Source organism: Mucilaginibacter phenanthrenivorans, assembly GCF_024721155.1.
GTDB lineage: Bacteria > Bacteroidota > Bacteroidia > Sphingobacteriales > Sphingobacteriaceae > Mucilaginibacter > Mucilaginibacter phenanthrenivorans.
Genome location: NZ_JAHVAP010000003.1, coordinates 459,537 through 517,207, shown reverse-complemented (window position 1 = coordinate 517,207; position 57,671 = coordinate 459,537). Strand labels below are relative to the sequence as shown.

Below are 57,671 nucleotides of genomic sequence, written 5' to 3'. Positions count from 1 at the left end.
GCGCGCAGATTTACCCACCCGGTCGACGCTTCGCTGGACCTCCCTCCCTTCGCTGCGCGGAAGGAGGGAAGAAGAAACGTGTGTTTTGTTTAGTGACAACTTCGCCTAAGAACCGGGGCTAACATAAACATTTTTCTTTTCTTCGCAATAAGGCAAAAAAAAATCCCGTCGGGTTCGACAGGATTAATCTCTTAGGTTTATAATGATTAGTTTTGATCTGGGTCGTTATTTGCGCTGGCTGTTGAGCTGCTTGCTTGTTTTGTTAATTCAGCTTTAAATGATTCCAGCATGCGGCCACCGCGATAAAAATACCTGCTGTAATAGGCATCATCCAGGCTGCTGATAGCCACACCCCTTGACGAAGCATGTGCAAACTTGTTGTTGCCCAAATAAATACCAACGTGTGAGATCCTGCGGCTGTGGATCTTAAAGAAAACCAAATCGCCTTCCTTCAGGTCATCTTTTCTAACAGGGCTAACCATGCTGAAAATATCGCGTGAGCTGCGCTCGATATCCATATTGAATACCTGGCTGTAAAGTTCCTTTGTAAATGCTGAGCAATCAATTCCTCTTCTTGAGCTTCCGCCAAAACGGTACGGGGTACCGATCCAGTCGTAAACAAAGTGGAAAAGTTTCATATTTGAGGTTGCTGACATTGCAACACCCATAATTTGCGATAAATAGTCTTTTGCTAATGACTCCTGATCGTCAGAAGTTTTTTCGTCCGAAACACCTGGACTGGTTTTTGTTTGAGCTTGCGCAGCTAAAACACTGAGAAATAACGCAATAACGATAGTAACTTTCTTCATTTAATGTATTATTTTGTTGATTAGGCCAACAAATTGTTTATTAAATTGGACACCCTGTCTATTGTTCGCTACAAAACTATTTAAATTTTTTAAAATTGCAACTAAATGATTGTTTTTTTTCAACATTTGTATGCAAATGTTAATTACTGCGGGATTTTTTTTGATAAATGTAATAACGGATGCATTTTTTATATTCTGCTAGTTCTTAACATTTTAACAAAAACAGGGTAATTACACATAAATTGAGGGTTTTAGCTACCTGAAGAATTGTTTGCTCCGGGTAATATTAAGCACCATATTCAAATTATTACAAATCTTTTTAACAAAATAGTCGTTTAACAACCGCATTGCTTTTCTATATTTCATAGATATAATTAGATTTGCGCTTTATATAAAAATTGATCGTTTAATAATACATGAGTTCAATCGAAATAAATAAAGACACTTACCTGATGTGGTACGAGTCGATGCTTTTGATGCGGAAGTTCGAAGAGAAAGCCGGACAATTATACGGGCAACAAAAAATAAGGGGCTTTTGCCACTTATATATAGGCCAGGAAGCTGTATTAGCCGGCGCGATGTCGGTTCTTAAACAGGAAGACAGTATGATAACTGCTTACCGCGATCACGCACATGCAATTGCTAAGGGCGTAACTTCAAACAGCATTATGGCCGAGCTTTATGGCAAGGCAACCGGCTGCTCAAAAGGCAAGGGCGGTTCAATGCACATGTTTGATAAGGAGAAACATTTTTACGGCGGCCACGGTATAGTTGGCGGACAGGTTCCCCTGGGTGCAGGTATTGCATTTGCCGAAAAATATAAAGGTACCGAGTTTGTAAATGTAGCCTACATGGGCGACGGCGCCGTACGCCAGGGCGCACTTACCGAAACCTTTAACATGGCTGCTCTTTGGAAATTACCTGTAATATTTGTTTGCGAAAACAACGGTTACGCCATGGGTACTTCTTTGGAGCGCACCACTGCACAAACTGATATCTACAAATTGGGCTTGCCTTACGGCATTCCATCATCACCGGTTGACGGCATGGACCCTGCTGCTGTTCACAAAGCAATGGACGAAGCCGTTCAGCGCGCACGTGCTGGCGAAGGCCCAACATTCCTTGAAATGCGTACTTACCGTTACAAAGGTCACTCCATGTCCGATCCTCAGAAATACCGCACAAAAGAGGAACTGGAATCATACAAGGCAAAAGACCCGATAGAACTTACCAAACACATCATTCTTTCAGAAAATTACGCTGATGAAAAATGGTTTGAAGAGATCGAAGCTAAAATTAAGGCTGAGGTTGATGAGTCGGTAAAGTTTGCTGAAGAGTCGCCATGGCCGGAAGCATCAGAATTATACACTGATGTTTACGTGCAGAAGGACTACCCTTATATAATGAGCTAATCGTTATATTTAAATTGAATTTATAAGAACTATTGAATCAAATAATATATGGCCGAAGTAGTTAAAATGCCAAAAATGAGCGATACCATGACCGAAGGGGTATTGGCTAAATGGCATAAAAAAGTTGGTGATAAAGTAAAATCGGGCGATGTATTGGCCGAGATCGAGACTGATAAAGCCACGATGGATTTTGAATCGTACCAGGACGGCACCTTGCTTTATATAGGTGTTGAAGAAGGTAAGGCTGTTCCGGTTGATGCACTGATTGCTGTAATAGGCAAAGAGGGTGAAGACTACCAGTCGGCTATTAATGCTGATGCCCCGGCTGCTGCTCCCGCCGCTGAAGCTGAACCTGCTGCCGAGCCCGCGAAAACAAAGGCACCAAAAGCAACTGAAGATAAAAAACCTGCTGAAGCTGTTGAAGCCAAGCCAAAGGTTGACAAAAGCAGTATCCCTGCAACCGTTATTCGCATGCCTGCCCTGAGTGACACCATGACGGAAGGCGTTATAAACAAATGGAACTTTAAAGTAGGCGATACTGTAAAAAGCGATGATTCGCTTGCTGATGTTGAAACCGACAAGGCTACGATGGAAGTTGTTGGTTACGAAGCCGGCACCTTATTATACATTGGCCCTAAAGAGGGTGAAGCCGCACCAGTTAATGGCATTATTGCTATTGTTGGTAAAGCCGGCACCGACATTACCCCGCTGTTAAGCGACGACGAAGCTGCGCCCGCCCCAACAGCTGAAGCTGCGCCTGCTGCCGAAGCAGCAGCTGAAACACCATCAGACAGTCCTGCGGATGCTACATCTACAGACGACAGCCGAGTTAAGGCGTCACCACTTGCACGCAAAATTGCAAAGGAAAAAGGCATTAACCTTAATGATGTAAAAGGTAGCGCCGAAGGCGGCCGCATCATTAAAAAGGATGTGGAAGAATATGTACCGGCTGCTAAAACTGCTGCGCCTGCACCTGTTGCTGAAACAGCTGCCCCTGCAAGCGCCGCACCATCAGCTGCTCCTGCTGCAAAACCTGCACCGGCCCCGCTTGCACCGTACACAGGTGAAGAGAAATATACCGAGAAACCGGTTAGCCAGATGCGTAAAGTGATCAGCAAGCGTTTATCAGAAAGTTTGTTTACCGCACCTCATTTCTACGTAACTATGAGCATCGATATGGACCAGGCTGTTGCAGCCCGCACCCGTATTAATGACGTATCGCCGGTTAAGATCTCGTTTAACGATTTCGTACTAAAGGCTTGTGCCGTTGCCTTAAAACAACACCCTGCTATCAACTCGTCATACCTTGGCGATAAGATCCGCACCAATGAGCATGTACATATTGGTGTTGCTGTAGCTGTTGACGAAGGCTTGTTAGTTCCGGTTGTTCGTTTTGCCGATGGTAAATCATTAAGCCGCATCAGCGCTGAAGTGAAGGACTTTGCACAAAAAGCAAAAGCTAAAAAACTACAGCCGTCTGATTGGGAAGGCTCGACATTCACTATATCAAACCTCGGTATGTTTGGTGTTGATGAGTTTACCGCAATTATAAACACACCTGATGCCTGTATCCTTGCTGTTAGCGGCATTCAACAGGTTCCGGTTGTAAAGAATGGTGCTGTGGTACCTGGCAACGTAATGAAGGTAACCCTAAGCTGCGACCACCGCGTGGTTGATGGCGCAACAGGTGCCGCATTCCTGCAAACATTGAAATCGTTACTGGAAGAGCCGGTAAGGCTTTTGATTTAAGATTTACGAGTTTAGATTTTTATAATCGAATAATTTAACAGCGATAGACTTTACGGTTTATCGCTGTTTTTGTTTTGAGACGGATGTTTTCTAAAAAGGTAATATATAATTTACTTTTTACTTGTTAATGGGTAATATATTTATTACTTTTATCAGGAAGTTTAAACGGGACTTAAACTGCTTTTATTGTGACGTTACAAAGTAAGTCAATCAAAAGGAAAACTAATCAGCATGAAAAGTTCCGAACTTTTAAGGATCCTAAAAAAGGATGGATGGTATAAGAAGAGGCAAAATGGCAGTCATATCGTAATGGTACACGCTACAAAAACCAACACATTAATTGTTCCAGACCATGGAAGCGCTGAAGTTGGTAAAGGCCTTGAAAATGCCATTTTAAAACAAGCAGGCTTAAAATAGCTTATATAAACTTTTTGTTTTCTATTCGTACTTTTATTTTGAACCCGGGAAAACATGAAATTAAAAAACACAAGAGTCGTGAAAGATGTGGCTGGCAAAAAAATAAATTTAATTGTCGAAAAAACATCGACAGGTTTTTCAGCTTACGCTGAAAAATTTCCGGTTTATACAACAGGAAGATCAATTACTAACTTGAAGGAAAATATTCTTGAGGCCTTGAATCTTTATAATGATGAAATGAATTTGCCTGAAGTAAATGAAAGTCAGATTCAGATTACGTTGGATCTGCCTCAATTTTTTGAGTATTATAAAGTTATTAATGCCAAAGCTTTGTCATCACGGGTTGGCATGAACCAAAGTTTGCTGGCTCAATATGTTGGCGGACAAAAAAAACCATCACAAAAGCAAACTGAAAAAATAATATCCGGAATCCGCGAATTAGGCCAGGAGCTTATTGATTTGCAATTTTCTTAAAACAAGAGGTAGGATTATTATTCCTCATTTTATAGATACATTTGGTCTGTTGCACCATTAAGTTACAAACCAATTTATGCTTTACATCCTCGTAGCTATTGCCCTCGTTATCGGTTTTACTCTTTACCAGCGTGGCCGCAAAAGGCAACTTACCCAAGTGATCCTTACCGATACGCAAAGGAAGCTGCTGGCAACTCATATCGGTTATTATAGCAATCTCTCCGATATTGATAAAGCATACTTTGAAGATAAAATCGAGCAGTTTTTAGATGGCGTTCGCGTTGAAGGTGTTGGCCTTACGGTAACTGATCTTGATCGCCTGATGGTGGCATCAAGCGCGGTGATCCCTATCTTCAGGTTTAAGGACTGGAGTTATCGCAACGTTACCAATGTGCTGCTGTACCCCGATACATTCGATGAGCAATACCAATACGAAGCTACAGACGGCCGGAACATTGCCGGCATGGTAGGAACAGGTTATATGAACGGGCAAATGATCCTGTCGCGGAATGCGCTGGTAAAAGGGTTTTCATCAGGCGCAGGGAAAGAGAACACCGGCATCCACGAGTTTGTGCACCTGGTGGATAAGTCTGACGGCGCCACAGATGGTATCCCTGAAGGCTTTTTGCCCTTTGAATATGTAAAGCCATGGGTGCGCATGATGCACCAGGAGATCCATAAAATTGAAGCTGGCCACTCGGATATCAATCCCTACGCCACCACCAATGAAGCCGAGTTCTTCGCTGTGGTGTCAGAATACTTCTTCGAAAAACCTGACCAGTTTCAAACCAAACACCCTGAGCTTTATGATATGCTCAGTAAGATCTTCGGACAGGATTTGGCAAAGGGGTGACATAGCGTATTTTTCCGGGACACATGGTTTCATCGTGTCGTGAAATTATCTCTGTCATTCCCTGCAAATTTCCTCTACATTCCTTAGCTTTAACGCATTAACCCTCACACTTATGCGTTATCAACCTTTACGATTATTAGCAATTGCTTTTTGTTTATTGTTTACGGGTGTTTGCCAACAGGCAGCGGCACAAAACACGCCCTCACTAGCCACCGTTAAGCAGGGTGAAGTGGTGAACGGCTTCAAGGCCGTTGCTGTTTACCTGAGCGATGCCGACAAGCCTATGGGAGGTCGTTTTGTGCATGTGGCAACGGGTTTTACACTCGACCTGCTCCAGGTGGAGTCGGTGCCGCAAACGTTTATTTATGTTAATACATTCCCTGTGAGTGATAAGGGCGAGCCCCATACCCAGGAGCACCTACTCATAACAAAGGGCAACAAGGGCCATCAGCTGAATACGCGTGAGGGTATGTCGCTGGCGGAATCAAACGCCTTTACGTCGCAGTTGCACACGGTTTATAATTTTAATACCGGCGGTGGTGCGGAGGTATTCTACAACCTTTTTGAAAAATACATGGATGCCTTGCTATATCCCGATTATACCAACGAGGAAGTAAACCGCGAGGTACGCAACTGGGGAATCACCCAAAATCCTGATAAAACATTACGGCTTGAAGAAAAAGGCTCGGTTTATAACGAGATGACCTCAGGCATGAACAATCCCTACTCCCTGCTTGGCGACGAGCTGGGCAGGTTGCAATATGGCAACGCGCATCCGCATTCTTACAATGCGGGCGGCTTGCCCGCAGGTATTCGTGTGCTGAATGCTGAAGATATAGCCGCTTATCATGCCAAAAATTACTACCTGGGCAATATGGGCGCTATTACTTCGGTACCGAAAAGCATGAGTTTGGGTAGTGTGCTGAGCCGCACAAATGATATTTTGAATACCCTGAACAAAGGCGCTGCTGTCGGCAACCACGTGCCTGATAAGCTGCCCGAGCCAAAACCTGCGGAGAACGGCAAAATGGAAGCAATAGAATACCCATCGGAAAATGCGCAGCAACCTGGTACCATCATGATGTCGTTTCCGCCGACGCTTAAGCTGAGCACCATTGAATACATTGAGTTCAATAATTTCCTGACGGTATTCGCAGGCGATGCCACGACTAACTTGTACAAGGTATTCGTGGACAGTAAAACCAAGATCCCGGATTTTGATGCACAATCGGTTTATGCTTATGTAGATTTTAAGCAGGGCGACCCGGTGAATATCGGCATCGACGGCATTAGCGCCGAAAACCTGACCAAAGAAAAAGTAACCATGGCCCGCGATAGGGTGATAGCCGAGCTTAAAAAAGTAGCCGCCTATCCTGACCATTCGCCGGAACTACTGGAGTTTAACAAACGATTTGCCAGCAGCCTGCTCAGCAGCAACCGCAGCGACGCCAAGTTTGTAAACAGCCCGCCAAAGTTTGGTTTCCGCAACACATACGACAGCTGGTATGTTGAGTTGCAGATAATGGAAGGTGTACCGGGCTTTACCAAGTCGATCATGCTGAAGCCGCAAATGGCGGAAGTGCGCAAACAGTTGGCAACCGGCGTAAATATGTGGAAACCGCTGCTTGCAAAACTCGACCTTGACCACACCTTGCCTTTTGTGGTTTACAGCAAAGCCAGCCCGGTAATAGTGGCGCAACTGGAAACCGAGCGCAAGGCCCGTGCCGATGCAGAAGTAGCAAGGTTGAGAACATTGTATAACATCAATAACGACCAGGACGCCATTAAACGCTACAAAGCGGTTTATGACTCGAACACCATGGTGCTGGAAAAGCTGGAACAAAGTAACAGCGTGAAGTTCATCGAGAATCCGCCATTAACGCTTGACGACGAATTGGTTTACAAAAATCAAACGCTGGCCAATAACGTGCCGGCAGTAGTATCGGTATTTGATAACATGACGAGTGCTACAACCAACGTGTTATTTAGCCTGAAGGGCATTCCGCAGGATAAGCTGGTTTATTTGGCTATTCTGCCTGACCTGCTTACCGGTACGGGTATTATTAAGAACGGTAAAGCCATCAGCTACGAGGAAATGATCCAATTGGTACAGCAACAGATATTGAGCCTAAACAGCTATTACAGCGTTAATGGAAAAAGCGGACGGGCGGAGCTGGTGGTGAGCGGTTCGGGTAATAACGAGGCGGAATCATTAAAGTCGATAGAGTGGATGGCCGATGTGCTGAAAAATCCAAACTGGACAATTGCCAACCTGCCCCGCATCCGCGACCTAGTTGACCAGGAATTAACCGGCATCCGCAAAACTATGCAGGGTGCTGAGGAGAGCTGGGTGAACAACCCACAGCGCGCCTACCTATACCAGGACGAGCCATTGCTGCTGGCTACCTCGTCATTTTTAACAAGGGAGTATAACATCTTCCGCCTGAAATGGATGCTGAAGGATGCTGGCTCACCGACAGACGCAGCGGCGATCAGCAATTGGCTAACCAGCCTTGCATCCGCAGCAACAAAAAGAGATGAATTGAAAAAACTGCTGCATGTACTAGATAGCGACAAACCAATGAGCGCTGACTCGGCTGGCAGCAATAAAAAATATGCAGAGGCTTTTGGCCAATTGTCACCGGCAGCAAAGACCATAGCCAAAAGTGCTGCTCAGGACCTGGAGCAAATGCTGGGCGAGATCCCCGATAACAGCCTCGCCGCTGACTGGAAAGCCCTATGTCTTACCATTAAGCACGACCTTGCCCAAGCACCCGCTCAAACATTGGACAACCTGAACAGTGTGCGTAAAATGTTGCTGAATACAGCGCAGGTAAGGGTATCGGTAATTGGTTCTGCAGCTACCGAAGATAAATTGAGCCAAAGCCTTAATAAGCTGTTTGACACATTTGAGCATAATGCTTCACCTATGCAAAGCTATACTGCTACCAAACTTATCAACCAAAGAGTAATGAGCAGGATGAACATCACTGAGCCGATCGTGTATTCGGGCCTGATTGCACCAGATATGCATACGGGGGTATTTATCAATACAGCTCCGCTAACAGCTTATAAAGATACCGGCAGGGTGAGCCTGTTACGGTTTCTAGCTGCAGAGTTGTATGGCGGCGGCGGCAAGCAAAGTGTATACACAAAAACTACGGGTGCAGGCCTTTCATATAGCACAGGTGTAGGCGCTAACGCGGCAAGTGGCAGGTTTTCATATTATGCCGAGCGTACGCCTGAACTACCGCAAACCCTGAAGTTCGTTATCGACGAGATCAAACGTTCGCCAGTGGATACGGCCATGATGGATTACGTGGTTTCATTAGCGGTGGGTGCATTCCGGTCTGCGGATGATTATGAGGCCCGCGGATTAGCGATGTCAAACGACCTTGCCGACGGCAATACGCCTGATTTGGTGAAGAACTTCCGCCTGGCAGTTTTAAAACTGAGAAAAGAACACGGGCTGATCAATACTATTTATACCTATAAGGACCAGGTTTACGAAACCATATTGCCGGGCTACGGCAAACCTGCAAAGGATGTTCCGGGTGGCAATTACTTTGTTATCGGCCCTGAAAAACAGATGCAGGCTTACGAAAACTATTTAAAGTCGGTTGATGGGGCTGGTACTGTTTTGTACAGGTTGTATCCCAGGGATTTTTGGATGGTTGATGGGGAATAGTATGGTAAGATAAAATCTCCAACGCATCATCGCCGAACGAAGCAACCTCTACATGGGATAATCAAAGCTCTTTATGTTGATGTGTGGACCTAACGGTATCTGTAAGGTTCACACATGGCTTAATGCTCCCTGATCTGCATAGCTCAGAGATTGCTTCGTTCCTCGCAAGGACGCGATAGAGAGCTCAAAACAAAAAAGGTGACCCGCTTTCGCAGATCACCTTTATAAATATATTTTATCAGGGTCTTAGTTCTGATCTTGTTGCTGATCTTCTGATGGTAAACCTACTACTTTGTAAGTTTTGCCGCCGTTTGGATCAACTAGTTCCTGGTAGTAAACACCATCCGGAGAAACGTATAGTTTTTCGCCGTTAACCTTTATCTTGCGGCAATCTGGCGGCAACTGGGGAACAATATCACCCATTTGCGGGCCCTGCGGCTGATCGTCCTGTACATTAGTGCCTGTATTCAACTCGCCATCCTTACCAGCAACCTGGTAAACAACTGTGCCGTCGTCTTTAGTAACTGCCTGGTAGTACACACCGTTAAGCTCATAATATTGCTGACCGTTGATCACGATAGACTGCGCTTTTTCAGGAAGCTCCTTTACTTCAGCGCCTACCGGTGGTTCAACCACAGTGTATTGGCTGTTATCATATTGATAGAACAAACCATCGCTGTAATAGTATTGGAAGTCGCCATAGTAAAATGGATAGTATCCATAAGGCAATACACCAATTGAAAAGCCTAAACGCGGCGCATAATAAGAACCATAGTAGCCGTGGTTATAATGATAATAACCATGGTTACCCCAGTAACCACCGCCATGGCCGTAACCAACTCTTGGAGCAGAACGGTAGCTGCTTACATAGCCGCCCGTAGCGCCCCTGTTTGCAGAAACACCTACAGAAGTACGCGGAGCATAACCATAATTGCCTCTTACGCCTGTTGCAGGACGCGGAGCATAACCATAGTTACCCCTTTGGGCAACGCCAACGCGTGGTGCCGTGCCTGTATTGGTGCGGACACCGCTACCCTGGCGAACAACGCCCACCTGCCCACCGCCTGACGGCCTTGAAACGCTGCCGCTGCTTGATGGACGGAATGATGGAGCTGAGCTACCACCACCTGATGCTCTTACCGGGGCCGGGCTGCTACTGCCGCCTCCACCCCCTCCGCCGCCACTTGTGGATGGCCTGTGCTGCGCACTGGCGGGAATTGCTAAAGCCACACATACAAGAGTAGCTAAAGCAGTGTTTAATAAATTTTTATATGCAGTTTTCATGATGAAATATTGTTATTTGCGAATTGGTATAATTGGTTTTAAGCCAGTTATAACGTATAGACTAAAAGTTAGATAAACGGTTTAACACCTAATAAATTATTTTTGTAATTATAATAAAAAAACAAGCCGGATTTTATTTGAAGCGGGATTATTACAATAGCCCCTAACCAGGTAAGTTTATATTGGTCTCTCATGTAAATATACGTAATTTGACCGTAAAACGATACAGGTAAATAACAGGCAGGCGTCAAAAAAGTGTTAAATACTATAACTCTTCTGCAATAAATAGAAATGGCGCGTTAAAATGGATGCTAAAGATGCCATCGTGGGTGGTTTTATAGAGCTTATCGCTAACTTTTTCGAGGCCGGTAAAGTGCAGGTCCTTCGCGTCGGTTAGCAATTCAATAGTGTCGCCTGCTGGCTTCCATTTACTAAAGCCGGGTACCACCGGGAAGATCTTTTTGCCCGCGTGAAAAATAACAAGGTTTATTTCGTCGGCAAAGGGTTCGTAATCCAGCAGGTTCAAATCATCGGTAACGATATTTACTGATGGGTACTCATAAGCGGTCAGGTATTTCAAGGCTGATTCAGCCAGGTTATCGCTGTTTGCCGACATCAGCTTAACGTCTGATTGATCCACCTCATTCACACTGTCGGTAATTATCCAGTCAATTTTTATCCCGTAGCTGTTCATCTTCTCGGCAGTATTGGCTGTGGTTATAACAGTTGGACTCCATTCCAGCAGCTGACCCAGTAATTCGTCGTCAAAATTATCAAGCCCCAGCACCAGCAAGGCAGGCTCCTGTTTTTCGCGAACTACGTGGTGTGAAGACATGATCAGAATTTACAGAATTAATGAATTTTCAAGATGTTAGTTTACTTATCTAAGTTAATAAGATATGTTTGCTGTTTAATAAGAATTCTGTTTATTCTATAATTCTGAAAATTCTGATTCAGACACCCTCAATGGATCTTCTTATAAAATTCCTTAAACGCCCTTGCGGGGTCAACTGCCAAATTTACTGCTGCTGAAACCGCAATGCCATAAACGCCGGTTTTTATCAGCGGGTCGACATCCTCAATGTGGATGCCGCCTACAGCTATTACAGGCATAGTGATCTCCGGGTGTTTGTCGACCAGTTGCCGGTAACCCTCAAGGCCAAGCAGGGTATAATTATTAGGCTTGGTGCTGGTAAGTGCAAACGGACCGTATCCGCAATAATCAACAACACCTGTTGCCTGTGCGGCTAACAAGCGGTGTGTATTTGTCGCCGATGCACCCAGGGTTTTATCGTTGCCGATGGCCTTGCGGATGGCTTTAAAATCAGCATCAAAATCTTCTATATGTACGCCCTGTGCATCAACCTTATCCAGCAAGTGGTAATGATTGGTTAGGATAAGGGTTGTGCCCCAATCGTCGCACAAAGAAGCTATCTCGTCTATTTCCTCAATTAATTCATCATCCGGCTTCGTTAAGCAACGGTACTGGATCCAGTTGGCCCCGGCCTCGCAAGCTATTGTTGCCTGCTTTAGGTGGCTGCGGGTGCGCAGATCCTGCGTGATGTAATGGAAGCGGGAGATGTATTTTTTCATGTTATGAAGTCCGAAAGTCGGAAAAGACCGAAAGTCCGGAAGATTATTGTTGGTGATAACTAATTAAAACGCTCTTTTTCATCTTTCGGACTTTACTGACTTCCGGACTTTCCCAACCTACTTCAACACTTCGCTGATCGGGTGCCCGATGCTGCCGTTGGGTGCCTGGATATGCAGCAATGCCGCTATGGTGGCTGCGATATCCGTCATGTGTGTTTCGCGGGTAAGGCTGCCGTGATTGATGCCCCAGCCCATAAATACCAGCGGGATGTGGTTGTCATAAGGGTTCCAGGTGCCGTGTGTGGTTCCTGTAGGACCGCTATCGCCCGAGCCATGACCGGTAAAATAACCCGGTTTTAAAATGATCTGCACCTCGCCACTGTGTTCAATGCTGTAGCCGTTTATAATGCGGGTACGGAGGGCTTCGGGGATGTCGGCAGTTTGCACCTTTTTCATGTCAACAGCAAATGCTATTGCAGGGTCCTTTTCCAGGAAGGTAATGCAATCCTGTTTTAAGATGTTTTCATCAAGATGCAGGTAGCGTATATCTTTGTAGTTCAAATTAACCTGGTAATTGGTAAGGCTCAATACTAAATGGTCGGCTTTGTATTTGTCCTGCAGATAGGTATTTAAGTTCTTTAAAACCTGGGCATCATCCCATACATCGGCAGGAATATTATGATCCTTTAAAAACGCGGTATTGTGCGCCGCACCATGGTCGGCAGTTAAGAAAATGGTATAATTACCCTTGCCGACCTTTGCATCCAAATAGGTGAAGAATGAGGCGAAATCACGATCTAAGCGCAAATAAGTATCTTCAATTTCAACCGCGTTTACACCAAACTGGTGGCCAATATAATCTGTAGACGAAAAGCTTACAGCTAAAAAATCAGTAACGTCACGCTGGCCCAATTGTTCGCCGTTTATGGCGGCAACCGCCAGGTCCAGCGTTAAGGTATTGCCGTAAGGAACGGAGCGAATAAGGCCTAAATTGTTTTTATATATGGCCGATGTTTTAACCGGCATGGTAGGAGCATCCATTCCCTTAAATTTACCCTCGTACTTGCTGTTATCTTCGGTGCTTTGTACATAGGTATCAATAGGATACAGTGTATTCCAATCCTGCTTTAAATAGGTTTCGGGCAGCTTTTGATCGTTGAAATCCTTAACCCATTGAGGCAGGTCGTTCATATAATAGGTGCTGGTGATCCAGTTGCCGCTTTTGTCGTCGAACCAATAGGCGGCATTGGCGGTATGGCCTGCGGGTAAAATGCCTCCACGGTCTTTAAGCGCAATCCCGATAACTTTTGACCGAAAATTGGTAGCTAACCTCAACTCGTCAGTAACGGTAGTGGTCAACAGGTTGCGCGGCGACATTTTTCCGGCTGTTGAGGTGCTGCCTACTGTTTGTACGGTAGTATCCTCAGCGCAATACATTGATTTACCTGTAGCCTGGATGATATAGTCGTTACCCGCAATGCCATGGATAGATGGAACTGAACCTGTATAAACACAGCTATGACCGGGACCGGTGAATGTAGGAATATAATCTATCTGGGTGTTTTCGCAGGTAAAGCCCTCGTTCAATAAACGCTTAAAGCCGTTGTTTGAGTAGCGGTCGTAATAACGGTACAGGTAGTCCCAACGCATCTGGTCGACAACAATACCGACTACCAGTTTGGGGCGGGGCAATGAATTAGTAACAGGAGCAGCTACAGAAGCAGTGGCAATTGCCGGCTTTTTCTTTTTTGTTTGTGCCGATAATGAAATAGTTACAAAGGCAAGTAGTATAAGGGGTAGATGTTTTATCCTCATCTTAAAAAAATGTTAAGTTTTGCAAATATCAACAATGCAATTAAAATACAATGTGATATTTCTGTTATCAATTGTTTATGCTTGTCTGCGTCGGATAATAATAAATCCCTTTAGATTATCTGTTTGCGAACCACATGAAGGACGATTACAAGGAGATATTTTTAATCATAATTATGCCTGGATGATTTGTTTCTGTGAGAGTATTTCGCAGATATTGTAAGTTTATAGTTTTGGAGTTATCGAAAAATTCAGCATCCCATAATCTGCGTATTGTGCCTGCTCAATGCGAATGGAGTGCCTCCCATTTAACGGAATGATCGTATCTTTATGGTTATCTTCATCATTTTTCAATTTAGCAGGATCCCAGTTTTCAATAATTAATTTATCGTCGATATAAACCCTTACAATTTCTGATGCACTGATGCCTATCCTGTACACTCCGCCAGGAACATCAATTGCTGTTGTTGAAACTGTAGCTATCTTTTCCCGGGCAATGTTTTTACCAAAGGCCTTACCAAACACATTGCCGATTTCCTTGCCCTCTGTTGTTTTAACAGGCGCGCCACTGAGCAATTTGTTAAACGCAGTCCCGTTTTTTACCGGATCACTGGTTGCATCAAAAACGAACCACTTCATCTGCCAATGAAAAGGGACATCAAACTCTCGGTAATGGAATATGTAAGGGGCACCGGTTTTAGTTCTTACACCAAATGGCGATGTAATTGCACTTCCGGTATATTCCATTTCTATATCAATATCTGTTAGCGCAGCAAGGTCTTTTTGCACCGTAAGTTTTGAAGGAACTGTTCCACCCTGAACCGACGGATTTCCTGCACCTTTTATTTTGACGATCTTCCATTTCCCCGCAGGACCCATCACATCAAAATACATTTTACCGGTACTATCGGTTTTTTGCCACCAGGCTATGGGGTAATCAAAATTATATGGTCCCCATTGGTCCATTATAATATACTTGCGCCCTTTTGCATGTCCATTAGGCAACATTGCATTTTGTGGGTGAGGAACACCCTCAATTTTCGGGAAAAAGCTGCTGTCGATCAATGGTTTTACCTGGTCGCCGATTTTATCAAAGGAGATATTATTTACTGTCGAATCCAGTTTTTGCAGCATCGTACTGCCGGTTATTTTACTATTAATTATATCGATATCATTGGTGTTATTTATGTTAAACACATTTTTCACATTGCTAAAAGTGTTGTTGCTGATGGTGTATTTCATGCTCCGGGTATCCCGTTTCTGTACGTACCCATAGCTTTTTGCCATTTTGGGGTTCGACCATAATTCAATCCCAACCTTATCGCCCTTAAATGTGTTTTGTGCTATCACGTTATTCATTCCGTGCTCAATAGCAATTGTCGACATGTTGCCGGCAAAATCGTTGTTGGCAATAATGGTATTGTAGCTAAATCCGCCCCAGATGCCATGCCAGCAATCATGCACAATATTATCGATGATCTTGTTTCGGCTAAAGGTCAATTCAATCCCATTGGTAGGCGCATATGAAAAATCGTTGGCGTAAAGCAGGTTGTCGTTACAGCCACCCTGCCCGGTGTCCATTGTGGTTTGCCCGGCCCATAGAAAGAAGCCATCGCCCGAGTGTGTTACAGAGTTGTATGCAAATGTGTTATCGTTACATTGCTCAAATACCAAAATTCCCGCCGAGTCCTGTCCGCGGTAATAAACGCCGTCGCTGTAACCCCTTACGTTCCAATCCAGTTTGTTATACAGCACGCGGTTGCGGCTGCTTCGGTACATCCCGATGCCAAGACCCGAATTGAAAGAGAAATTATTATTGTAGATCAGCCCGTCATTACAATTGGTCATCATCAACCCGCATTGCCCTTCTATTATGGTGTCGTCATGAATCTCAGCTTTGTCGCAATCGCGCAGGTAAATTCCGGCACCGTAGCGCATCCATTCGTCGTTTTCGTTATGATGGTAGCTTTGCCAGTCGGCAAGGTCTTCGCGGTCGCGGGTGCTGTTTAAATGTTGCTTGTAGTTATAGCTAAAATCGCTGCCGGTAATTTTTAATTCCTTAATTCCTTTTGCCATCAAGCCTATTTTAAAGCCTTTTATTGTAAGGTTTTTTAGGGTGATGTTTTTCCCGCTTTTTATAATGATGCCGGTTCCTATAAACTTATTGGGGTTTTCAAGATCCGTACTGCCCTGTATGATGGCTCCCCTGAAATCAACAACAATGTTATCGCCCTCAATAATTATCGGTGCCGCAGACATTGAATCCGTCGGTTGAAAATGATAAATCCTGCTGTTGACTACGCCGGAATGTGTAATAACTATACCCTTAAAAAGCGATATACTTTTACTTTGACTAAAGCCAGGATGGCTTACAGTAATAGTAATGAATAAAAAAAGAAGCTGGCAGGTACGTTTCAAGGTCATCCTTCTGAAAAATATCCGCAATTTAACTTAATCAACCCAAACTATCCTAATCCACCTTCCCGACGTCATTAATCATAACTGTGCCTTTCAATATCATAGTCCGTTTGTGCCGAGATAATCTTTTTCTCCTTATCAATGTCCCGCTCTAAACGGTGATCGTACACGCTTTTGGTTACTTCAATATGCCGCTCCATGTCGCGCTCGGCATAATACTCGTCGGCCTTGTTAATTTTTGAAACGGCCACGTCATAAGCGCCCCTTGGCGACATCAGCTTTACCAACACCGGTAAACATTCAAACAAAATGAACAGCCAGCTGATAAATGTTTCAGCCAGGTAGGTGTCCAGATCGCGGGTGCCGTTTTCATTATAAGCCAATTGTCCCAAAGCCCAATTCCGGTCGCTGAACCCGGCCACGTTCGAGAGGCTGTCCAGTTGATGGTCATTAAACAAGCGGATATCGTTCACCCCCTCGTAATTTTTGCGGGCTGCAAGGTAATCGTCCATTTTTGCCTGGTTATCGGTAACCTGTTTCAGGCGATCTTCCTTCTCCTGTAACACAGCCTGTTTTTGTTTGGCATAGGTGCCATAACCTGTGATGCCTGAGGTTTGGTCATTTTTTTCGCCAAAAACTTCCTGGTTAAGTTGTGCACGTGAACGGTTGATATCGCTCTCCAACGAGTCCTTTTCCTTTTTCAGGTCTTTATCCTTACCCAGCTCCATTGCATATTTATCGGTGTATGTTTTGGTGAGGGTATCTATCTTACGGTGCTGGCCCTTAAGGTAGGAGGTCTTTAATTTCTGACGGATTTCCTTATCAAAGATCTTTAGTTCCAACGGCCGCGATATAACTATGCCGATCATTATTGCTAACAGGATCCGGGGTGACGCCTGTAAAATTTGCTGATTCGTTGATCCCTGTTTATCAATACTGGATACAATGTACCTGTCCATATTAAATATGGCGGTACCCCAAATCAAACCAAATAGTATAGCAAAAACAACTGCAAATGCGTTGCCGGCAAAAACAAAATACATAGCATAACCACCAGATAATGAGGCGAATAATGCGGTGAAAAATATGGTGGCGCCTATGCCTACGTATTTATTATGTTCGAGCGGATATTTCTTTAAAGTACCTATATGGGCCCCTGAACAGAACCAGAAAAAACGCGTTACCTTCTTCATCAATATTATTATCTGTGTGCAAACATATATGAAACGCTGTAAGGCATTGAATGTTACAAACATCAGACCTAAATATTTGAAGGATAACAATTACCTTTGACCACTATTATTATCAAAACCATGAAAGAAATAAGCGTACTGGAACTAAAAGAAAAGAAAGATAAAGGCGAAGATTTTCAATTAATTGACGTTAGGGAAGATTTTGAATACGAAATGTCGAACCTTGGCGGGTTATCCATTCCCCTGAGCGGTATTTTAATTGAGTCGGAAAAAGTTGAAAAAGACAAGCCAGTAGTGGTAATGTGCCGCAGTGGTAAACGCAGCGCAGCAGCTATCATGCAATTAGAGCAGCAGGGCTTTACCAATCTTTATAACCTGCAGGGCGGCATACTGGCCTGGGCGGATCAGATTGACCCAAATATTAGCGTATATTGAGCCATGGCCAAAAAGATGTTTTTAAACGTGATGTATAACATATGTATCTTCATATGTATAATTGCAGGTTATCATTACGGTATCGAATTGGGGAACTATGTGTTTTTAATAGGCGCGGTATTTATTATTGCTATATTTATCGTGCTTAAAATAAGGCTTTTAAAAGAAGTTAAAAACGCACAAAAAAACCCTTAATTCTCAACTATGTTTATCGCAATATTAGGTATCATTATGCTCGTAGTGGGCATAGTGCTTAAACGCTCGCCCGAACCTGCCGGCCGCTATGCAGGAACTATTAATAAAGTTGCCGTTTTAGTTATCCTTGTAGGTGTCTTGCTTGCCTCGGTTAAAATAATTGATCCCGGTAAGGTTGGCGTACAAACACTGTTCGGCAAGGTGCAGGATGGTATCCTCGAAAGTGGTTTACACATAATCGATCCTTTTGTTGACGTGACCACGTTCAGTATCCAGACTGAAAACTACACCATGAGCGGTAAAACCAGTGAAGGGGCTGTTCAGGGAGATGATGCCATCAGTGTATTGTCATCTGACGGTTTGGAGGTAAAGATTGATCTTTCCGTGCTTTATAAGGTGATTCCCTCAAAGGCTCCATACATTTATCAAAACATCGGTGTCAATTACGAGGATAAGATTGTTCGCCCGATTACGCGTACATCTATCCGCGATAATGCGGTTAACTATGTAGCTGTCGACCTGTATTCAACCAAGCGCGAGGAATTCCAGTTCAAGATCAACAAGTCGATTACTGATAACTTCGCTAAAAATGGTTTATCTGTACAACAGATCCTGGTGCGTAACATAACGCTGCCTGCAACTGTTCGCGCCAGTATCGAATCAAAGATCCAGGCAGAGCAGGAAGCACAGAAAATGCAGTTCGTGCTCCAAAAGGAACGCCAGGAAGCCGACCGTAAACGTGTGGAAGCACAAGGTATCGCCGACTATCAAAAAATCCTGGCTACCGGCTTAACCGACAAACAGCTGGAATACCAATCTATCTTAGCTCAGCGCGATATTGCCTTATCACCCAATACCAAGATTATTATTATGGGTGGCAAAGGGAATAACCCGATAATGTTGAGTGATAAATAAGTAAGCACTAATTAGAACGAATTAAGGCGAATTTCACGAATGAAGCGCGACTTAATCAATGGTATAACAATCTGTTGCTTAATATTGCCTTTATTTTCTTGTTCGATACATTCAAATGATGCCCAAGCCAAATTGACAGGCACATGGGTGCTGGATAGTGTCTCTTCTCCAAAGGGTGGGTTTTATAAAAGCGATTTGGCGCGGGGAACTATAACATTTAAAGCTCGAGGTCGTTATTCCTTCAAGTCCTGGAATGGAGATGCTATTTCTCAAAACAAGGGTTTGTATTACCTACATACCAATCCAAATCGAAAGATTACTACTATCGTTTTTATCGCCGACTTGGAAATGAGCGGGAAAGACACTATAAGGATCTATAAGAATTTTGATATTGTTTTCCTTTCCGAAACAACACTAAAGCTGGTTGGTGAAACAGAATTTATTAAAAGAGATAGCTTGCATTACCAAGCCTTTAATAAGGAATACATTTATAAATTGCGAAGGTAATTGGTAAGATTCTTCATCGTTTCAATTCGTGAAATTCGCCTTAATTCGCTCTCATTCGTGTCAATTATTTAAAGTATTTCTCATACTCCGTCGGCATCTTATCAATCTGCTTTATCACAATATCCTTGTAATAAACTTCAGCAGCTTCACTTTGCAGCTGGATCTTGCCGCTGACCAGGGGTTTTGCTTCGCCATTAACCATGTATCGGCTGTTTGATAGTGCCATTACCACCTTGCCATTTACAATGCGGATGCTTTTATCGCCGTATGTAATTAGCTCCAACTCGTTCCAGCCACCCTTTATTTCAGCATCAATGCCTGCATGGCAAAAGCCGCCGTTGCCTGTGCCGCTGCCAAATGACATTACAGTGCCCTTATCATCAAAATAATAATTGCTGCCGTCCTTGCGGGCTTTAACGTCTGACCGTGAACTGGCTTGCGACCAGTAATCGCCCATACCTTTTTCTGTCACCTGGAATTCCTGGCTCAACATCCAGGTATGGAAATATTCTGCCCCGCATTCACCTTGCGAATGGTATAAAACACCTGAGTCCTTATCTTCATTTAGTCGCGGCGAGTATTTTTTGTCGCCCCATTTTACTTTTAGCTTGAGGTGATAATTTGCAAAATCCTGTTTGGTAAAAATACAACCGTAGATATCGCCATCAATCTTCAGCACAGGTTCGCCGTTTTCGATAATGGTAGAAAATACGTGATCCTGGTTTTTGTTATACCCGATTGGTTTTAACGGGGTGCCGTTAGCATCCTTAAGCACTTCGCCTTTATACCCAACCGGGATGCGGAAGCTTTGGTAGATATTCCATTTAGTCAGGTTTTTATCAAGCAGTGGTGTCCATTCATCTTTGGGTTGGAATGAAGTGGAACATAAAAGGACAGCGATGCAGGAAATGGACAGGAGGAGGTTTTTCATGAACACTAATGTCACGAATTAAATCGAATTACACTAATGGATTTATTGCGGATAATTCTCATACTTAAGGCTTTTTAGTAACTTTGGCTATCGTGAAAGAATTAAAGGATCATATCGAGCAGATAAAACAACTATGCAATGCGTATCATGTCAGGTCACTATTTGCTTTTGGATCTGTTGTTTCTAATAATTTAAAATCTACAAGCGATATAGATCTGATAGTCGACATCGATAGCAAAGATCCTATAGATTATACTGATAACTACTTCGCGCTAAAATTTCAGCTGGAGCAAATCCTTAACCGCCCGGTTGATCTGTTAGAGGATAAAGCACTTAAAAATCCTTTCCTAAAAAAGCAGATTGATAATACCAAAGTGCTTGTTTATGGAAGATGAAATTAGAACCTGGCTTTCTGACATGAAGCAGGCAATCGTTGAGATCAATGAGTTTCTTCCCGACAAAAAGGACTTTTTCCAGTTTAAAAAGGATCTTAAAACAAAAAGAGCGATTGAGAGAAATGTTGAGATTATTGGTGAGGCGGCAAATCGAATTATAAAACAACAACCAGATATTGCAATAACCGACATTAAAAAAATAATTGTCACCAGGAACCGGATCATCCATGGGTATGATAGCGTATCTGACGATATTATCTGGTCAATTGTTGTTAAGCATCTACCCAAATTAGAAGCGGAAATTGACGCCCTGTTAAATTAAAGTAAACTTCCTTTTTCCTAATTCGTGAAATTCGAAAAAATTCGTCCCTATTCGTGCTTTATTCCTAACCCCGCATCATCCCCCAACACCCATTTTCCATCAACAAACTCCGGCATCTGATACGGGTTATTGCTGGTCAAAAATGGTCCGTCCAGATCTGCCCAATCACATTGTGGAGCAAGGGCAATACCTGCAAGCGTGGCGCAGCTGGTTTCGCTCATACAGCCGATCATCAGCTTTAAGCCGAGCTCTTTTGCCTTGAGGATCATCTGGTGCGCCTCGTACATTCCGGCGGATTTCATGAGCTTTATGTTGATACCGTGGTAAACTCCTTTTGCCTTTTCTACATCGGGCAGGCGCTGTACTGCTTCATCACCGATTAGCGGGATCGGGCTGCGTTCTGTTAACCAGGCATTACTATCAATATCTGTTTTTAGCATTGGTTGCTCAATTAATAACACACCCTGTTCATGCAGCCAGTGGATCAGGTCGAGGCTTTGCTCCAGGTCGGTCCACCCCTGGTTGGCATCTACAAATAGCGGTTTATCGGTAACGGAGCGGATGGTTTTTATCAATTCCCGGTCACTGTCCCGGCCAAGCTTTACTTTTATTATTTTGCAGTCGGGGGCTTCCTTTACTTTTTGGATGATCACTTCCGGTGTATCTATGCCGATGGTAAAGCTGGTTGCCGGCATTTTTAAGGGATCGGAGCCAAGCAGCTGCCAGCAGGGTTTGTTTTGCAGTTTGCCGTCGAGATCATGCAGGGCAATGTCGATCCCGGCTTTTATGGCGGGGTTACCGGGTGCAATGCTATCCAAATAGGCTATTATCGACCCAAAATCAAAGGGATACTGAAACTGCCGGGCATCTACCTTATTTAGAAAATCGGTAGCCGTTTCAAAGCTCTCGCCCATGTAAGGCACCATGGATGCCTCGCCATATCCAATTTTGCCCTCGTGTTCAATTTGAATAAGCATGATAGGGGTGGAGGTTCGCGAAAATTTGGCGATGGTAAAGGTGTGCCTAAGCAGCAGCTCGAATGGTTGGTAAGTCAGCTTCATGTTAAATTCAAAGCTAAAATTTTCTGATCGAATATGAAGCGTATCTTTGCGCCCATGGCCCAGGAAATTTACCATCCTTTTGATTCGTTTAACTTTAGTAACCGCAAATGCTTTTTAACCGGCGAGGTGCTCACCTCCGAAGAAGAAAAGATCCAGGTGTTTCCGCAATGGCTGATGAGCCGTTATGAACTGGAAGATAAGCCTTTTAAAATGCTGGATGAAAGCATGGCCACCTACAAGGATATTAAAATTCCCTGTGCAGCACATATCAATGAAGCTTTCCTGGAACCACTGGAAATTGAAATTGCCGCAGCCTTTGAAATTGGTTACGATGCTGTAAAAGGGCTGGATGATCTGAAGCTTTTTCAATGGGCGGCCAAAATGCTTTACGGGTTAATATTTAACGAGGTACAAAGCGGGATAAAACTACAGCACTCTAAAGGCGAGGAGTTTAACATTTCGCAATCCATCATCCACAAGTTCGCAAACATGCATATGATGTTGCAGAGCCTTAACCTGCCCATCATTTTTGAGGATTTTAAACCTTATAGCATTTTTCTTTTTAAGGTGGATAATAACCCGGTGGAGTTTGGCTACCGCGATGAGATCAATACCCTTACCTTTTCATTACGCATCCGCGATTTCGGGCTGATCATTTGCCTGCAGGATAACGGCGCTAACGCATCCTATCACCAGGAAATGTATGATAAAATAAAAGACCAGGTGCTGCATCCAATCCAGTTTGAGGAGTTTTGCGGGCGGGTGTTTTATTCGGCCTACCTGTTTAACCGCCTGCCTGAATATAATGTGTTGCCTGCCGGCGATGAGATTTATATAGAGGCCATGCCCTTGCGCGGATTAAGCAGCAAGCCGTTATTTGACGACTGGGTAAATAAAATTTATGGCCAGGTGCTGGAAAGCTTCTGGAAAAACTGGGGCTTCCTGCTGTTGGAGATTATTAAAAAACCCGAGGAGCCCATGAGCTTCCTGCTTAATCCGGATGGCAGCGTGATCAGTGAAACAACGATTGAGCTGCCACGGTAAGCTTGCCTATACACTGGTTTACAACATGAGGATTAAGCGCTATAGTTATCAGCAACCCGCTTAGTGCGCCAAACATGTGCGCATCATGGTTAATATTATCTGTGGCCCGTTTGGAGGCATAATTACAATAAACCAGGTATAGAACACCAAATAGCCATGCAGGGATCCCAACAGGTATCGGCATGATCAGCATTTTGCCTACAGGATTGTATAAAATGGCACTAAAAATAACAGCGCTCACTGCACCCGAAGCGCCAAGGCTATGATACCATTCGTCATTCCTATGCTTGTAAACCGTCGGCAGATCGCTTAGTATTAAGCTTACAAAATATAAGACGCCAAATTGCCAGTGGCCTATCCCAGGAATACCATCACTACCTGCTTCTAATTGGAAAGCAAAGAAGTAATAGCTTAGCATGTTGAAGAACAGGTGCATCCAGTCGGCATGGATAAAGCCACTGGTTAGTACGGTGTATTGCCGTTGTCCGCGTGCCACGCTAAAAGGGTGCAGGATCATTTGGGCATATACATTTTCATTATAAAATGCCCATAAAGAAGTTAATATAGTAAAAGCAAATATGACGGACGCCACCGGCGCCATCTGCAAATATTCCATCATTTCAAGTCGAGTTTAGCATCGGTCATCAATCTGCCGACCGGGTAGCGAAGATATGTTTTTTCGAAATAGATAGAGTTGCGGTATAAAAAGTTTAATTGTGCCCCGGCGCTTGCTGCCAGTTTTGGGTCCTTGGCCTTGGCGTCATCCAGCTTTTTCTTTAGTTCGGGATCTGTCTTCAGCATTTCGGCGGCCTTATCTTCAAATACGTAATTGCTGAAATATTCCTTTTCACCTAACACCGAATCGAAAAAGTTCCAGGCAAAAAACGAATCCACACCACGTGGTTCCAGTGTTTCAACAATATAACGGTTAAGCGACTGGTTGGTGTACACTACATAATCGCCGTCGTAAAATTTAACTTTCATATCAACAGGGTTCAGCTTTACATTGCTGTGCAGGTAATGGCCTTCGAAAGGCTTCTGCGGCGTTTTGTAGTCATCGATATAGTACATCTGCAAAGCAATAGTGGTATCATGTGTCAGCCGATGCATGGCCACGCTATTCAGTTTAAACAGGTCAATTATTTTACCCCATGCCTGCGGGATCACATAGGCCAGCGGCTTATCCACACTATCTGTTGCCTTGTAGGTATTCAAATATTTTACAACCTTGGTATAAGGCTGGTTCCTGTCGTAATAAAGGCGTTTTAGCCCGCTTATATCGCTTGGTTTGTACAGTGCGGCGTAGCCTTTAAAGGTTATGGTATCCACTTTGGTAAAGTCCACATCCCAATCCAAAGCAAAGGTTTTTTGTTTGGCGACTTGTTCATCGGCCTTGCGTTTTAACTCGCCGATGAGTTTGGCATCACGCTCATAAATATCAACCAGGTGCTGTTCAAAATCATAGGTTGCATACACACGTTTATCGAACGATTTCAGCATGTGCGTTTCGGTAATATAGCTGATGATGTTGCGCTGGGCAGTATAGCCTGTAGCAAATCTTGGCGTCTCTAAAAAGCTCACAATGCCCGAATCAGGTAAACCCCGCTCACCGGCTCCGTATGGGATCATTTCATACCCACCCTTTTTCATTCTTTTATAAAGCTCAGGTGTAAGTGTTTCTGATGTGTATTTTGAAAGGATCGGGTTTTGTTTATCCTTTTGGGTTTCAATCAGCGTCATTACATATTGGTAATCCGCGCCATCGCTGGTGTGGTTATCAAGGAAAACTTCCGGATTCCAGGTATTTACTATTTGTTCAAAAGCCAGTGCATTGCGGCTATCAGCCTTTATAAAATCTCTATTCAAATCCAGGTTACGGTAATTACCCCTGAAACCATAAGCGCGCGGACCGTTCTGGCTCACCCTGCTCCATCCGCGGTTCATACTGCCATCAATATTATAAAGGGCTATCATGCAGATCACCACATTTTTTGGCAGGGCATTCTTTTTTAACAGGTCGCGGGCAAACATCATGCTAGCGTCTATCCCCTCCGGTTCACCAGGATGAATACCGTTATTGATCAGCAGGATGCGTTTGTTTTGTTTTTTTATCAGCGCCGGATCAAACACCTTATCCCTTGACAATACTACCAGCGTCAATGGCTTGCCGATATCTGTTGTGCCGTAGTTAAACAGCTTCATTTGCGGATTTACAGCTGCGAGCTTTTTGTAGTAGGCAATTACTTCGCCGTAGGTAGCGGTGTAGTTTTTGTCCTTGCTTAATTCAAATGGTGTTAGCTGAGCGCTGGCATTAAAGAAAATAAAGCAGGCAAGCAGTGCTGATAAAAGTGTTTTCATGAAAATGGGCTTTGTGACAAATATAATTAGCGGAGCCCAATAAAAATGTATCTTATTGGTTACTGATAAAAAGAAACTCAACAATAGATTATTGAATTGTAAATGGTTTACCCAGCAGCCAAAAGGGCCTGTCATGGTGAGCTTGTCGAACCACGACGCGGGCAGTGGCCTTTACGCTATGCAAAGCCGCCATGCAAAGGGGCCTGCGCTGCGCATCTACATGTTGTTTTTTGATAATCCAGGCAATAAATGCCAATCACCATTAATTATAGCTTCTTTTTTTGCTCTTCGCCACCCTTTGACTTGCTTTTCAAAAGCAATGGCCTGGTTAACATCATGAAACATTTCATGGAATACCAATTTAACCGGTCTTCTTTTGAATGTATACGATTTTGGATCGACGCCGTTTTCATGATCGTATAACCGGCTTTCAAGGTTATTAGTTATACCCGTGTAGTAGGAATTATCGCTGCAGAGCAATATGTATGCAAAATATTGTTTCATTATGATGATTCTTCTTCCCTAAAAGCATCTTCAGGCCTTCGCGCACGTCGTGGTTCGACAGGCTCACCATGACAATCCCCTCGCACTCATTATCCTTCCCTAAAAGTATCTTCATGCCTTTACGCACGTCGTGGTTCGACAAGCTCCTTGACAATCCCCTCGCACTAATTATCTTTCACTAAAACATCTCCTGGCCTTTACGCACGTCGTGGTTCGACAGGCTCACCATGACAACCCCTCGCACTTAGTGTTACAATTATTAACTTCCTGCCTTAATTTCCTCCTGCAGCTTTTTTGGGAGGCCCTTAAACACCAGGTCATAAGAGTGATCGATCATTTCATGCAACTGTTTGATAGTTAATGAGCCGTGCATGCTTACTGTGTTCCACATTTTTTTGTTCATGTGGTAACCGGGCTGTACTTCTGTGTATTGTTCGCGCAGCTCAACCGCGAGTTCTGGGTCGCATTTAACGTTGAATGTATCGCCTTTAGTGATGCTTGTAAGCAGGAACATTTTACCGCCTACCTTATAAACCAGGGTATCTTCGCCAAAGGGCAAGCCTTCGGTAGATGCTGGCTTTAGCAGGCAATAATCACGAAGTTCTTCAATGTTCATGTTAAAAACCGTAGTGCCTTACCAGCTTATTATAGGATACAGTATTGCCAAAGAAGTATTTAAACCCGATGGTAATCTGCCGGTACTGGTTAACAGCATTGTTTTTAAATTTAGCGGTAGGATCGTCATAACCATCTAATCCCTCGCCAAAAACAAAATTGTGTATGTAGCCAATATCAATTGCCCAGCCTGGTTCGGCGTATGAGTCATATATTTTAACCTCATAACCTATCCGGAGGGGAACGGAATAGTTGGTGCTTTTGTCCTTACCTGGAAAAACGTAGATCAGCGGCCCGTTTGCCGCTATTACATTTGTACGTTGTACCGTGTTGTTATTTCGCAACAAGCCGATACCCGAACCAACATAGAAGTTTTTTATAAAGTTTAGAAAACCATCATTACCGTAATCAATAAAAGAACCCAGCTGCACATCAACATGTGCATAAACCGCCAGGAAATTGTTAACGTATTTTCGCCCGTAGAGATCCTTATCAACTGTTAGCCCTCCGCCGGACAACTGACCCTTTTGGAATTCCAGTTCCATGGGCAGGTAAGGGTTATAGTTGTAGATGAGATTTAAATTAAGACCGATGTCGTTATTTTGCTTTGGAATATTGGTGTAGCCGTGCTCATAGCTTAAGCCGCCGCCAACACCAAATTCGTAGTAATTGAATCCCGCCTGTGCTTTCGCTCCAACCGTTACAATTACCGCAACAATAAATAAAATAAACTTTTTCAAATTCAACTTCTCAGATTAATCGCCCTGATTGTATTTAAACGATATGCTTCAAATAAATGTTCGGTAAACTTTTTCAATAATAATAGTGCAGTAGTTTTCGCGGTGCAGGTTCTTCCTTAAGATAACAAACCCGCAACAGCTATTCCCTTACCGCATCCAACCAACAATCCGGCATTCTCCTTACGGTTTAATCCAATACTGTGTAAATAATTTACCAGGCGGCTTCAAGTATCTGTTTTAAAGCCAATTGTGATTTTTAAACTTAAACAGTAGTAAACGCGCCTGTAGCAAATGAAATATTTATTTTAAACTAAATCCGTTGGTTTTTATTAACACAGTGTCTATAACTCTGTATACTGCTGCATATTAGGAATTCAGGGAAATTTAAAATATGGGGCTTTGGCAGCACATTTTGCACGAACAGTTAACGTAAATCGGCAGTCCGGCACCCATGCTTAGACCCCATTTAAGGCGTGTTAATAAGCTGATTATGTATAATAATATATTTTATAAGCCATATTTGGGCAATAAGTTACGCATAAAGTCATATTATTTCCCCGCTTAACAAGTGTTGAAAACTTTTTATTTTTTTTACGATTTAAATTTATGTAACAAAAACGTTACTATGTAACTTACTGAACTACAAAATTTTATATTTTCTATTGATAAATTATTAGTTTTCCACATTTGACATTCTTTAGTGCCATACGGGTATTATTTTTGATAAGTAATAATCCGAAGGGCTATCTATCCGATGTCCGGTTTGATAAATTTAAGAACACCTATACTTTGTAAACTTTTGTTTCGGGGCCTTTTTATGGGCCTGGGGCAGACTAACAATTGATGAGATGAAATGGACCTTTATTTTTGCCTTATTACTATTATGCGCGTGTAAAAAGTCTTCGTCAGACTTGCGGCTTTTACCTCCCGGAACAAAAGTAAGAATGGACAGCAACGTTAAACTCCCGGGTTCAACTAACCCATTTACCGTGGATAGCCTGTATGTACAATCAAATTATGATATGAATTTCTATTATTGTACTGATGCCGGCAACAAGCAATGGATCATTCCTGATGACGATTTGATCGTAATAAAATAAAATCAATACCTTTAGGTGATGATTCTTAATTCACCTTTTGCTTTTACGGTTGTAAACAGGTTTTTAAAATACGTAACAATCGATACACAATCCGACCCCTCTTCGGAAACGTTCCCATCAACAGAAAAACAAAAAAACCTTGGCAGATTGCTTGTAAAAGAGCTGCTTGAAATAGGCATTGCCGATGCTCATTTGGACGAATATGGCTATGTATACGCCACTATCCCTGCCAATACAGATAAGGCTAATGTCCCGGTGATCTGCTTCTGCTCGCACATGGATACTGCACCCGATTGCAGCGGTACAGGAGTGAAGCCACTTGTTCATAAAAATTACCAGGGCGATGATATTATCCTGCCCGATGACCCATCACAAATAATAAGATTAAAAGATCATTCAGACCTTAAAAACCAATTGGGTAACGATATTGTAACCGCCAGCGGAACAACCTTGCTTGGTGCCGATAACAAAGCCGGTGTAGCCGAAATTATGGATGCCTGTTATCAATTGATCAATCACCCCGAAATAAAGCACGGTAAGATCCGAATTTTATTTACTCCTGACGAAGAGGTTGGTCGCGGGGTCGACAAGGTGGATATTGAAAAACTTGGCGCTTATGCCGGCTATACCATGGATGGCGAAAGCGCCGGCAATATGGAAAATGAAACGTTCTCCGCCGACGGTGCAAAACTTATTATTAATGGATTGAGTTCGCACCCTGGCTTTGCAAAGGGCAAGATGGAGAGCGCTATAAAGATCGCAGGGCAAATAATTGCCGCACTGCCCTTTGAACTATCGCCCGAGGGCACTGACAACATGCAGGGCTTTGTACACCCGGTAGCCATTGAGGGGCATGTGGAAACAGCAAGTATTGATTTTATCATCCGCGATTTTGATGATGCCAAGCTGCCTGGACACGCCGACGCGATCCGCAAGATTGCTGATGAGATCTTAAAAAATTACCCCTCATCAACTTATAGCCTGGAGGTAAAACCACAATACCGCAACATGAAAAGCGTGCTGGATCAGCACCCGCAGATTGTTGAATATGGCATGGAAGCCATGAAGCGCGCCGGGCTTCAAGTAAAACTTTGCAGCATCCGGGGCGGAACCGATGGTTCACGACTCTCCTTTATGGGCTTGCCCTGCCCCAATATCTTTGCCGGCGAACATGCGTTTCACAGCAAGCAGGAGTGGGTGTCGGTACAGGATATGCAAAAGGCCGTTGAAACTATTTTGCATTTGTGTGTGATTTGGGAAGAGAGGGGTTGATGTGCGGATGCGTGGATGTGCGAGTATGCGGATGAAAAATCCAGGCGTTGACTAATCCTTTCGCTTTTTTCCATTCGCACATCCGCATATTTGTACATTTGATCCCTGTCACACGTCACAGACCGTAACAGTGTGATGGTTGTGACAGGCATCAATACTGTCGCGTCCTGAACACCTGTTATCCCCCTGCAACAACCGTTACAAAAAATACAAGCCCCAACTCCTATAACCTTTACATCAACTACAACCCTTACAACCTTTCCATCTAAACAAGTATCTTTGCCGCCAATGGCAGCTACTCCCTTTTTACAGGCAATTTCGGTAAGCAAGGTTTATCCCGGGGCGCAAGGTTCGGGGGTGAAGAACATCGATCTAAAAATAACTCCGGGGCTTATAACCGCTATAATTGGCGAGAGCGGCAGCGGGAAAAGTACCTTATTAAAGATGCTTTACGGCTTGCTGTCGCCGGATAAGGGCGAGGTACAGTTTAAGGGCGACCGCATCTGGGGACCGGAGGAAAAGCTGATCCCCGGTCATGACGCCATGAAGATGGTTACCCAGCAAACGGATGATCTGAACCTTTTTGCCAAGGTGTGGGACAACGTGGCCATCATGCTGCCCAGCACCGACTTAAGGGCCAAACAACAGAAAACCGAGCAGATGCTCACCCAGCTAAAGATGATGCGCCTTGCTGATAAAAAGGTATCCGAATTAAGCGGGGGCGAGAGGCAGCGGGTTGCCATTGCAAGGGCATTGATAACCGCCCCACAAGTGCTGTTGCTTGATGAGCCCTTTAACCAGGTGGATACCTCCTTTCGCGAGGGTTTGCAGCAGGACATCAGGCGCATAGTAAAAGAAACCGGCCTTACAGTGATCATCGTATCGCACGACCCAGCCGAGGTGCTGTCAATGGCTGATGAATTGATCGTGTTAAAGGATGGCGGGATCCTTGAATCAGGAAATCCAAAGGATCTTTATCAAAACCCAAAATACCTGTACACAGCGCAGCTGCTTACCAACTGCACCGTGTTAACCAGCGCTGAGGCCCGCATTTGCGGCCTAAAAACAAAATCGGAACACGTAGTCATCTACCCCGAGTGGATTGAAACCGTAAAAACATGGACCAATAACGACTGGGAGGTGAAACAGGTTTTATTCAAGGGCTGCTATGAGGACCTGATAATGGAAAACAAGGGCGTGACCATCCGTGTGCTTAACGATCAGTTTGGCAAACACGCCGAGGGGACAAAGATTAACCTGAAATTGAATAAGTGGCTGGAGTTTTGATTAGCTATCTATCAAAAGAACAGTAAAAACCGTCAGTAAAACGGGCACTAAACAATTCAGATTAAAGAAAACATAGCTACACCTTATTACGTATAACCACTTAATGAAAATTTCTCCTAATGCCTTATCGGCCTGCCTCGTACTATTTTTATTTGGCTGCGCTAAAAACTCCGAAAATATAACACCCATTGCGGGCAAAATACTCCCCGATTCTGCTAAAATATCGGCAAGTCTCGCAGCTACGGCATTGGTAAAGCCTACCATTACAAATTTTACAGTTGCATCTAAAAGATTAGGCGAGGCTGCATTTGCGCTTGTTAAACCCACCAGTAATAGCACCGGCGCGTTTACCTATAAAAGCAGCAATGTTAAAATAGCCACTATAAGCGGCCAAACCCTAACAATTACCGGGGTAGGCACATGTGTAATAAGCGCTGCCCAGGCAGCTGCGGGCAATTTCAAGGCCGACACCATAAATGCTACATTTATTGTAAAAACCGCTGCAACTCAAAAGCCAACCGTTACAGGCTTCGCTGTCCCGGTAAAAACATTCGGCGATGCCGCGTTTGCACTTACTGCACCTAAAAGCAACGGTATCGGGGCGTTTACATACATTACCAGCAATGCTAAGGTGGCGACTATAACCGGCTCAACCGTTACCATTACAGGAGCAGGCAGCTGTACGATATCGGCATGCCAGGCAGCGGCTGGTGATTTTGCGCGAGACACCGTAAAAGCAACATTTACTGTAAAGGCCAGCGCAACCAAACCAACAATTACCGCATTCACCATTCCAACAAAAAGAATGGGCGACCCCGCATTCGCTTTAACAAAGCCAACCAGCAACAGCACGGGCGTTTTTACTTATAAAACAAGCAATACTGCTTTTGCTACTGTAAGCGGCACCATCGTTACCCTTAGAGGAGCCGGCACCTGCACCATTACAGCATACCAGGCAGCAGCGGGCACTTTTAAAGCCGACTCAATTAAAGCAACTTTTATAATTGCCCCTTACCTGGCTCCAAATATTACCTGGGCCACTATTCCCGATAAGAAAACCAATAGCCCATCGTTTACTTTGGCAACCCCTGTAAGCAGCAGCAAAGGTGCGTTCACTTATACCAGCAGCAACGTAAAAATAGCAACGGTAGCGGGCAACGTGGTAACTATCCATGGCCCGGGGCAATGCGTTATTACAGCAACGCAGGCAGCAAACGGCAATTATTTACAATGGTCGATAAAGGCTCCCTTTTCAATTTATCCGCCTCCTGTTACCGGGTCGGTTACTGATGTTGATGGCATTGTATACCAAACGATCGTTATCAATGGCAAAACATGGATGGCACAAAATCTTCGTGCTACCCATTACCAGGATGGTACTGCCATTCCTAACGTAACGGTTAACACCCAATGGAGCACATTAACTACAGGCGCAAGTGCCGACTATAGCAACAACGCCGCCACTTCAAGAACTTACGGCAAACTATACAACTGGTTTGCGGTAAATAATACCAAAAAGCTTGCCCCAAAAGGCTGGCACGTTGCCACTGATGCCGAATGGGCAGCGCTTTATGCCTACGTAGGCGGCACCCAACAGGACGGATCAGACCTGCAGGAAGCAGGAACCACACACTGGCAAGTAGCATTGGGTACCAACAGTACATTATTCACAGCACTGGCAGGCGGTTATCGCAAGGCAGATGGTACCTATGATAGTTTCGGCTTTGATGCTACGTTTTGGACCAGCACGGCAAGCACCACAAGCGCTGCATGGTCATGGGACCTGTATGTAAAAGGGTATCTTTCAAGAGAAGCCATTTCTAAAAATACCGGCTACTCTGTTAGGTGTGTGAAAGACTGATATAAAAGTTTTTTTGCAGATAAAATATAAACGCGTACAACCACCTCGATTATGCGGGTGATTGTACGCCCGGTTAGCAGGCTAAATCAAATCCTTCAAGTGCTTATAATTCGACTTTACGGTATCTAATACCTCATCCATCCGGCCGTTGAGCATCAGTTTGGTCATGGAGAGGGCCATACCCTTTACCTGTTCAAATTCAATTTTTGGCGGCATGGCTAATGCATTAGGGTCGGTCATGATATTTACCAGGGCAGGGCCCTTATACATAAATGCTTCCTGCAGGGCCTGTTTTACATGGTCAGGATCGGTAACTGTAAAACCTTTGATGCCCATTGCCTGGGCCACCTGTGCAAAATCGGGGTTATACATGTCGGTTTGCCAGTCGGGCAGGCCTGCAACTTCCATTTCAAGCTTCACCATCCCCAACGAGCGGTTGTTAAATACAATGATTTTTATGGGTAGTTTATATTGGGTAATGGTAGCCAGGTCGCCCAAAAGCATTGACAGGCCGCCATCGCCACAAAGGGCAATAACCTGTTTGCCGGGACTTGCCAGCGCAGCGCCGATAGCCTGCGGCATGGCATTAGCCATTGAGCCGTGGTTAAATGAGCCCAGCATTTTCCGCTTGCCCGTAGCCTGGATATAGCGCGATCCCCAAACACAGCACATTCCGGTATCAACCGTAAATATGGCATCGTTGGTAGCCAGTTCGTTAATGGTGCTGGCCACAAATTCAGGGTGGATCATTTCCTTTTTGCCAGCATCGTCAACATAAGTTTGCATCTTTTGCTTTACCTCGTCATAAACTTTTAGCTGCGCCTTTAAAAAGCTGTCGTCTGTTTTTTGGGCGATGAGCGGCAGCAGTGCAGTCAATGTATCCTTTACCGATCCGTGCAGGCCCAAATCAACCTTTGCACGGCGACCGATGCGTTCGGGCTTAATGTCCACCTGCACAATTTTGCAATCGGTAGGCATAAACATGGTGTAGGGGAAATCGGTACCAAGTAAGATCAGCAGGTCGCTTTCGTGCATGCTGTGAAATGCAGATGGCAAGCCAAGCAAGCCGGTCATGCCAACCTCGTTCGGGTTATCATATTGGATCTCCATTTTGGCGCGAAACGAGTAGCCCACAGTCGCGTTAATCTTTTTCGACAACTCCACCACTTCATAGTGCGCATCAGCGGCGCCTATTCCGCAAAAAATAGTTATTTTATTATGTCGATCTATTAATCCGGCTAATTGCTGCAGATCATCTGCCGATGGAATAACAATTGCTGTCGATTTAAATACCTCTGTAGCCGTGCTTATCTCCTCGGCATCCTGTCCGCTTAAATCGCCGGGCAAACCTAATACGGCAACTCCTTTTTGGTGAATAGCTGCCTGTATAGCCGATTGGAGCATCCGCGGCAACTGCTTAGGCGTGGTGGCTATCTGGTTGTATTTACTGCAATCGTCAAAAAGCTTAATAGTATTCGTTTCCTGGAAGTATTCGGTGCCAAACTCAAAGCTGGCAATGGTGGAGGCGATGGCAATAACCGGCGCTCCGGACCGATTGGCATCGTACAAACCATTTATCAGGTGCACATGTCCCGGGCCGCTGCTGCCTGCACAACAGGCAAGGCCGTTCAGTTGGGCTTCGGCTCCTGCTGCATAAGCTCCGGCCTCTTCATGCCTTACATGGATCCATTGGATGCTTCCCTCGCGCCTAACGGCATCATTTACATTATTCAAGCTATCGCCGGTAACGGCGTAGATCCTTTTTATGCCTGCATTCACCAGTATTTCTACCAGTTGATCGGCCACACTCTTTGCCATGATATTGGGTTAATTTCTATACCAACTAACCAAATAAACGGGGGCGGGTTTTAAAAATCTTTTTTAATGAATTTACGCTGACGCTTTTGCGGATGCCTTTTTCAAAACATTCATTACGTCTTCCAGCTTCATTGGTTTAGCCAGGTAGTCATCCATGCCCGATTGCAGGCAGAGCTCTTTATCTTCGCTCATCGCGTTAGCTGTCATGGCCACGATGTAGGGCTGTTTTTTGGCACTCTTGCGAATAAACGCTGTAGCTTCGAGCCCGTCCATTTCAGGCATCTGGATATCCATTAATATGGTATCATAAACCTTTTTATTCATCATCTCGAGAACACTTAAACCGTTTTCGGCAATATCACAATTGTAACCCAGCTTACCCAGGATGCGCCCGATGAGCTTTTGATTGATCAGGTTATCTTCGGCCACAAGGATCTGCAATGGATATTGGGCGGCAAATTCAGCAGAAAGCACGCTCCGCTGTTTTTCTTCAGCCACAGTTGCTTGCTTATTTAATGCCGACTGAATGGCTTTGCATAAATTTTGCTGCTTTGCAGGTTTAACCAGTACCGAAGAGAACAGGTCGGGAAATTTCTTGCGGGTTTCGTCGCCGATGGAACTCAGCATTATTATCGGCAACTCATGGTTTTTTACCCTTATGGCTTTTGCCAGGTCGACGCCATCCATTTCGGGCATTTCCATATCGGTTATAACCAGGTTAAAAACTACGCCTTTGGCAATAATGCCCAGAGCTTCCATGGCTGACGATGCTGTAACCGGCGCCAGCTTCCAAAGTTCGAGCTGTGCTTTAAGAATGGTTAAATTGGTTTGATTATCGTCCACAGTTAACACTTTGCTGCCGGTAAATGAGCCGAGGTCGCAAATTAGAGATGATGGAACCTGGTTTTTGCTTTTAATTGTTTTGATGGAAAAATTAAATTCCGACCCATGGCCATATTCGCTTTTTGCGGAGATGTCGCCATCCATTAACATTACCAACCGTTGCGAAATTGCCAGGCCCAGTCCTGTACCGCCGTACTTACGGGTCGTGGATGAATCTACCTGTGAAAATGCCTGGAACAGTTTATTTAATTTATCCTCCGGGATGCCAATACCGGAGTCTTTTACACTAAACCCAATTTTAACAACATCGCCGGGCAGTGCCTCCAGTAAGTTCACCCGTACAAATACTTCGCCCTTGCTGGTAAATTTCAAGGCATTGTTTATCAGGTTTATCAATATTTGTTTTACGCGCAGGCTATCGCCGACAACATATGCGGGGACATTCTCGTCGAGCTGGTAAATAAGGTCCAGCCCCTTTTCAGAAGCCTTTATTAAAAATAGGTCCATCACCTCTTCAATGGCGCTACGGAGGTTAAAATCTTCGTGCTCCAAATCCATCTTGCCAGATTCTATTTTCGAGAAGTCAAGGATGTCACTAATAACATTCAGCAGGTTTTCGCCGCTATTGATGATGGTATCCGTATATTCCCGTTGTTCGGAATTTAGCTTTGTTTCCGAGAGCAGGGAAGCCATACCGATCACGCCGTTCATAGGGGTGCGGATCTCGTGGCTCATGGTTGCCAGGAAGATGCTTTTTGCCTGGTTGGCTTTTTCAGCTTCCATACGTGCCTCACTTTCCTGCACCTGTTGTTCAACCAGTTTATTATTTAGCTGCTGCAGGTTTTTAGACTGAGCCATCACCTTTTCCGACTGGGTAAGCAGCTCAAAATTCAGCGCCTGCAACTCATCCGATTGCAGTTTCAGTGTCAGCGTTTGTTTGGTAACTTCGGCAGTGCGCTCCTTAACTTGTTTCTCAAGTGCACGTTTTTGTTTCTCAATGGCGTTTATCCGGTAGGCATAAAAAAAGTAGGCAATTAAAACAACTATTAAAAACACCATCATTTTAAACCACACAGTGACCCAAAACGGCGGTTCAATTTCAACAGCTATACTGGCACCCGTGTTGTTCCACACCCCATCGTTATTAGAGCCTCTTACCTTAAAGGTGTAATCGCCCGGATCGAGATTTGTATAGCTGGCTTTTCGCTCCACGCCGGCCTTTACCCAACCGGTGTCAAGCCCCTCCAATTTATAATAATACTGGTTATTACGGGTAATAACATAGTTGAGCGCAGCAAAAGTAAAGGAGACAGACGACTGCTTATACGTAAGATTAATCCTGTCTGCAAAGCTAATATCCGTATTCAATGGTGAATGTTTGTCCTGTGGTGAAACGGATTTATTGAACACCTGGAAATCGGTAATATAAACTGGCGGCACAAACTTATTGATCTTGATATCATCGGGATAAAAACTGTTGAATCCACGTTCCCCACCGAAAAACATTTCGCCGTCCTTTGCCTTTAGGTAGGAATTAGCTTCAAATTCCATCCCCTGCAATCCGTCCCATGTATTAAACAGCTGAGTTTCCTTTGTTATCGGGTTTAATTTTATTAACCCGGCCGAAGTTGAGATCCAAAGGTGGTGATGATAACCCTCGGTAATACCTTTAATAAACAATGTCCCCAGGCCGGCCTTATTTGTAAATAGCTCAAATTTATTTTTCTGTTTGTTGAACTTATACAGCCCTGCCATACCCACCCAAAACTGGCCCTTGCTATCGGTAAAAAGTACCCGCGAATCGGTGCTTTTCCTTTCGTGATCGAGGTAATGTTCAAAACGGCGGTTATCCAGGTTGTACTTATTCAACCCACCATCATCGGTTCCAAACCAAACATTGTTGTCATTATCCTCGCCAATAGAAACTATGTTTTTTCCGTGCAGGCTGGTTTTAGCATCAGGTGCATTGGTTACCCGTGTAAATTTGTATGTTTTTGTGTCAAGTAAATTTAACCCTCCATAATATGTTGCAACCCAAAAGTTTCCCTTGCCATCAAGGTGCATCATCTGCAAAAAATTCGAGCTGATGGATGATTTATTGTTTGGATCGTTTTTATATCGGGTGAATTTCCCGGTTGCCGGATCCAGCATGTTTATGCCATCGCCCCAGGTGCCAACCCAAATCTTTCCCTGGGCATCTTCAGCAATTGCCTGCACCGCGTTTGACGAAATGCTTGACGGATCATCCGGCCGGTTTTGATACCGATGGAAGCTGCCTGTTTTACGATCGAACAAATTCAATCCGCCGCCGTCTGTACCTATCCAAATGTTCCCTTTGCTATCCTGGCAAAATGCCTTAACATCGTTATAGCTTAAACTGGTGTTATCAATTCCCTCACGGAATAATTTAAATTTATCAATGTCATGCGTATACAGGTTAATGCCTCCGCGATGTGTGCCAATCCAAAGATTCCCCTGGATATCCTCAAAAACTGCCGAAACCGTTGTATTTGAAAGGCTGCCGATATTATCGGGTTTGGGATAATACTTAAAAAAGGTATCGTTTTTAGGGTTATACTGGTTAAGGCCATTGTTAACGGTACCAACCCAAATGCTTCCTTGTTTATCGCAAAGCAGGCTTAATATAAGGTTGCCCGATAAACTGCCGGGATTGTTTTCAGCATGTTTTATCGTTCTGAAAGATGCTGACGCTGGTGTAAATACCTGCAAGCCGGCATCTACTGTGCCTAACCACAAATTATTTTGCTTGTCTTCAGCAATGGCAGTTATTTTACTATTGCCATATTGTTTAAAGGTTTGCTTCTCCGCGTTAAAAATATCGACGCCACACTGCGTACCCAGCCAGATATTTTTATAGCTATCACGATAAATGCAGCTTACGGTGTCGCTGCTAAGGCTGCTGCTGTTTTTGGCGTTACGCCTGAAATGTTTAAACGTATTGGTTTTAGTGTTTAATAGCTCAGCACCGCCCCCCATAGTGCCCAGCAACAAATTATTAGCGTCGATCGCGTAAACAGTAGAAACGATATCTGACGAGATGGAATTTGCATTTGCCTTATCGTGCTTGTAGTTGGTAAAGCTATTGGTAACCGGGTTAAAGCAGTTCAGTCCGTAAGAAGTGCCCACCCAAATTTTATGTGAGGCATCCTCGTAAATGCATCGGATGAAATTATCGCTTATACTGGCATTATCATTAGGCTTATTTTTATATATAGCTACGTTTACCCCGTCATAACGGTTAAGACCATCGCGGGTACCGAACCAGATAAAGCCGCGACTATCCTGGAAAATGCAGTTGATGGTTGAGTTTGAAAGGCCTTGCTCATTGCTGATATGCCTGAACCTGACATCGGAAATTTGCGCGAAGGAAAAAAATGGCAACAATAATAAGAACGTCCGAAACAGGTTTCTAAAAAATTTTAAAGAAGCAGTAGAATTGCGATCAGCCATTTAAACTAGGGGTTGATTTTTAAATCAATTTAATATTAACTTTAAGGGTTAATATTGAATTGACGCGGTCAGTTGCATATTCGTCGTTAAGATAGCAAACGGATTTTAAAACATATAATTATTTTATAATTTATGGGACGCATAGTTATAGTTGCCTACAAACCAAAGCCGGGCAAGGCCGAAGCATTAAAGGAATTAACCAAAAGCCATGTACCACGGCTAAAGGCTGAGGGATTAGTAACTGATCGTGAACCTGTAATTGTGGAAACGGCAGACGGCACCATCATTGAAGTATTTGAATGGCTTTCGGCTGAGGCCATTCAGCAGGCGCACTCCAACCCAGTTGTACATACCATCTGGGCCGAATATGCAGCAGTTTGTGATTATGTGCCGCTGAATAGTTTAAGCGAGGCAAGTAATTTATTTGCGGAGTTTACCGCGGTGATTTAATGTGCTGAAAACTATCGTCATTGCGAGCGACAGCGTGGCAACCTCGTCGGATGCTCAGCGAATTTGCATGTCGAATATGTATTAGCTACGAGGTTGCTTCACTCGTTCCTCGTTCGCAATGACAAACTGGCTAAACAATTTTCATCCGCACATCATTTTTCCCTACAGATCATTCCACTTCTACCCAATTCCCGTCATCTTTAATAATACCAATCAACTCATCAAGAGCATTGGCCGAGCTGATGTTTTTCTTAACGGCTTCCTTACCGCGGTAAAGGGTAACTTTATCAGTGCCTGAACCTACGTAGCCATAATCAGCATCAGCCATTTCGCCGGGGCCGTTTACTATGCAGCCCATTATACCAATTTTTAAGCCCTTAAGGTGACTTGTCCGGCTGCGGATCATCTGCGTGGTGATCATCAGGTCGAATAGGGTACGGCCACAGCTTGGGCAGGAGATATATTCTGTTTTGGAGATGCGCGAACGGGTAGCCTGCAAGATGCCGAAAGCTGTTGAAGTTATAACTTTGGTGTTTATTTCCGGCGCATCAATCCAGATGCCGTCGCCAAATCCATCAACCAATAAAGCGCCAAGATCAGTAGCGGCATATAGTTGAAGAAGCGTGGTTAGTTCTTCCTGTCCATGGACCATAGACCATGGACCATGGTCGTTCTCCGGGTAAGTTCTTTTTACAATTACCGGTACTTCCAATCCGAGTTCTTCCATTTTAAAGAAGAAAGATCGTTGGTCGGTCATTCCTAATTCAGAATCAGTCTCCAGCACAAATACCAACGACTGGTCAAACGGCAATACTCCAAACGCTTCCGAATCAATATCGGCAGGCTTGAGCCTTACCAGGTTTAAGGCTGATGAACGATCTGCAGCTTCTACGTATTCCTTTAAGGTAAACAAAGGGTGGCACATGGTTTTATCAGCCAGCTTTTGCCAACTGTTATAATTGTAAAGCTGTTTTAAGTTGCCGGGCAAGTTGAATGATGGCAGTTCGTCGGCAAAATAAACAAAGTCGACCGATTGCTCAGCCATATTATATTTATCCAATAACGGCGAATACAGGTAGCCTGCGTCACTCAATATTGCAGGATCCTTCAGGTTCTTTTTTGAAAGATCGATAACTACCCTTGGCACCATGTGCCCGCCTATAAAGGCATTAGCTTCGTATGTTTGACGGCGTTTGTAATCGTAGGGGTTGTGTTGGGAGTCTTGGGTCTTAAGTCCTGGGTCCTGAGCCGGCTTTTGACTTTCGACTAAGGACTTACGACTTGAATAACGCTTTACCAACGCAATCGCCACCGGGGCCTCTGCTTCCGGCTCTTCGGTCAGGGACACGCGAACGGTATCGCCGAGGCCGTCTTCCAGTAAGGTGCCAATGCCAACGGCGGATTTTATACGGCCGTCTTCGCCATCGCCTGCTTCGGTAACGCCGAGGTGCAGCGGGTAGTTCATGCCTTCTGCCACCATGGTTTCAACCAGCAAACGGTACGCCTGCACCATTACCTGTGGATTGCTTGATTTCATGGAGACCACCAAATTGTAGTAATTCAGCGTTTCGCAAATACGCATAAACTCCATGGCGCTCTCAACCATCCCTTGAGGTGTATCGCCGTAACGGCTCATGATCCTGTCGGACAATGAACCATGATTGGTACCTATGCGCATGGCGGTACCATATTCCTTACAGATCTTTACCAGCGGCGCAAACTTCTGGTAAATACGCTGCAGCTCGCCCTCATATTGAGCATCGGTATAATCTATCTGGTCGAATTTCTTTTTATCGGCGTAATTACCGGGGTTAACGCGTACCTTTTCAACTATCCTCGCGGCTACTTCAGCAGCGTTAGGGGTAAAGTGGATATCCGCAACCAACGGTACATTGTAGCCCCGCGTACGCAGTCGTTTTTTTATTTCAGCAAGATTTTGTGCTTCCTTGATGCTTGGCGCGGTGATGCGCACATACTCGCAGCCTGCATCAACCATGCGGATGGACTGCTCAACGGTACCGATGGTATCCATTGTATCAGTGGTGGTCATGCTTTGGATGCGGATTGGGTTATTGCCGCCCATAGGCACATCGCCAATAAAAACCTCGCGCGTTACAAAACGCGAATATTCAGTGAGCGAATTACAATAACGGCCTTGCAGCGCCTTAACAGCATCAGTATCCATACTGCAAAAATACGAATTTGTTGGTTTGTTGTATGTTGTTGTAATGTTGAAAGGTTGTAATGTTTGGTATTGAATATAACGCAGACTAGTAAAGGCGCAGTAACTTCATCAATCTTTTCCTTTTTTAAATTTATAATTATTAAATTTGATTAATGAGTACGCAATTTATCACTAACGACGAGGGAGAAAAAACAGCAGTTATAATCCCGATAAATGAATATGAAGATTTAATTCATCAACATCATTTAAAATTGGAGCTAACTGATGAATATAAATCGATGATTGATAAAATGCTTCAGCAAGAGGTTGATGGTACCGCAAAATATGTGAGCCTTGACCATGTTAAGCATCGTTTCGGAATTAAGTGAGCTTTGAAATTGTTTTTCCGGGTTGAGGCTGAATGGGATTTGGCCGACATTCAAGATTACTATAACAAAATATCCGAATCTATTACAACCAATTTTCTCAAAGAATTCTTTTATACACTTAAGTTTATTGAGCAATCACCCAAACTATTTCAAGAAAGATATAGAGGTATAAGAATTGCGCCGTTATATCGCTTTCCTTATGGAATACACTATATCGAAAAAAACGGGCAAGTAGTTATTTTCAGGGTACTCCATACTAAACGGTATTTTAGATAAATTTGATACCGAACAAAACCGAATATTGATTGTGATACATTTAACTTTAAAATCTCCAATCAACCAAATGAAAAAAAACCTCATCCTGCTTTTAATCATCAGCGCCTTTATCGCCTGTAAAAGCAAAAATAGTTCCACCGACAAGGATTCTATCATCAATAACACCTATTCAAATAGGCAATCGGCGGAACTGATACAGAAGTTCAAGCCAATTATACAGGGCGTATGGGTTAAAAAGGACTACATAGATAAGGTTGTAGCAACAAAATCGCCGATGACCGCAGCAGACCTGGCAAGCGGGTTAACTACCATGTATATTGAAACGGACAGCTTAAAAGGCGATAGCATGAAGGTTGATGCCGGCTGGAACAACCATGAGGGAAGCGACCTTACCTTAAAATTTAAACCCGGCAAAACCTCAGAAACTATTTTATTGGGCGATTTTGATTTGGGATATAGCATTAAAAACGGCGACACATCTATTGTGCTTTACGGGTATGATAAAGAGAAAAACGAGCACACCACTACCCGGTACGTTAAAGCCTTTAACAAACAAAAAGATCTTGGCGATGGGATGGGTTACCTGATAAATAAGGGACTGATAGCGGGCACCTACAAAATGACCGACAGCATTGGCAAAAGCAGCACAGTGACGTTCACAGCGTTTGGAAAAGTAATCGGCTTTGAAAATCTTAAAACATACTCCATTCAAAACGATCTTGGCGGCGAACCCATGAATAACCTTGACAATATTATGTTTGACATGGACCTGAAAACACGAAAAGATTTTACGTTTAAGTTCAACGCGGATACCTTGAACTTTTACAATACTAAGGCGAATGCAGATTCAAGTGAATTGTTAGTGGATAAGTTGAAGTATAAATTGGTGAGGCAGAAGTAAAGTATTGCAGTTAATGAAATCCTGACAAGCCAACGATAAATTATGCTTTTCAATAATAATTTATAATTTAGTGTCAAATTTACAATTATTACCAAATGCACCGTTATGCTAACTAATAACACCTTTATGCAAAAGGCTGACCGGCTGTTTTGCCTTTCTTTTTTGTTGATATTTTCCTCAAGTGCATTTGCACAGCAGGGCAGAACCGTTGCCGACTTTGACAAAGGCTGGCATTTCCATTTGGGTGATGTTACTGGCGGCGAAAAAGCCAGCCTTAATGATGCCAGCTGGCGGGTGCTCAACCTGCCGCATGACTGGAGCATCGAGGGCAAATTCAGCAAGGACAATCCTGCCACACCTGAAGGTGGCGCCTTACCCGGCGGCTTAGGCTGGTACCGCAAAATATTTACCGTACCGGCAGCTTCAAAAGGCAAACTGGTTTATATCGATTTTGATGGTGTTTACCAGAAAAGTGATGTGTGGATAAATGGTCATCATTTGGGTTTCAGGCCGAATGGTTACATCTCGTTCAGGTACGAGCTTACACCTTATTTAAACTTTGGCGGCGCAAACACCATCGCTGTTAAGGTTGATAACTCTGTGCAGCCAAATTCACGCTGGTATTCAGGTTCGGGTATTTATAGAAATGTGTGGCTGGTTACTACTAATAAAGTTGCTATTGACCATTGGGGTACGTATGTTAATACAACCGATGTAAGCACAAAATCAGCTACCATTAATTTAACAGCTATCGTAAAAAATCATGGCAACGCAGCTGCAATTACGATAAAAACCGGTATTTATGATGCTACAGGTAAAGAGGTTTCAGTCTATGGCGATATTATCGCAAAAGCCCATTTAAAGGATACTACGATTACCTCGGCTCAAAAAATCAATGTAAAAAACCCTGTATTATGGTCGGTTGAGCACCCGTATTTATATAAGGTAGTTACTACAGTGCTGGCAGATAATAAAATTGTCGATACCTATTCAACCCCGATTGGTATTCGCTATTTTAATTTCGACGCAGATAAGGGTTTTACTTTGAACGGCAAACCAATGAAGATATTGGGCGTTTGTGATCACCACGATCTTGGGGCACTTGGGGCTGCGATTAACACACGTGCACTTGAGCGTCAACTTCAAATTTTAAAGGCTATGGGTTGCAATGGTATCCGTACCTCACATAACCCGCCTGCACCTGAACTGCTTGACCTTTGCGACAAAATGGGCTTTATTGTAATGGATGAGGCCTTTGATTGCTGGGAATGGAAAAAGGTTGATTATGATTATCACCTGTTTTTTAAGGAGTGGCACAAACGCGACCTGGAAGATCAGATTTTGCGCGACCGTAACCACCCAAGCGTAATGATCTGGAGTATTGGTAATGAAATCCCACAGCAAAGCGATACCAGCGCCTTAAGAATTGCGCCTGAACTTGCCGCCATTGTTCACAGCCTTGATACAACGCGGCCAATTACGACAGCTAATGACAATCCCGGTAAAAACAATAAGATCATCCAATCAGGCGCTATTGACCTGGTGGGCTATAACTACCATGAGTTTGACTATGCGAAATTTCATGACAGGTACCCTGGCAAGAAATTTATAGCAACCGAAACTACGTCGGGACTGGAAACCAGGGGTCATTATGATATGCCGTCAGACAGCATCAGGGTATGGCCATCGAAGTATGATAAACCTTTTACCGAGGGCAACCCGGATAACACCGTTTCGGCTTATGACAACGTTCGTCCCGGGTGGGGATCAACACATGAGGCTACCTGGAAAGTGATGAAGAAATACGACTTTCTTTCGGGGATGTTTATCTGGACTGGCTTTGACTATTTGGGCGAACCTACACCATATTCATGGCCGTCACGTAGCTCGTTCTTCGGCATTTGCGATCTTGCAGGCTTCCCTAAAGATGTGTACTATATGTACCAATCCGAATGGACCAATAAACCGGTACTGCATATCTTCCCGCACTGGAATTGGCAGCCAGGCAAATTGATTGACGTTTGGGCATTTTACAATAATGCCGACGAAGTGGAACTATTCCTGAACGGTAAATCATTGGGTATTAAAAAGAAGACCGGCGACGACCTGCACATTATGTGGCGGGTAAAATATGAACCAGGTACACTTAAGGCCGTTTCACGTAAGGATGGTAAAGTTGTATTAACCCGCGAGATCCATACTGCCGGGGCCCCTGCCAAAATTGAATTACTGGCCGACCGGAAGAACATAAAAGCTGACGGAAAAGACCTGTCGTTTATAACCGTTAAGATCCTGGATAAGGATGGGAATGTAGTGCCTGATGCCGACAACCTGGTGAACTTTAAAATTAACGGTGAAGGCTTTATTGCAGGTGTTGACAATGGCGATGAGAACAACCATGATTCGTTTAAGGTAGATTACCGCAAGGCATTTAATGGGTTGGCGCTGGCAATTGTGCAAGCCAAACAAAAAGGTGGAAATATCACCTTCACCGCTACCTCAAAAGGCTTACAGTCTGCTACACTATTGATACAAACAAAACCTTAGCCTAGTGTGTAATTTGTGATAGATTAGATTTAAATTAGAAAATATTTTTCTCGCAATTAAACCTTTCATCAATCGTTTGTCTAATAGAACTATAAAGGGAGTGAATATCATGAAAAGATCAATTTATCTGGCGCTGACTGCTCTGATGATTTCAGTGCTATCAGCTTGCTCAAGCTACGATTATTATACCGCCGCCATTAATAAAACCAATTTAAGCAGTTATCATACATTTGCGTGGATGCCGCCTGCTGACAACGGTGCCAAAAAAATGGCGAACAGTGAGGCTGATGCGAAGATCAGGGATGCAGCAACGGCGGCTTTATCCGCCAAAGGGCTTCGTTTGAGTCAAAGAAATCCTGATCTTATCGTTAGTTATACTACATCGGTTGGCCGTGGCGCCAGGACAAATTATTACACGCCCGGCTATTACGGCGGTGGATTTGGAGGATACTATGGTGGCTGGGGCGGCTGGGGATTTGGTTATGGCTTCGGTTTTGGCTGGGGCGGCTATTACAGGCCATACTATAACTATTACGGAGGAGCGTTTGCTTATGGCGGACCAACCTATGCCGAAAAGGAACACTTTAAAGAGGGTACATTGATTATTGATTTGATTGATCCACGCAGTCGTAAAATAGTTTGGCGCGGCTTTGGTGTTGGTGAAGTACATAAAAACCCACAAAAAAATGTTGACGATTTGCCGAAGGTTGTTAACGGCGTAATAGATCAGTTAAAATTAACACCCACTTACGCCAGCAGGTAACAATTAGCTTCGGCTTAAAAATATACCCTAAATAAAAATCCCTCTTGCCTGGTAAGGTTTGAGGGATTTTTATTTAGATATACAAGGTTACTTGTTGCTGCTAAAACTATTTCTTGCCAGGCAACATCAATCAAATATTAGCTTTGCTCCTTGCTAAACTTCAGGGTTACTAATTCCTTGTTGTTGCTTTTGAGGTGTATGATATAAACCCCAACCTTAAGCTTGCTTACATTTTCCTGGATCGGTTGCTGCGCGTCCATACTTGAATAGGTTTGTGTGTATTTAAGGTTACCTAATGAGTCATAAATGTCCATTGTAACCTTGCTGGTGTAGCTTTTATCACTTACTATTTGTAAAACATCCTTAACCGGGTTTGTGTACAATATAAAACCATTTTTAGCTATTCCGTTTACCAGGCCCGGGTTAAACGCTATTGCCACCGTATCAGAATAAACCCTGTTGTTAAACTGGTCGGTTTGAATGAGGCGGTAATAATTTATGCCGATGCCGGGGCTGTTATCAATAGACTGGTAGTTAACATCCGTAGGATTCATTAAAGAAACCAAAGGATCTCCAATGTTTGTAAATACCTTTTTGTCGGTACTTTTTTGTACCTGGTAAAAAATGCTTCCGCGTTGGTTCAACGTGGTCCAATTCAACATAACTTTCTTTATTTCATCAACCTTGCCGGTAAACTTTGTAAACAATGCCGGAACCGGGAGCGGCTCAATTATTAACTTAAATCGTTTAGCGTAGGTATTGTGCTGGCTATTTATGATATTAAACGAGTATGCTTTACTATTAATAACCGTTTTCGTATTCAGCAAACTATCAAAAAGTGTTACCTTATAATTTTTCATTAAGGTGCTTGTGTAGGATAGCTGAATGGTATACGCGGTATCGAGATTACCTGTAACATACAACGGTACAATTGTTTTCTTCCCGGTAAACGGGCGTTTGTCAATCGCTAAATACTGGCCATCGTCCGAAAGGCTTGAAAGAGTAAGATTGTCGCCCTCAAAATGGACTGCATCGTCAGCATCTGCTATGGCTTTGGTGCTGTCTCTGAAAACCATGCCTATTTCGTCACTATTTGCAGCATCTTTAGAAAGCTTGAGTCTTAATATTGGGGGCTCCGGAGCTGCTGCTACTGGTTCGGATACGCTTAGATTTCTAAATGTATTATTATTTGTACTAGTACTTTTCATGCTCTCAGTAATGGTGAGAATATGATAGGTAGTTGTTGGATTAGCCGCCTGCACAAAAAATCCCTGGCCCGGAAGCACCGAACTATTTGCTCCATTAGGCGATGCAGTAGGATTAGTGGCATCCCAAATGGCATATTGTGCAGATGAAGACGGTTTCCATACCCATACTTTCCTGGTGGTAAAATACACACTCGTAGCGCCTTCTTTGGAGGATGCCAGCAATGCATTTGCATCAAGCGTAGCTGCATAAGGGTTTGCTATAAGATAATAGGCGCTGCTGGTTCCGGTTACCATATTGGTAGAAACGTTCCCCTGGTTTGGAATGCCGGTATAAGTATACGTTACACCTTCGGGTATTGCATATGAGCCGCCGCCATCAGCTTTATTTGTTTTTGAACCAAATGGATCAGCAGTTGTAGCGCCGGTAATATGGGTCCTGTCGCCCCTGAAATACATAAAGAAACCAGATCCAGTTGCTATCACCTGGCTTGCGCTCAAGGTTCCTAAAAATGTATAATTATTAGTGGCAGAGTTATATGTTCTGATGGTTGAGCCAAAATTCCACGAGTTGTCAAAATTATTAGTGGAACCGCTGAAACCTGTGATTATAAATGAGGTTTTATAGTTGAGGAATTTATAAGTACCATTTGTGGCGCTATAAGTGGTCGTATTATCATAAACGGGCGAAGCCATTGAACGATAATTGCGCCAGCCAGCCCCTCCTGTGTAATACACCTCGTATTTAATATTCCCCTTAATGGTATAAGGCGAGGGGATGGTTTCTATTTCTGCGTAATTTAGCGTATTGGTTGTTGTATTAGCTTTCAACGTTAGTGCTCCATTGTTGGTATTATCAATTAACAAGTTGCCCTGGGTAAGTTTAAGCAGGTTATAAATTTCAACCGGCCCTCCTGTTAAAGTTATTGTTCCCGGACCAGCATTGGTATTACTAATGGTCATGTTACTCATTTGAGCTGTGGTGGCGACGTTGGCGGTTGATTTGTAAGTTTGGCTTGCCAAACTCCCGTTCCAGTTTACAACGCCTGTTGAGCTGTTAAGATTTCCCGAAGTGATACCTGTCAAAATAGTCGCATCCAGGATCCCCTTTCCACCTGTTGTAACTTCGTTAATGATATTACACCCCACGTTAAGGGTCTGCCCGTTTAAATCTATTGATGCACCATCAGCAATGGTTAGCCCATATATACTAGCAGAAGCTGTTAATTTTGGATAAACACCGGTACCAACAGCGGGTATCACCAGCGAGGTTTTACCGGTCGAAAGATCAGGCGCGCCAAGATCCCAGTTAGCAGCAGTTGTTAAGCCGGTGCCCGAAGCTCCCGTCCAGGTGCAGATTACCGCTCCTGCATTTAATGTTTGTGCATTGGTTAAGTTTGTAGCTACAGCGGTGCAAACGGTAAAGGTTTTTGGATTTTTTTGATTATAATATTCAGCCTGGATCCAATCGGCAGACTTGGCGATATTCGACACGCGAACCTCATCCATTACTCCGCTAAAAAACCAAGCATCGTCGTAACCCCCATTTGCTGCCCCTGTTCCATGATCCAGTCCCATTGTAAGATAATTACCAGCTTCCGGTGGTGAATTTGTGCCACTAGTACCAGCTTTGAATGCCCCTCCCGTTGCGTAGATTCCGTTCAGATAGTTCATAAACGCCGAGCCATTGAATTCGCCCTGCACGTACGACCATGTATTAGGTGTTACAGGTGTGCCTGCATCCCATACATTACCCGGGCTTGGGTTGGCTGTTGTCCGGGTTTCTGTTTCAATGGTACTGTTTCGTACGCTTAATTTATATCCATGGCTATAATCAAGCTGATCTGACACCAGTTTATTGTCACTTGTTGATGTTCCGGTATAGGTTACCCAGGCAGATACAGTAAATTGGCCTGTGCAGTCGGGAAACGTGCCCGTATTTTGAATAATGCTTGTGTTCGTTCCGTTAAAGGTATAAGCTCCGCCCGTTGTAGGGATGCCTGCCGCCACGTGTATTTCGTCATTTGTTACTGCAGTATGTGCTTGTACTGCATTCCTCGCGTGCAATGTAGCATCCAATACAGTAGCTGTTGCCGACCCCTCACTAAAATGGTAAACCGCTAAATAGTCGCTTGGCCATGTTGAAGCAGCAAATGCAGCCGAATGGGATGGGCTTGCCGAACCAAAATAAAAGGTAAGTGTTTTATCTGCTTTTGTTAATGCAGGCACTTGCACCCAGGCCAGTAAAATTCCGTTTACCGAATCATAGGTATCAACCTGGTAGTAAAGTTCCGTAGTAAGACCTGTTTCGGTAAACGCAAAATCGTAATTTGTTCCAGCCGTTGCGCCACCGCCATTACCGGTTGGAAACTGAACCTTGTCGCCGCAAACCTTTCCTATTTTTAATGAATCACTTTGTATATAAACCAGGGCCGGAAATGTCGTTAAAGACGCGCCGGTGCTAACACCGGTACTCGACATTTTCAAAGTGATAGGGATACTAAAACCATAACTGCCTGTTGTAATGCTGGGCTGGGCAGGCTTTACCAGGAACGTTACGCTACTGGTTACGCTATTGGTGCCTCCTAAAAAATAGTTAAACGTAGCTTTTGCTGTTAACGTGTGTACGCCATAAGATAATCCGGTAGTTGAAATGCTCTTGCTACCTACAGTACCAGCCATGGTTGCTGTAACCCCGGTGCCGCCATCTACCGAAAAAGTCATAGTAGAAAATGTATAACCAAAGGTTGCAGTTTCTTGCGCTGTTGCAGTAAACGAGGAGCCTATCGTAAAAATAATATCAGCAGATGGAGAAGTTATACTAACCGTGTTTTGCGCATAGCTTTTGCTATTAAATACGAATAAGATAAGTATCAGCGCACAAAAAAACCTTGATAAGTTATTATAGCGGCGTGAAGGGTTTTCCATTATTTAAGTTTCAAAACAATTAAGTAGCCCTTTTACGGAGAAACCCCGCGAACAGTTACGTAATTAAATTAAACTTTAAATAGCGGTAATTTGAAAAAGATCAGGCGCTTACAAATAATTTATGCCTGCATTTTTAAGGCGTTTTTTTGCTTTTTATGGAGGTGTATTGCAGCAAAAACCAGGGCTATAACTGACAAAACAATTACCCATGTATCAAGCGGGCATGGTTCGTCCGGCCCTGCAGTGGTATCACCGCAATCGCCTTGCCCAGGACCGCCTGGTTGTGCAAATGTTACCAGCGCACACAACATAAACAGAACTGTTAAAAAAAATTTACTCCAAAAAGCTGTATAGAATAATTTGCTCCTCAACATTAGTTTTGTTCCTTATTGAATTTCAAAGTTACCAATTCTTTTCCATTGCTGGCGAGATGAATAATATAAACCCCCAGTTGAAGGTTACTCACGTTTTGTTGTAATGGTAATTGTGCATTAATGCCCTGGTACGCTTGTGTGAATTTCAGGTTCCCCTGCGAATCGTATATAGTCATGTTCACCTTGTCTTTATAATCCTTGTCGCTAACTATCGACAGCACGTCTTTTACTGCGTTTGGATACAGTAAAAATCCATTTTTTTCATGCCCTGCCAACATCCCCGGGTTATAACCTATTTTTACGGTATCCGAGTATACAATGTTGCCAAACAAATCAGTTTGAGCCAGCCGGTAGTAATTTGCGCCAATGGCCGGGTTGTTGTCTATGGTTTGGTATTCGATATCTGAATTATTAACTGATGAATTTAAAGGTTGCCCAATATTGGCAAAAATCTTTTTATCAGTGCTTCGCTGTACCTGGTAGGTAATGTTGCTCCGATCGCTGGTACTATTCCAGTTTAGTAACACCTTTTTCGATTCGTTAAGTTTTCCAGTGAATTTTGTAAACAATACACCGGCAGGTTCAGGCTCAATTATCAGCTTAAATCGCTTGCCGTAAGTTGATGCCTGGGCGTTTACTATCTGAAATGAATATGCATTTTTACTAATAATACTGTTGGTGTTTAACAGACTGTCATAAAGGGTGATCTTATAATTCTTCATCAAATCACTTTTATAAGACAACTGTAGGCTGTAGGTGCTATCAACCTCTGCAGTGACATATAGGGGCACCTCTGTTTTGCTGCCCGTAAAAGGCCTTACGTCAATAGCTAAGTATTTATTATCTGCCGAAAGGCTGGAAAGGGTAAGATTATTACCATCAAAATGGACCGCATCATTCCCATCGGCTATTGCCTTAGTGCTGTCACGAAACACCATTCCTATTTCATCACTTGTAGTGGTGTTTTTATAGAGCTGCAACCGTAATACAGGTGGCTCCTGCTTTGTGGCTGCAATTGCATTTAAATTTCTAACTGCATTCAGGTTATTGCCTGTGCTTTTCATCGTTTCATCTATGGTAAGTATGTTAGATGATCCCCCGATGCCAAAAAACCCCGTATTTGTTGCAGCCTGAACAAAGAATCCCTGCCCGGGGACAATATACTCCTTAGCGCCATTCGTAGAGGCTGAGGGGGTAACTGAGTTGTAAATCGCGTATTGGGCAGTAGCTCCTGGTTTCCAGGTCCATATAGAGGTGTTTATATAATTTGTCGGAAACAATCCCAAATAATTATAAGCAGTTGAATTGATAACGGCATTAGCATCAAGCGTAGCGGCGTATGGATTGGCAATAAAGTAATAATTGTTATCAGTAGTGCCAAATGTAGTTGAAACACTTCCCTGGTTCGGAATACCGGTATAGGTGTAGGTAACAGCTTCAGGTGTAGCGTATGAACCACCTCCATCTGCCTTATTTGTTTTGGAACCGAATGGATCCAGCGTTGTTGCACCGGCGATATGCGTCCTATCGCCTCTAAAAAACATATAAAATCCCTTACCTGTGGCAATTGTTGTAGAAGTAAGACTAGTTATAAAGGTATAGTCGTTGGTCGCCGAATTATACGTTCTAAGCGTTGCCCCATGATTATAAGATTCGTCGAAGCCATTTGTAGTACCGCCCGAGCCAGTTACAATAAAGCTGTTTTTTAAATTTGAATATTTATAGGTGCCGTTTGCCGAAGTGTAAGTGGTTGTATTATCGTAAACCGGCGAAGCCATCGACCGGTAATTACGAAAGCCCGAACCTCCTGTAAAATAGACCTGGTAATTGATATTTCCCTGGATGGTTGAGCCATCGGTTATTGAAGCAATTTGGGCATAGTTTAACGGTGCTGCACTTGTTCCGGTAAGCAAAGTAAGACTGGCCGCAGAGTTGATGGATAGAATTGTCGGGCCGCTCACCCCCAGGATACTATAAGGCGAAACACTAAATTTTCCGGTTGAAATTGTGGCCGTGCCCCCACCCGTAATATTCAGGTTGCCGAATGCCACAGTGGCCGATGTATTTAAGTTGGCTATAGTATTACCACCTGTATTGAATGTAACCGTATTTTGATTGGCAGTTGCTGTAGTATTTACCGAGAACGTTCCTCCGGTATTATTTGTAAAATCTCCGCCAATAGTTAATGTTCCCTTACCAGCAAGAGAGGCCCCTGCACTTGCAAGTACCGTAACATCGTCCTTTACCGTTAAAACATCTGTTGCATTCGTTAATGTAACGCTTGCTCCCAAATTTGTAGTATGTGTTAAATTGGTGCCATACACCAACCTGTATATTGTTGGGCTATAGCCGGTAATAATGGGGTTCTGACCGCCATTGCTGCTATACGGCGCAACGCCAATATAAACTACATCGGTAGCTGTAGGAACCCGGTTAGCGTTTTGATATCCTCCTGATCCGTTAGCTACCTCCCACGGGCCGTTAGTGCTGCTGCTCCAGGTGGTAGTATTATCGCCATACCAATACATTCCGCCATAGGCATTGTACGTTGTTCCGCTGCCTGAAACTGAAACTGATGGGCTATTACCGAAAAATCCGGCACTGGTTGCTCCGAATGTAAAGGTTGTTGGGACTGTGTTCCCGGTAAATACTGCTTTTGGTAAAACCAGAAAATAGTAATATGTACTGGCTGTATAAGTGCGGTTTACATTGAATTGGTAATTGGAACCGCTTACATTGGCAGAATACGTGTGATTAACGGTAGAGGGATAAGTACTGCCCGCTGTTTCGTATAACGTTGCCGTTCCCGATGGAAAGTAATTATTTAAATTCGCATTATTTGTGGTTACAAACAAGTTACTGATAGTAGCTGATGTTCCTGTTCCGGAAGCAACAACTTTAAACCCTACTACTACCGTATTTAGCTGCCCGTCGAATATGGTAAACGGTGTGGTAATGCCGCTTGCCGAAGTATTAAGTTGAGTTACAGTAAATGTAATTGCGCTAAAGCTATTATTAGTTGTAAAAACAACAATAAAAAAAACAAAGAGTACAATTTTAAGTAACCGTGTTTTCACTATTCTAAATTAATTAGGGTCAAAAAGCAAGTTCAATGCAACCTGATGCATACTGTAACAGTCACATAGCCAGCGCAATTCGCGCAAGGTAACAATTTTGTTACAATATTTAAAAAACTTCAGGTGGAATACATTTTTTTATTTTTTACCATAAAAAGCAATCATTACTAGCGCGTTTGAAGCAGTGCTTTATTTCACAAGTATAAGACCGACAGTTAACAAAAAGTGTTGTGCCAATCCTGCCCTTACTTTTTAATAAACTTAATCACAACAATTTCCTTGCTGTCATTATCTATGCGAGCCGTATAAACCCCCATTTTCAAATTGCTTATGTTTTCCTGTATAGGCACCTGCGCGTTCATTCCCGTAAATGATTGCGAAGCCTGCAATTTCCCAAGGTTATCATATATTCGAAATTTCACAGTTCCCTGGTAGGTTTTATCGCCCACTATAGATACCACATCAGTCACGGCATTTGGATATAAAATAAATCCATTTTTCGCTATCCCATTTAACAACCCGGGGTTGTTTGCTATAGTTATCGTGTCTGAGTATATATTAGTGTTAAAGGCATCGGTTTGCACCAGGCGATAGTAATTCAATCCAATTGCCGGGCTACTGTCTACAGTTTGATAGTTGATATTTGAACTGCCCGTTAAGGAGGTACCAATGTTGACAAAAGTTTTATTATCAACGCTTTTTTGCACCTGGTAAGTGATGCTTGCGCGATCGGTCCCACCATTCCAATTTAGCAGCACCTTTTTCAAATTATCAAGCTGCCCGGCAAATTTTGTAAATAACGCTGGTGCAGGCAACGCTTCAACAATAAGTTTAAATCGTTTGGCATACGTATTTTGCTGTCCCGAGGCTATGTTAAATGAGTAAGTAGTATTGGTTATATCTGTTGTAGTATTGAGTAAACTATCCTGTAAGCTTACCTTATAATAACTCATGGCGGGATTTTTATAAGACAGCTTTAACGTGTAGGTCGTGTCCTGCGCAGGCGTTATGTATAGCGGCATCGTTGTTTTCTTCCCGGTAAAAGGTCTTACGTCAATAGCCAGGTACTCGTTATCGGTAGTTAATGATGAAAGCGTAAGGTTTGTTCCCTCAAGGTGAGTGGCGTCGTTATAATCCAGCGTAGCCTTTGAACTGTCGCTAAATTCAACGGCAATTTCATCGGATAAAACTGAATCCTTAGCAAACTTCAATCGAAATATTGGTGGGGCCACAGTAGTCAATGGCTCGGAAGCACTCAACATACGTGCAGCATTTAAGTTGTTTGCAACACTTTTCATGCTTTCTGTAAGCGTTAAAACGTGGGTTGTAGCTGAGGTAGTAGCAGCCTGGATGAAAAAGCCCTGGCCAGGTACTATGTACCGTTTGCCCCCATTTACAATTAAAGCCGCATTTGTGGAGTTATAAACCGCGTAATTGCCCAAACTTGGGTTCCAAATCCAGGTGCTGGTTTTAATTGGGCCCGCGCTGAAAATAGCATTTGCGTCTAAAGTCGCCGCATATGGGTTGGCCAAAAAGTAAAACTTTGTATCGGTTGTGGCAAAGGCGGGGACTGAGGTAACATTACCCTGGTTGGGAACGCCGGTATAGGTATACATTACGGCATCCGCAGCAGCGTAAGATCCGCCCCCGTCAACCTTGTTTGTTTTTGAGCCAAACGGGTCCGCAGCTGTAGCTATACCTGCAGGCGTGCGGCTCCCCCTAAAATACATGTAAAAAGCAGAACCAGTTGCAACTGTTGGAGCGGTGTTAAGGCTTGTTATAAAAGTGTAAACGTTGGTAGCTGCATTATAGATCCTGAGTGTTGGTCCGTTATTAGATGATTTATCAAACCCGTTTGTAGAACCACCTGATCCGGTAATAATGAAGCCGCCTGTGCCTTTAAGGCTCGCAAGCGAGTAGGTTCCGTTTGTTGAACTATATGTTGTAGTATTATTGTAAACGGGCGGCGCCATTGAGCGATAGTTGCGGACACCTGTAAAATATACCTGGTAATTTATGGACCCACTTATGGTATAGCCGGACGTTATAGGACCTATCTGGGCATAATTTAAATTACTTGATGCATTGCCTTTTAATGTTAGTGCGCCGTTGTTTGTATTATCAATTATTAAATTTCCCTGGGTTAAGGTTAGTAAATTGGATATTTCAACCGGCCCCCCGGTAATGGTTACCGTTCCGCCCGCAGTATTGGCAATGGTCATATTGCCTATTGCCGCTGTACTTGCAGTATTAGAACCGGTATAGCTTTGTGCGGATAGCTTTCCGTTCCAGGTTATGCCGGATGCCGTACTGCTGCCATCGAGAATACCCGTTCCGCCTGTAGTTGAATTATTATAAATGTTACAACCTATGCTTAGCGTTTGCCCGCCAAGATTAAATGTGGCGCCATTACTTAGCGTTAATGAATATGCACTTAAAGCGGCGGTAAGTGTTGGTTTTGTAGTAACGTTTGGGATAGATAAACTGGAGTAGGTTGCCGGAGGCACCTGGTTGGTAACCCCCATTGTTGTATTGTTCCAATTATTGGCAGCAGTTGGGCTGGTGCTTGTTCCGCCGGTCCAGGTATAAATAACGCTTCCCGGAGCGTAGCCGGCTGTAAAATTAGTCTGGCTCCATTCGTTAGCAGCAATTGACGAAATAAACGGAGCCGTGCCTGTTGATGATGGGTTTAACTGGTTGTTATATTCAGTTAGCAGCCAATCGCTTGTTTTGGCAACGTTAGAAGTTCTTACTTCGTCTATCATTCCGTTAAAGTAGAGGATGTTACCACCTTCCCCAACTCCTATGCTGAACGGCAATGTAGTACTGGGGGTGTTGGTTGTTAAGGCAATGCTGCTGTTTAAAATGCCATTAACATAGGTGCTGAGTGTTGCCCCGTTGTATACCGATTGAACATAATACCAGTTATTTACAGATATTGGCGTACTTGTACTTGAGTTCGAGCCACGTGTAGTCGAGTTGCTGCCAGCTTCAGCTTCTAAAAGGCTGTTGTAAAACCCAAGCTTATAGCCAATATATGATGTGTTTTGATTACTCATTATCTTTTCATCAGGCAATGAGCTAGGGTTAACCCAGGCCGACAACGTGAACGTGCTGGCAAAATTAAGCGTTCCCGCCGTTGATATTTTTTGTGCGCCGGCAAAGGTATAGGCATTGCTTATCTGGCCTGCAACAAGCGTACTGGTAACGGCATTTGCCGT

44 protein-coding genes (1 of these 44 only partly in view) are annotated in these 57,671 nt (G+C 43.7%); 23 read left to right on the top strand and 21 right to left on the bottom strand.

The window, feature by feature from the left end:
* Positions 1 to 206: 206 nt before the first annotated feature.
* The gene (locus tag KXD93_RS08740) at positions 207 to 809 is read right to left on the bottom strand and encodes a C40 family peptidase (protein WP_258136638.1); all 603 of its coding nucleotides are present in this window, start codon (positions 807 to 809) and stop codon (positions 207 to 209) included.
* A 416-nt stretch (positions 810 to 1,225) separates the two neighbouring features.
* On the opposite strand from KXD93_RS08740, the gene pdhA reads away from it, so the two are divergent.
* The 6 genes from pdhA (at position 1,226) to KXD93_RS08710 (ending at position 9,402) form a co-directional block, all read left to right on the top strand.
* Positions 1,226 to 2,221: a pyruvate dehydrogenase (acetyl-transferring) E1 component subunit alpha gene (gene pdhA, locus KXD93_RS08735; protein ID WP_258136637.1), complete on the top strand. Its 996-nt coding sequence runs from the start codon at positions 1,226 to 1,228 to the stop codon at positions 2,219 to 2,221.
* Positions 2,222 to 2,269: 48 nt separating this feature from the next.
* Positions 2,270 to 3,970 (top strand): dihydrolipoamide acetyltransferase family protein, encoded by a 1,701-nt coding sequence (locus KXD93_RS08730; protein ID WP_258136636.1) that lies wholly within the window; start codon positions 2,270 to 2,272, stop codon positions 3,968 to 3,970.
* Between the two features lie 231 nt (positions 3,971 to 4,201).
* On the top strand, positions 4,202 to 4,387 hold the full coding sequence (locus tag KXD93_RS08725; RefSeq protein ID WP_258136635.1) for a type II toxin-antitoxin system HicA family toxin: 186 nt from the start codon (positions 4,202 to 4,204) through the stop codon (positions 4,385 to 4,387).
* Positions 4,388 to 4,441: 54 nt separating this feature from the next.
* Complete coding sequence (locus KXD93_RS08720) at positions 4,442 to 4,861, top strand: hypothetical protein (protein ID WP_258136634.1); 420 nt, start codon at positions 4,442 to 4,444, stop codon at positions 4,859 to 4,861.
* Between the two features lie 76 nt (positions 4,862 to 4,937).
* Positions 4,938 to 5,714, top strand: a complete 777-nt coding sequence (locus tag KXD93_RS08715) for a M90 family metallopeptidase (RefSeq protein WP_258136633.1) — start codon at positions 4,938 to 4,940, stop codon at positions 5,712 to 5,714.
* A 112-nt stretch (positions 5,715 to 5,826) separates the two neighbouring features.
* Entirely contained in the window at positions 5,827 to 9,402 is a 3,576-nt protein-coding gene (locus KXD93_RS08710; RefSeq protein WP_258136632.1) for a peptidase M16 family protein, read from the top strand.
* Between the two features lie 246 nt (positions 9,403 to 9,648).
* On the opposite strand, the gene KXD93_RS08705 is transcribed toward KXD93_RS08710, so the two are convergent.
* The 6 genes from KXD93_RS08705 to KXD93_RS08680 form a co-directional block, all read right to left on the bottom strand.
* A complete protein-coding gene (locus tag KXD93_RS08705) occupies positions 9,649 to 10,686 on the bottom strand; it encodes a DUF6515 family protein (RefSeq protein WP_258136631.1) in 1,038 nt (345 codons plus the stop codon).
* A 265-nt stretch (positions 10,687 to 10,951) separates the two neighbouring features.
* Complete coding sequence (locus tag KXD93_RS08700; RefSeq protein ID WP_258136630.1) at positions 10,952 to 11,521, bottom strand: thiamine pyrophosphokinase; 570 nt, start codon at positions 11,519 to 11,521, stop codon at positions 10,952 to 10,954.
* 128 nt (positions 11,522 to 11,649) lie between these two features.
* On the bottom strand, positions 11,650 to 12,279 hold the full coding sequence (locus tag KXD93_RS08695; RefSeq protein WP_258136629.1) for a thiamine phosphate synthase: 630 nt from the start codon (positions 12,277 to 12,279) through the stop codon (positions 11,650 to 11,652).
* Positions 12,280 to 12,396: 117 nt separating this feature from the next.
* The gene (pafA, locus tag KXD93_RS08690) at positions 12,397 to 14,094 is read right to left on the bottom strand and encodes an alkaline phosphatase PafA (RefSeq protein WP_258136628.1); all 1,698 of its coding nucleotides are present in this window, start codon (positions 14,092 to 14,094) and stop codon (positions 12,397 to 12,399) included.
* 222 nt (positions 14,095 to 14,316) lie between these two features.
* A complete protein-coding gene (locus KXD93_RS08685) occupies positions 14,317 to 16,515 on the bottom strand; it encodes a right-handed parallel beta-helix repeat-containing protein (RefSeq protein ID WP_258136627.1) in 2,199 nt (732 codons plus the stop codon).
* A 68-nt stretch (positions 16,516 to 16,583) separates the two neighbouring features.
* The gene (locus tag KXD93_RS08680) at positions 16,584 to 17,702 is read right to left on the bottom strand and encodes a DUF4407 domain-containing protein (protein ID WP_258136626.1); all 1,119 of its coding nucleotides are present in this window, start codon (positions 17,700 to 17,702) and stop codon (positions 16,584 to 16,586) included.
* Between the two features lie 120 nt (positions 17,703 to 17,822).
* On the opposite strand from KXD93_RS08680, the gene KXD93_RS08675 reads away from it, so the two are divergent.
* Genes KXD93_RS08675 through KXD93_RS08665 form a run of 4 tightly spaced genes read left to right on the top strand, consistent with a single transcriptional unit; the run spans position 17,823 to position 19,754 of the window.
* Complete coding sequence (locus tag KXD93_RS08675; RefSeq protein ID WP_258136625.1) at positions 17,823 to 18,137, top strand: rhodanese-like domain-containing protein; 315 nt, start codon at positions 17,823 to 17,825, stop codon at positions 18,135 to 18,137.
* A gap of 3 nt (positions 18,138 to 18,140) precedes the next feature.
* Entirely contained in the window at positions 18,141 to 18,332 is a 192-nt protein-coding gene (locus tag KXD93_RS30620; protein ID WP_373417352.1) for a DUF6358 family protein, read from the top strand.
* A gap of 9 nt (positions 18,333 to 18,341) precedes the next feature.
* The gene (locus KXD93_RS08670; RefSeq protein ID WP_258136624.1) at positions 18,342 to 19,247 is read left to right on the top strand and encodes a prohibitin family protein; all 906 of its coding nucleotides are present in this window, start codon (positions 18,342 to 18,344) and stop codon (positions 19,245 to 19,247) included.
* 39 nt (positions 19,248 to 19,286) lie between these two features.
* Positions 19,287 to 19,754: a hypothetical protein gene (locus KXD93_RS08665; protein WP_258136623.1), complete on the top strand. Its 468-nt coding sequence runs from the start codon at positions 19,287 to 19,289 to the stop codon at positions 19,752 to 19,754.
* Between the two features lie 64 nt (positions 19,755 to 19,818).
* Here the strand turns inward: KXD93_RS08665 and KXD93_RS08660 are convergent, their stop codons facing one another.
* Positions 19,819 to 20,685, bottom strand: a complete 867-nt coding sequence (locus KXD93_RS08660) for a 3-keto-disaccharide hydrolase (RefSeq protein ID WP_258136622.1) — start codon at positions 20,683 to 20,685, stop codon at positions 19,819 to 19,821.
* Between the two features lie 92 nt (positions 20,686 to 20,777).
* Between KXD93_RS08660 and KXD93_RS08655 the strand changes: the two genes are divergently transcribed.
* Both KXD93_RS08655 and KXD93_RS08650 read left to right on the top strand, forming a co-directional pair.
* The gene (locus tag KXD93_RS08655; protein WP_258136621.1) at positions 20,778 to 21,080 is read left to right on the top strand and encodes a nucleotidyltransferase family protein; all 303 of its coding nucleotides are present in this window, start codon (positions 20,778 to 20,780) and stop codon (positions 21,078 to 21,080) included.
* A complete protein-coding gene (locus KXD93_RS08650; RefSeq protein WP_258136620.1) occupies positions 21,070 to 21,402 on the top strand; it encodes a HepT-like ribonuclease domain-containing protein in 333 nt (110 codons plus the stop codon). Before KXD93_RS08655 ends, KXD93_RS08650 begins: the two co-directional genes overlap by 11 nt.
* Positions 21,403 to 21,449: 47 nt before the next feature.
* Here the strand turns inward: KXD93_RS08650 and KXD93_RS08645 are convergent, their stop codons facing one another.
* Positions 21,450 to 22,463, bottom strand: a complete 1,014-nt coding sequence (locus tag KXD93_RS08645; RefSeq protein WP_258136619.1) for a dipeptide epimerase — start codon at positions 22,461 to 22,463, stop codon at positions 21,450 to 21,452.
* Between the two features lie 33 nt (positions 22,464 to 22,496).
* Here KXD93_RS08645 and KXD93_RS08640 point away from each other — a divergent pair, with 33 nt between their 5' ends.
* Positions 22,497 to 23,507 (top strand): hypothetical protein, encoded by a 1,011-nt coding sequence (locus tag KXD93_RS08640; protein ID WP_258136618.1) that lies wholly within the window; start codon positions 22,497 to 22,499, stop codon positions 23,505 to 23,507.
* Here KXD93_RS08640 and KXD93_RS08635 read toward each other — a convergent pair.
* From KXD93_RS08635 to KXD93_RS08615, 5 genes are all read right to left on the bottom strand, one after another.
* Positions 23,476 to 24,126 carry a rhomboid family intramembrane serine protease gene (locus KXD93_RS08635; RefSeq protein WP_308726283.1) on the bottom strand — a complete coding sequence of 217 codons (651 nt, stop codon included), beginning with the start codon at positions 24,124 to 24,126 and terminating at the stop codon, positions 23,476 to 23,478. The two genes, KXD93_RS08640 and KXD93_RS08635, sit on opposite strands and share 32 nt — an antisense overlap.
* On the bottom strand, positions 24,123 to 25,865 hold the full coding sequence (locus KXD93_RS08630) for a M14 family zinc carboxypeptidase (RefSeq protein WP_258136617.1): 1,743 nt from the start codon (positions 25,863 to 25,865) through the stop codon (positions 24,123 to 24,125). The genes KXD93_RS08635 and KXD93_RS08630 overlap by 4 nt, the downstream gene beginning before the upstream one ends.
* A 216-nt stretch (positions 25,866 to 26,081) precedes the next feature.
* On the bottom strand, positions 26,082 to 26,369 hold the full coding sequence (locus tag KXD93_RS08625; protein WP_258136616.1) for a GIY-YIG nuclease family protein: 288 nt from the start codon (positions 26,367 to 26,369) through the stop codon (positions 26,082 to 26,084).
* Between the two features lie 259 nt (positions 26,370 to 26,628).
* On the bottom strand, positions 26,629 to 26,985 hold the full coding sequence (locus tag KXD93_RS08620) for an MmcQ/YjbR family DNA-binding protein (protein WP_258136615.1): 357 nt from the start codon (positions 26,983 to 26,985) through the stop codon (positions 26,629 to 26,631).
* A 1-nt stretch (position 26,986) separates the two neighbouring features.
* Positions 26,987 to 27,724 carry an outer membrane beta-barrel protein gene (locus tag KXD93_RS08615; protein WP_258136614.1) on the bottom strand — a complete coding sequence of 246 codons (738 nt, stop codon included), beginning with the start codon at positions 27,722 to 27,724 and terminating at the stop codon, positions 26,987 to 26,989.
* Between the two features lie 848 nt (positions 27,725 to 28,572).
* Here KXD93_RS08615 and KXD93_RS08610 point away from each other — a divergent pair.
* From KXD93_RS08610 to KXD93_RS08595, 4 genes are all read left to right on the top strand, one after another.
* Positions 28,573 to 28,824, top strand: a complete 252-nt coding sequence (locus KXD93_RS08610) for a hypothetical protein (RefSeq protein ID WP_258136613.1) — start codon at positions 28,573 to 28,575, stop codon at positions 28,822 to 28,824.
* An 18-nt stretch (positions 28,825 to 28,842) separates the two neighbouring features.
* Complete coding sequence (pepT, locus tag KXD93_RS08605) at positions 28,843 to 30,096, top strand: peptidase T (RefSeq protein WP_258136612.1); 1,254 nt, start codon at positions 28,843 to 28,845, stop codon at positions 30,094 to 30,096.
* A gap of 288 nt (positions 30,097 to 30,384) precedes the next feature.
* The gene (locus KXD93_RS08600) at positions 30,385 to 31,383 is read left to right on the top strand and encodes an ABC transporter ATP-binding protein (RefSeq protein ID WP_258136611.1); all 999 of its coding nucleotides are present in this window, start codon (positions 30,385 to 30,387) and stop codon (positions 31,381 to 31,383) included.
* A 103-nt stretch (positions 31,384 to 31,486) separates the two neighbouring features.
* The gene (locus tag KXD93_RS08595; RefSeq protein WP_258136610.1) at positions 31,487 to 33,244 is read left to right on the top strand and encodes a fibrobacter succinogenes major paralogous domain-containing protein; all 1,758 of its coding nucleotides are present in this window, start codon (positions 31,487 to 31,489) and stop codon (positions 33,242 to 33,244) included.
* Positions 33,245 to 33,325: 81 nt separating this feature from the next.
* Here KXD93_RS08595 and KXD93_RS08590 read toward each other — a convergent pair whose 3' ends face one another.
* Together KXD93_RS08590 and KXD93_RS08585 are read right to left on the bottom strand one after the other, a co-directional pair.
* A complete protein-coding gene (locus KXD93_RS08590) occupies positions 33,326 to 35,062 on the bottom strand; it encodes a thiamine pyrophosphate-dependent enzyme (protein ID WP_258136609.1) in 1,737 nt (578 codons plus the stop codon).
* Positions 35,063 to 35,134: 72 nt separating this feature from the next.
* The gene (locus tag KXD93_RS08585; protein WP_258136608.1) at positions 35,135 to 39,376 is read right to left on the bottom strand and encodes a hybrid sensor histidine kinase/response regulator; all 4,242 of its coding nucleotides are present in this window, start codon (positions 39,374 to 39,376) and stop codon (positions 35,135 to 35,137) included.
* Positions 39,377 to 39,508: 132 nt separating this feature from the next.
* On the opposite strand from KXD93_RS08585, the gene KXD93_RS08580 reads away from it, so the two are divergent.
* Positions 39,509 to 39,826 carry an NIPSNAP family protein gene (locus KXD93_RS08580; RefSeq protein WP_258136607.1) on the top strand — a complete coding sequence of 106 codons (318 nt, stop codon included), beginning with the start codon at positions 39,509 to 39,511 and terminating at the stop codon, positions 39,824 to 39,826.
* Between the two features lie 169 nt (positions 39,827 to 39,995).
* On the opposite strand, the gene ispG is transcribed toward KXD93_RS08580, so the two are convergent.
* The gene (ispG, locus tag KXD93_RS08575) at positions 39,996 to 42,011 is read right to left on the bottom strand and encodes a (E)-4-hydroxy-3-methylbut-2-enyl-diphosphate synthase (RefSeq protein WP_258136606.1); all 2,016 of its coding nucleotides are present in this window, start codon (positions 42,009 to 42,011) and stop codon (positions 39,996 to 39,998) included.
* Positions 42,012 to 42,163: 152 nt separating this feature from the next.
* On the opposite strand from ispG, the gene KXD93_RS08570 reads away from it, so the two are divergent.
* The 5 genes from KXD93_RS08570 (at position 42,164) to KXD93_RS08555 (ending at position 46,866) form a co-directional block, all read left to right on the top strand.
* Complete coding sequence (locus tag KXD93_RS08570) at positions 42,164 to 42,379, top strand: hypothetical protein (RefSeq protein ID WP_258136605.1); 216 nt, start codon at positions 42,164 to 42,166, stop codon at positions 42,377 to 42,379.
* A 3-nt stretch (positions 42,380 to 42,382) separates the two neighbouring features.
* The gene (locus KXD93_RS30615; protein ID WP_373417351.1) at positions 42,383 to 42,655 is read left to right on the top strand and encodes a type II toxin-antitoxin system RelE/ParE family toxin; all 273 of its coding nucleotides are present in this window, start codon (positions 42,383 to 42,385) and stop codon (positions 42,653 to 42,655) included.
* 67 nt (positions 42,656 to 42,722) lie between these two features.
* On the top strand, positions 42,723 to 43,556 hold the full coding sequence (locus KXD93_RS08565) for a hypothetical protein (RefSeq protein WP_258136604.1): 834 nt from the start codon (positions 42,723 to 42,725) through the stop codon (positions 43,554 to 43,556).
* A 105-nt stretch (positions 43,557 to 43,661) separates the two neighbouring features.
* Positions 43,662 to 46,103 carry a beta-galactosidase GalB gene (gene galB, locus KXD93_RS08560; RefSeq protein WP_258136603.1) on the top strand — a complete coding sequence of 814 codons (2,442 nt, stop codon included), beginning with the start codon at positions 43,662 to 43,664 and terminating at the stop codon, positions 46,101 to 46,103.
* Between the two features lie 109 nt (positions 46,104 to 46,212).
* Positions 46,213 to 46,866, top strand: coding sequence for a DUF4136 domain-containing protein (locus KXD93_RS08555; RefSeq protein WP_258136602.1), 654 nt, complete (start codon positions 46,213 to 46,215; stop codon positions 46,864 to 46,866).
* Between the two features lie 137 nt (positions 46,867 to 47,003).
* On the opposite strand, the gene KXD93_RS08550 is transcribed toward KXD93_RS08555, so the two are convergent.
* The 4 genes from KXD93_RS08550 to KXD93_RS08535 all read right to left on the bottom strand — a co-directional run.
* Positions 47,004 to 50,999: a DUF8693 domain-containing protein gene (locus tag KXD93_RS08550; RefSeq protein ID WP_258136601.1), complete on the bottom strand. Its 3,996-nt coding sequence runs from the start codon at positions 50,997 to 50,999 to the stop codon at positions 47,004 to 47,006.
* 119 nt (positions 51,000 to 51,118) lie between these two features.
* Complete coding sequence (locus tag KXD93_RS08545; protein ID WP_506546842.1) at positions 51,119 to 51,373, bottom strand: Fjoh_0651 family PID-CTERM protein; 255 nt, start codon at positions 51,371 to 51,373, stop codon at positions 51,119 to 51,121.
* Positions 51,373 to 54,450 carry a DUF8693 domain-containing protein gene (locus KXD93_RS08540; RefSeq protein WP_258136599.1) on the bottom strand — a complete coding sequence of 1,026 codons (3,078 nt, stop codon included), beginning with the start codon at positions 54,448 to 54,450 and terminating at the stop codon, positions 51,373 to 51,375. The genes KXD93_RS08545 and KXD93_RS08540 overlap by 1 nt, the downstream gene beginning before the upstream one ends.
* A 245-nt stretch (positions 54,451 to 54,695) precedes the next feature.
* Positions 54,696 to 57,671, bottom strand: the 3' portion of a protein-coding gene (locus KXD93_RS08535) for a DUF2341 domain-containing protein (protein WP_258136598.1). Its footprint extends 2,493 nt past the window's final position; only the last 2,976 of its 5,469 coding nucleotides appear in the window; the start codon falls outside the window, past its right edge; its stop codon occupies positions 54,696 to 54,698.

Excerpts from the sequence above, each read along its gene's own strand:
- KXD93_RS08740 (WP_258136638.1), bottom strand. The coding sequence starts at position 809 with ATGAAGAAAGTTACTATCGTTATTGCGTTATTTCTCAGTGTTTTAGCT.
- pdhA (WP_258136637.1), top strand. The coding sequence starts at position 1,226 with ATGAGTTCAATCGAAATAAATAAAGACACTTACCTGATGTGGTACGAG.
- KXD93_RS08730 (WP_258136636.1), top strand. The coding sequence starts at position 2,270 with ATGGCCGAAGTAGTTAAAATGCCAAAAATGAGCGATACCATGACCGAA.
- KXD93_RS08725 (WP_258136635.1), top strand. The coding sequence starts at position 4,202 with ATGAAAAGTTCCGAACTTTTAAGGATCCTAAAAAAGGATGGATGGTAT.
- KXD93_RS08720 (WP_258136634.1), top strand. The coding sequence starts at position 4,442 with ATGAAATTAAAAAACACAAGAGTCGTGAAAGATGTGGCTGGCAAAAAA.
- KXD93_RS08715 (WP_258136633.1), top strand. The coding sequence starts at position 4,938 with ATGCTTTACATCCTCGTAGCTATTGCCCTCGTTATCGGTTTTACTCTT.
- KXD93_RS08710 (WP_258136632.1), top strand. The coding sequence starts at position 5,827 with ATGCGTTATCAACCTTTACGATTATTAGCAATTGCTTTTTGTTTATTG.
- KXD93_RS08705 (WP_258136631.1), bottom strand. The coding sequence starts at position 10,686 with ATGAAAACTGCATATAAAAATTTATTAAACACTGCTTTAGCTACTCTT.
- KXD93_RS08700 (WP_258136630.1), bottom strand. The coding sequence starts at position 11,521 with ATGTCTTCACACCACGTAGTTCGCGAAAAACAGGAGCCTGCCTTGCTG.
- KXD93_RS08695 (WP_258136629.1), bottom strand. The coding sequence starts at position 12,279 with ATGAAAAAATACATCTCCCGCTTCCATTACATCACGCAGGATCTGCGC.
- pafA (WP_258136628.1), bottom strand. The coding sequence starts at position 14,094 with ATGAGGATAAAACATCTACCCCTTATACTACTTGCCTTTGTAACTATT.
- KXD93_RS08685 (WP_258136627.1), bottom strand. The coding sequence starts at position 16,515 with ATGACCTTGAAACGTACCTGCCAGCTTCTTTTTTTATTCATTACTATT.
- KXD93_RS08680 (WP_258136626.1), bottom strand. The coding sequence starts at position 17,702 with ATGAAGAAGGTAACGCGTTTTTTCTGGTTCTGTTCAGGGGCCCATATA.
- KXD93_RS08675 (WP_258136625.1), top strand. The coding sequence starts at position 17,823 with ATGAAAGAAATAAGCGTACTGGAACTAAAAGAAAAGAAAGATAAAGGC.
- KXD93_RS30620 (WP_373417352.1), top strand. The coding sequence starts at position 18,141 with ATGGCCAAAAAGATGTTTTTAAACGTGATGTATAACATATGTATCTTC.
- KXD93_RS08670 (WP_258136624.1), top strand. The coding sequence starts at position 18,342 with ATGTTTATCGCAATATTAGGTATCATTATGCTCGTAGTGGGCATAGTG.
- KXD93_RS08665 (WP_258136623.1), top strand. The coding sequence starts at position 19,287 with ATGAAGCGCGACTTAATCAATGGTATAACAATCTGTTGCTTAATATTG.
- KXD93_RS08660 (WP_258136622.1), bottom strand. The coding sequence starts at position 20,685 with ATGAAAAACCTCCTCCTGTCCATTTCCTGCATCGCTGTCCTTTTATGT.
- KXD93_RS08650 (WP_258136620.1), top strand. The coding sequence starts at position 21,070 with ATGGAAGATGAAATTAGAACCTGGCTTTCTGACATGAAGCAGGCAATC.
- KXD93_RS08645 (WP_258136619.1), bottom strand. The coding sequence starts at position 22,463 with ATGAAGCTGACTTACCAACCATTCGAGCTGCTGCTTAGGCACACCTTT.
- KXD93_RS08640 (WP_258136618.1), top strand. The coding sequence starts at position 22,497 with ATGAAGCGTATCTTTGCGCCCATGGCCCAGGAAATTTACCATCCTTTT.
- KXD93_RS08635 (WP_308726283.1), bottom strand. The coding sequence starts at position 24,126 with ATGATGGAATATTTGCAGATGGCGCCGGTGGCGTCCGTCATATTTGCT.
- KXD93_RS08630 (WP_258136617.1), bottom strand. The coding sequence starts at position 25,865 with ATGAAAACACTTTTATCAGCACTGCTTGCCTGCTTTATTTTCTTTAAT.
- KXD93_RS08625 (WP_258136616.1), bottom strand. The coding sequence starts at position 26,369 with ATGAAACAATATTTTGCATACATATTGCTCTGCAGCGATAATTCCTAC.
- KXD93_RS08620 (WP_258136615.1), bottom strand. The coding sequence starts at position 26,985 with ATGAACATTGAAGAACTTCGTGATTATTGCCTGCTAAAGCCAGCATCT.
- KXD93_RS08610 (WP_258136613.1), top strand. The coding sequence starts at position 28,573 with ATGAAATGGACCTTTATTTTTGCCTTATTACTATTATGCGCGTGTAAA.
- pepT (WP_258136612.1), top strand. The coding sequence starts at position 28,843 with ATGATTCTTAATTCACCTTTTGCTTTTACGGTTGTAAACAGGTTTTTA.
- KXD93_RS08600 (WP_258136611.1), top strand. The coding sequence starts at position 30,385 with ATGGCAGCTACTCCCTTTTTACAGGCAATTTCGGTAAGCAAGGTTTAT.
- KXD93_RS08595 (WP_258136610.1), top strand. The coding sequence starts at position 31,487 with ATGAAAATTTCTCCTAATGCCTTATCGGCCTGCCTCGTACTATTTTTA.
- KXD93_RS08590 (WP_258136609.1), bottom strand. The coding sequence starts at position 35,062 with ATGGCAAAGAGTGTGGCCGATCAACTGGTAGAAATACTGGTGAATGCA.
- KXD93_RS08585 (WP_258136608.1), bottom strand. The coding sequence starts at position 39,376 with ATGGCTGATCGCAATTCTACTGCTTCTTTAAAATTTTTTAGAAACCTG.
- KXD93_RS08580 (WP_258136607.1), top strand. The coding sequence starts at position 39,509 with ATGGGACGCATAGTTATAGTTGCCTACAAACCAAAGCCGGGCAAGGCC.
- ispG (WP_258136606.1), bottom strand. The coding sequence starts at position 42,011 with ATGGATACTGATGCTGTTAAGGCGCTGCAAGGCCGTTATTGTAATTCG.
- KXD93_RS08570 (WP_258136605.1), top strand. The coding sequence starts at position 42,164 with ATGAGTACGCAATTTATCACTAACGACGAGGGAGAAAAAACAGCAGTT.
- KXD93_RS08565 (WP_258136604.1), top strand. The coding sequence starts at position 42,723 with ATGAAAAAAAACCTCATCCTGCTTTTAATCATCAGCGCCTTTATCGCC.
- galB (WP_258136603.1), top strand. The coding sequence starts at position 43,662 with ATGCTAACTAATAACACCTTTATGCAAAAGGCTGACCGGCTGTTTTGC.
- KXD93_RS08555 (WP_258136602.1), top strand. The coding sequence starts at position 46,213 with ATGAAAAGATCAATTTATCTGGCGCTGACTGCTCTGATGATTTCAGTG.
- KXD93_RS08550 (WP_258136601.1), bottom strand. The coding sequence starts at position 50,999 with ATGGAAAACCCTTCACGCCGCTATAATAACTTATCAAGGTTTTTTTGT.
- KXD93_RS08545 (WP_506546842.1), bottom strand. The coding sequence starts at position 51,373 with ATGTTGAGGAGCAAATTATTCTATACAGCTTTTTGGAGTAAATTTTTT.